Origin of the sequence: Variovorax guangxiensis (assembly GCF_003952165.1) — a bacterium.
In the GTDB taxonomy this organism is placed as follows: domain Bacteria; phylum Pseudomonadota; class Gammaproteobacteria; order Burkholderiales; family Burkholderiaceae_C; genus Variovorax; species Variovorax guangxiensis.
The window spans coordinates 1-54,399 of sequence record NZ_RXFT01000021.1 but is presented as its reverse complement, the minus strand read 5'-3'; the positions used below and the strand labels follow the sequence as shown (position 1 = coordinate 54,399).

At 68.6% G+C, this 54,399-nt stretch carries 57 protein-coding genes and 1 pseudogene (1 of these 58 only partly in view); 32 read left to right on the top strand and 26 right to left on the bottom strand.

The genetic code is table 11. The annotated features are described in order from the left end of the window. The 6 genes in view from EJP67_RS31155 to EJP67_RS31130 are tightly spaced (at most 60 nt apart) and all read right to left on the bottom strand, a layout consistent with a single transcriptional unit that may run on beyond the window. Positions 1–5: the 5' portion of a branched-chain amino acid ABC transporter ATP-binding protein/permease gene (locus EJP67_RS31155; RefSeq protein WP_126025576.1), read on the bottom strand. 1,807 nt of this gene lie to the left of the window's left edge; 5 of the gene's 1,812 nt are visible here — the first part of the coding sequence; the start codon lies at positions 3–5; the stop codon falls past the left edge of the window. Position 6: 1 nt separating this feature from the next. Then, positions 7–1,047 carry a branched-chain amino acid ABC transporter permease gene (locus EJP67_RS31150; RefSeq protein ID WP_126025575.1) on the bottom strand — a complete coding sequence of 347 codons (1,041 nt, stop codon included), beginning with the start codon at positions 1,045–1,047 and terminating at the stop codon, positions 7–9. A 31-nt stretch (positions 1,048–1,078) separates the two neighbouring features. After that, positions 1,079–2,215: an ABC transporter substrate-binding protein gene (locus tag EJP67_RS31145; protein WP_126025574.1), complete on the bottom strand. Its 1,137-nt coding sequence runs from the start codon at positions 2,213–2,215 to the stop codon at positions 1,079–1,081. A 60-nt stretch (positions 2,216–2,275) separates the two neighbouring features. Next, positions 2,276–3,040: an SDR family NAD(P)-dependent oxidoreductase gene (locus EJP67_RS31140; protein WP_126025573.1), complete on the bottom strand. Its 765-nt coding sequence runs from the start codon at positions 3,038–3,040 to the stop codon at positions 2,276–2,278. Between the two features lie 32 nt (positions 3,041–3,072). Continuing rightward, the gene (locus tag EJP67_RS31135) at positions 3,073–4,932 is read right to left on the bottom strand and encodes a feruloyl-CoA synthase (protein ID WP_126025572.1); all 1,860 of its coding nucleotides are present in this window, start codon (positions 4,930–4,932) and stop codon (positions 3,073–3,075) included. Next, positions 4,929–5,702, bottom strand: a complete 774-nt coding sequence (locus EJP67_RS31130; protein WP_126025571.1) for a crotonase/enoyl-CoA hydratase family protein — start codon at positions 5,700–5,702, stop codon at positions 4,929–4,931. The genes EJP67_RS31135 and EJP67_RS31130 overlap by 4 nt, the downstream gene beginning before the upstream one ends. Before the next feature lie 103 nt (positions 5,703–5,805). Between EJP67_RS31130 and EJP67_RS31125 the strand changes: the two genes are divergently transcribed. After that, positions 5,806–6,672, top strand: a complete 867-nt coding sequence (locus EJP67_RS31125; protein WP_126025570.1) for an amidohydrolase family protein — start codon at positions 5,806–5,808, stop codon at positions 6,670–6,672. A gap of 42 nt (positions 6,673–6,714) precedes the next feature. On the opposite strand, the gene kefC is transcribed toward EJP67_RS31125, so the two are convergent. Both kefC and kefF read right to left on the bottom strand, forming a co-directional pair. Continuing rightward, a complete protein-coding gene (gene kefC / locus EJP67_RS31120) occupies positions 6,715–8,616 on the bottom strand; it encodes a glutathione-regulated potassium-efflux system protein KefC (protein WP_126025569.1) in 1,902 nt (633 codons plus the stop codon). Further along, positions 8,617–9,369, bottom strand: coding sequence for a glutathione-regulated potassium-efflux system oxidoreductase KefF (kefF, locus tag EJP67_RS31115; RefSeq protein WP_126025568.1), 753 nt, complete (start codon positions 9,367–9,369; stop codon positions 8,617–8,619). A 100-nt stretch (positions 9,370–9,469) separates the two neighbouring features. On the opposite strand from kefF, the gene EJP67_RS31110 reads away from it, so the two are divergent. Together EJP67_RS31110 and EJP67_RS31105 are read left to right on the top strand one after the other, a co-directional pair. Next, the gene (locus EJP67_RS31110; protein ID WP_126025567.1) at positions 9,470–10,090 is read left to right on the top strand and encodes a ParA family protein; all 621 of its coding nucleotides are present in this window, start codon (positions 9,470–9,472) and stop codon (positions 10,088–10,090) included. Positions 10,091–10,171: 81 nt separating this feature from the next. Next, positions 10,172–10,642 (top strand): MaoC family dehydratase, encoded by a 471-nt coding sequence (locus EJP67_RS31105; RefSeq protein WP_126025566.1) that lies wholly within the window; start codon positions 10,172–10,174, stop codon positions 10,640–10,642. A 38-nt stretch (positions 10,643–10,680) separates the two neighbouring features. On the opposite strand, the gene EJP67_RS31100 is transcribed toward EJP67_RS31105, so the two are convergent. From EJP67_RS31100 to EJP67_RS31090, 3 genes are all read right to left on the bottom strand, one after another. Next, positions 10,681–10,974, bottom strand: coding sequence for a DUF4148 domain-containing protein (locus tag EJP67_RS31100; protein ID WP_126025565.1), 294 nt, complete (start codon positions 10,972–10,974; stop codon positions 10,681–10,683). A gap of 131 nt (positions 10,975–11,105) precedes the next feature. Then, the gene (gene trmL / locus EJP67_RS31095) at positions 11,106–11,567 is read right to left on the bottom strand and encodes a tRNA (uridine(34)/cytosine(34)/5-carboxymethylaminomethyluridine(34)-2'-O)-methyltransferase TrmL (RefSeq protein WP_126025564.1); all 462 of its coding nucleotides are present in this window, start codon (positions 11,565–11,567) and stop codon (positions 11,106–11,108) included. 31 nt (positions 11,568–11,598) lie between these two features. Beyond that, on the bottom strand, positions 11,599–12,324 hold the full coding sequence (locus EJP67_RS31090; RefSeq protein WP_126025636.1) for a ComF family protein: 726 nt from the start codon (positions 12,322–12,324) through the stop codon (positions 11,599–11,601). A 41-nt stretch (positions 12,325–12,365) separates the two neighbouring features. Here EJP67_RS31090 and EJP67_RS31085 point away from each other — a divergent pair, with 41 nt between their 5' ends. The 8 genes from EJP67_RS31085 to EJP67_RS31055 all read left to right on the top strand — a co-directional run bounded on the left by EJP67_RS31085 (position 12,366) and on the right by EJP67_RS31055 (position 18,900). Beyond that, a complete protein-coding gene (locus EJP67_RS31085) occupies positions 12,366–13,283 on the top strand; it encodes a class I SAM-dependent methyltransferase (RefSeq protein WP_126025563.1) in 918 nt (305 codons plus the stop codon). Positions 13,284–13,523: 240 nt separating this feature from the next. Continuing rightward, positions 13,524–14,000: a DUF2244 domain-containing protein gene (locus EJP67_RS31080; RefSeq protein WP_126025562.1), complete on the top strand. Its 477-nt coding sequence runs from the start codon at positions 13,524–13,526 to the stop codon at positions 13,998–14,000. 60 nt (positions 14,001–14,060) lie between these two features. After that, complete coding sequence (gene coxB, locus EJP67_RS31075) at positions 14,061–15,239, top strand: cytochrome c oxidase subunit II (protein ID WP_126025561.1); 1,179 nt, start codon at positions 14,061–14,063, stop codon at positions 15,237–15,239. Between the two features lie 43 nt (positions 15,240–15,282). After that, positions 15,283–16,926, top strand: coding sequence for a cytochrome c oxidase subunit I (ctaD, locus tag EJP67_RS31070; RefSeq protein WP_126025560.1), 1,644 nt, complete (start codon positions 15,283–15,285; stop codon positions 16,924–16,926). Between the two features lie 25 nt (positions 16,927–16,951). Then, complete coding sequence (locus EJP67_RS34070) at positions 16,952–17,065, top strand: cytochrome oxidase small assembly protein (protein ID WP_019656111.1); 114 nt, start codon at positions 16,952–16,954, stop codon at positions 17,063–17,065. Between the two features lie 39 nt (positions 17,066–17,104). Continuing rightward, positions 17,105–17,731 (top strand): cytochrome c oxidase assembly protein, encoded by a 627-nt coding sequence (locus EJP67_RS31065; RefSeq protein ID WP_126025559.1) that lies wholly within the window; start codon positions 17,105–17,107, stop codon positions 17,729–17,731. Then, positions 17,728–17,946, top strand: a complete 219-nt coding sequence (locus EJP67_RS31060) for a DUF2970 domain-containing protein (RefSeq protein ID WP_126025558.1) — start codon at positions 17,728–17,730, stop codon at positions 17,944–17,946. Before EJP67_RS31065 ends, EJP67_RS31060 begins: the two co-directional genes overlap by 4 nt. A gap of 72 nt (positions 17,947–18,018) precedes the next feature. Beyond that, positions 18,019–18,900 carry a cytochrome c oxidase subunit 3 gene (locus EJP67_RS31055; protein ID WP_126025557.1) on the top strand — a complete coding sequence of 294 codons (882 nt, stop codon included), beginning with the start codon at positions 18,019–18,021 and terminating at the stop codon, positions 18,898–18,900. A 77-nt stretch (positions 18,901–18,977) separates the two neighbouring features. On the opposite strand, the gene EJP67_RS31050 is transcribed toward EJP67_RS31055, so the two are convergent. Next, on the bottom strand, positions 18,978–19,208 hold the full coding sequence (locus EJP67_RS31050; protein WP_093206674.1) for a twin transmembrane helix small protein: 231 nt from the start codon (positions 19,206–19,208) through the stop codon (positions 18,978–18,980). A gap of 27 nt (positions 19,209–19,235) precedes the next feature. Between EJP67_RS31050 and EJP67_RS31045 the strand changes: the two genes are divergently transcribed. From EJP67_RS31045 to EJP67_RS31020, 6 genes are read left to right on the top strand one after another with little or no spacing between them, the layout of a single operon-like run. Then, the gene (locus tag EJP67_RS31045; protein WP_126025556.1) at positions 19,236–20,099 is read left to right on the top strand and encodes an SURF1 family protein; all 864 of its coding nucleotides are present in this window, start codon (positions 19,236–19,238) and stop codon (positions 20,097–20,099) included. Continuing rightward, on the top strand, positions 20,086–20,766 hold the full coding sequence (locus EJP67_RS31040; RefSeq protein WP_126025555.1) for an SCO family protein: 681 nt from the start codon (positions 20,086–20,088) through the stop codon (positions 20,764–20,766). The genes EJP67_RS31045 and EJP67_RS31040 overlap by 14 nt, the downstream gene beginning before the upstream one ends. 18 nt (positions 20,767–20,784) lie before the next feature. Then, positions 20,785–22,005, top strand: coding sequence for a COX15/CtaA family protein (locus EJP67_RS31035; protein ID WP_126025554.1), 1,221 nt, complete (start codon positions 20,785–20,787; stop codon positions 22,003–22,005). Continuing rightward, complete coding sequence (cyoE, locus tag EJP67_RS31030; RefSeq protein WP_126025553.1) at positions 22,002–22,907, top strand: heme o synthase; 906 nt, start codon at positions 22,002–22,004, stop codon at positions 22,905–22,907. The genes EJP67_RS31035 and cyoE overlap by 4 nt, the downstream gene beginning before the upstream one ends. A 13-nt stretch (positions 22,908–22,920) precedes the next feature. After that, the gene (locus EJP67_RS31025; RefSeq protein ID WP_126025552.1) at positions 22,921–23,538 is read left to right on the top strand and encodes an SCO family protein; all 618 of its coding nucleotides are present in this window, start codon (positions 22,921–22,923) and stop codon (positions 23,536–23,538) included. A 16-nt stretch (positions 23,539–23,554) separates the two neighbouring features. Continuing rightward, a complete protein-coding gene (locus tag EJP67_RS31020) occupies positions 23,555–24,382 on the top strand; it encodes a DNA alkylation repair protein (protein ID WP_126025551.1) in 828 nt (275 codons plus the stop codon). Positions 24,383–24,431: 49 nt separating this feature from the next. On the opposite strand, the gene rpoH is transcribed toward EJP67_RS31020, so the two are convergent. Both rpoH and EJP67_RS31010 read right to left on the bottom strand, forming a co-directional pair. Beyond that, positions 24,432–25,373: an RNA polymerase sigma factor RpoH gene (gene rpoH, locus EJP67_RS31015; protein ID WP_126025550.1), complete on the bottom strand. Its 942-nt coding sequence runs from the start codon at positions 25,371–25,373 to the stop codon at positions 24,432–24,434. A 98-nt stretch (positions 25,374–25,471) separates the two neighbouring features. Then, positions 25,472–25,936 carry an Mpo1 family 2-hydroxy fatty acid dioxygenase gene (locus tag EJP67_RS31010; RefSeq protein WP_126025549.1) on the bottom strand — a complete coding sequence of 155 codons (465 nt, stop codon included), beginning with the start codon at positions 25,934–25,936 and terminating at the stop codon, positions 25,472–25,474. Between the two features lie 185 nt (positions 25,937–26,121). On the opposite strand from EJP67_RS31010, the gene EJP67_RS31005 reads away from it, so the two are divergent. Continuing rightward, positions 26,122–26,853 (top strand): response regulator transcription factor, encoded by a 732-nt coding sequence (locus tag EJP67_RS31005; protein WP_126025548.1) that lies wholly within the window; start codon positions 26,122–26,124, stop codon positions 26,851–26,853. Beyond that, complete coding sequence (locus EJP67_RS31000; protein ID WP_126025547.1) at positions 26,850–28,658, top strand: ATP-binding response regulator; 1,809 nt, start codon at positions 26,850–26,852, stop codon at positions 28,656–28,658. The genes EJP67_RS31005 and EJP67_RS31000 overlap by 4 nt, the downstream gene beginning before the upstream one ends. Before the next feature lie 223 nt (positions 28,659–28,881). Here EJP67_RS31000 and ftsY read toward each other — a convergent pair whose 3' ends face one another. Then, a complete protein-coding gene (gene ftsY, locus EJP67_RS30995) occupies positions 28,882–30,114 on the bottom strand; it encodes a signal recognition particle-docking protein FtsY (RefSeq protein WP_126025546.1) in 1,233 nt (410 codons plus the stop codon). A gap of 29 nt (positions 30,115–30,143) precedes the next feature. Between ftsY and EJP67_RS30990 the strand changes: the two genes are divergently transcribed. After that, complete coding sequence (locus EJP67_RS30990) at positions 30,144–31,586, top strand: M16 family metallopeptidase (RefSeq protein WP_420824288.1); 1,443 nt, start codon at positions 30,144–30,146, stop codon at positions 31,584–31,586. 15 nt (positions 31,587–31,601) lie between these two features. Further along, positions 31,602–32,978 (top strand): M16 family metallopeptidase, encoded by a 1,377-nt coding sequence (locus EJP67_RS30985; protein WP_420824287.1) that lies wholly within the window; start codon positions 31,602–31,604, stop codon positions 32,976–32,978. Here EJP67_RS30985 and EJP67_RS30980 read toward each other — a convergent pair whose 3' ends face one another. Beyond that, positions 32,979–33,896 (bottom strand): LysR family transcriptional regulator ArgP, encoded by a 918-nt coding sequence (locus EJP67_RS30980; RefSeq protein ID WP_126025545.1) that lies wholly within the window; start codon positions 33,894–33,896, stop codon positions 32,979–32,981. 88 nt (positions 33,897–33,984) lie between these two features. Here EJP67_RS30980 and EJP67_RS30975 point away from each other — a divergent pair, with 88 nt between their 5' ends. The 7 genes from EJP67_RS30975 (at position 33,985) to pcp (ending at position 39,153) form a co-directional block, all read left to right on the top strand. Continuing rightward, entirely contained in the window at positions 33,985–34,623 is a 639-nt protein-coding gene (locus EJP67_RS30975; RefSeq protein WP_126025544.1) for a LysE/ArgO family amino acid transporter, read from the top strand. Positions 34,624–34,658: 35 nt separating this feature from the next. Further along, a complete protein-coding gene (locus tag EJP67_RS30970) occupies positions 34,659–35,342 on the top strand; it encodes an RsmD family RNA methyltransferase (protein ID WP_126025543.1) in 684 nt (227 codons plus the stop codon). A gap of 43 nt (positions 35,343–35,385) precedes the next feature. Further along, positions 35,386–35,889 carry a pantetheine-phosphate adenylyltransferase gene (coaD, locus tag EJP67_RS30965; protein WP_126025542.1) on the top strand — a complete coding sequence of 168 codons (504 nt, stop codon included), beginning with the start codon at positions 35,386–35,388 and terminating at the stop codon, positions 35,887–35,889. A 147-nt stretch (positions 35,890–36,036) separates the two neighbouring features. Continuing rightward, positions 36,037–36,684, top strand: coding sequence for a 5-oxoprolinase subunit PxpB (gene pxpB, locus EJP67_RS30955; RefSeq protein WP_126025541.1), 648 nt, complete (start codon positions 36,037–36,039; stop codon positions 36,682–36,684). Next, positions 36,681–37,679 carry a 5-oxoprolinase subunit C family protein gene (locus EJP67_RS30950; RefSeq protein ID WP_126025540.1) on the top strand — a complete coding sequence of 333 codons (999 nt, stop codon included), beginning with the start codon at positions 36,681–36,683 and terminating at the stop codon, positions 37,677–37,679. The genes pxpB and EJP67_RS30950 overlap by 4 nt, the downstream gene beginning before the upstream one ends. 38 nt (positions 37,680–37,717) lie before the next feature. After that, on the top strand, positions 37,718–38,458 hold the full coding sequence (pxpA, locus tag EJP67_RS30945) for a 5-oxoprolinase subunit PxpA (protein WP_126025539.1): 741 nt from the start codon (positions 37,718–37,720) through the stop codon (positions 38,456–38,458). Between the two features lie 32 nt (positions 38,459–38,490). Then, positions 38,491–39,153 carry a pyroglutamyl-peptidase I gene (gene pcp, locus EJP67_RS30940; protein WP_126025538.1) on the top strand — a complete coding sequence of 221 codons (663 nt, stop codon included), beginning with the start codon at positions 38,491–38,493 and terminating at the stop codon, positions 39,151–39,153. Positions 39,154–39,173: 20 nt separating this feature from the next. Here pcp and EJP67_RS30935 read toward each other — a convergent pair whose 3' ends face one another. Then, the gene (locus EJP67_RS30935; protein ID WP_126025537.1) at positions 39,174–39,881 is read right to left on the bottom strand and encodes an alpha/beta fold hydrolase; all 708 of its coding nucleotides are present in this window, start codon (positions 39,879–39,881) and stop codon (positions 39,174–39,176) included. 126 nt (positions 39,882–40,007) lie between these two features. On the opposite strand from EJP67_RS30935, the gene EJP67_RS30930 reads away from it, so the two are divergent. After that, entirely contained in the window at positions 40,008–40,652 is a 645-nt protein-coding gene (locus tag EJP67_RS30930) for a Yip1 family protein (RefSeq protein ID WP_126025536.1), read from the top strand. 31 nt (positions 40,653–40,683) lie between these two features. Then, complete coding sequence (locus EJP67_RS30925) at positions 40,684–41,382, top strand: histidine phosphatase family protein (protein WP_126025535.1); 699 nt, start codon at positions 40,684–40,686, stop codon at positions 41,380–41,382. A 10-nt stretch (positions 41,383–41,392) separates the two neighbouring features. On the opposite strand, the gene EJP67_RS30920 is transcribed toward EJP67_RS30925, so the two are convergent. From EJP67_RS30920 to EJP67_RS30910, 3 genes are all read right to left on the bottom strand, one after another. Further along, positions 41,393–42,988, bottom strand: a complete 1,596-nt coding sequence (locus EJP67_RS30920) for an N-acyl-D-amino-acid deacylase family protein (protein ID WP_126025534.1) — start codon at positions 42,986–42,988, stop codon at positions 41,393–41,395. A gap of 146 nt (positions 42,989–43,134) precedes the next feature. Further along, the gene (locus tag EJP67_RS30915; protein ID WP_126025533.1) at positions 43,135–44,505 is read right to left on the bottom strand and encodes a tetratricopeptide repeat protein; all 1,371 of its coding nucleotides are present in this window, start codon (positions 44,503–44,505) and stop codon (positions 43,135–43,137) included. Between the two features lie 193 nt (positions 44,506–44,698). Beyond that, entirely contained in the window at positions 44,699–45,097 is a 399-nt protein-coding gene (locus EJP67_RS30910; protein WP_126025532.1) for a tautomerase family protein, read from the bottom strand. A 112-nt stretch (positions 45,098–45,209) separates the two neighbouring features. Here EJP67_RS30910 and EJP67_RS30905 point away from each other — a divergent pair, with 112 nt between their 5' ends. Beyond that, complete coding sequence (locus EJP67_RS30905; RefSeq protein ID WP_126025531.1) at positions 45,210–46,070, top strand: LysR family transcriptional regulator; 861 nt, start codon at positions 45,210–45,212, stop codon at positions 46,068–46,070. Positions 46,071–46,114: 44 nt separating this feature from the next. Beyond that, positions 46,115–46,744, top strand: coding sequence for a YitT family protein (locus EJP67_RS30900; protein ID WP_126025530.1), 630 nt, complete (start codon positions 46,115–46,117; stop codon positions 46,742–46,744). A gap of 9 nt (positions 46,745–46,753) precedes the next feature. Here EJP67_RS30900 and EJP67_RS30895 read toward each other — a convergent pair. The 6 genes and pseudogenes from EJP67_RS30895 to EJP67_RS30865 all read right to left on the bottom strand — a co-directional run bounded on the left by EJP67_RS30895 (position 46,754) and on the right by EJP67_RS30865 (position 54,348). Further along, positions 46,754–48,153: pseudogene (locus EJP67_RS30895) on the bottom strand (amidase). A 167-nt stretch (positions 48,154–48,320) separates the two neighbouring features. Beyond that, positions 48,321–49,808, bottom strand: a complete 1,488-nt coding sequence (locus EJP67_RS30885; protein ID WP_126025529.1) for an ABC transporter substrate-binding protein — start codon at positions 49,806–49,808, stop codon at positions 48,321–48,323. A 236-nt stretch (positions 49,809–50,044) separates the two neighbouring features. After that, positions 50,045–51,538 (bottom strand): ABC transporter substrate-binding protein, encoded by a 1,494-nt coding sequence (locus tag EJP67_RS30880; RefSeq protein WP_126025528.1) that lies wholly within the window; start codon positions 51,536–51,538, stop codon positions 50,045–50,047. Positions 51,539–51,647: 109 nt separating this feature from the next. Then, on the bottom strand, positions 51,648–52,481 hold the full coding sequence (locus EJP67_RS30875; protein ID WP_126025527.1) for an ATP-binding cassette domain-containing protein: 834 nt from the start codon (positions 52,479–52,481) through the stop codon (positions 51,648–51,650). Beyond that, positions 52,478–53,467 (bottom strand): ABC transporter ATP-binding protein, encoded by a 990-nt coding sequence (locus tag EJP67_RS30870; protein WP_126025526.1) that lies wholly within the window; start codon positions 53,465–53,467, stop codon positions 52,478–52,480. The genes EJP67_RS30875 and EJP67_RS30870 overlap by 4 nt, the downstream gene beginning before the upstream one ends. 5 nt (positions 53,468–53,472) lie before the next feature. Continuing rightward, positions 53,473–54,348, bottom strand: coding sequence for an ABC transporter permease (locus tag EJP67_RS30865; RefSeq protein ID WP_126025525.1), 876 nt, complete (start codon positions 54,346–54,348; stop codon positions 53,473–53,475). Positions 54,349–54,399 lie beyond the last annotated feature (51 nt).

Sequence of the window (54,399 nt, the reverse complement as noted above, 5' to 3'; positions counted from 1 at the left end):
TCCATGTCAATGTTCCTCGTCCGAATGGCCGCTCTTCAGCGAGCGCCACAGCAGCACCGGCAGGATGATGGTGAACACGATCACTTCCTTGAACGAACTGGCCCAGAAGGAGCCGAAGGACTCGATCACGCCCACGGCCAGCGCGCCGACGAGCGCGCCGGGGTAGCTCGCCAGGCCCGCGATCACGCCGGCCACGAAGCCCTTCAGGCCGATGAGGAAGCCCGAGTCGTAGAACACCGTGGTGGTCGGACCGATCAGCAGGCCCGAGAGCGCGCCGATCAGCGCCGCCATCGCGAAGGTGAGCTGCCCGGCCGCCTGGGTGGAGATGCCCATGAGCCGAGCGCCCAGCCGGTTCACGGCGGTGGCGCGCAGCGCCTTGCCGTACAGGCTGCGCTCGAAGAACAGGTACAGCAGCACGATCAGCGCGGCCGACATGCCGAAGATGATGAGCGCCTGCCCGCTCACGTTGAGAGGCCCGAGCGACATGCGCTCGTCCCAGAACGGCGGGTTGCGGAAACCCTCCGCGCCGAAGAAGAGCAGGCCCAGCCCGGTCATCGCGAAGTGCACGCCCACCGAGACGATCAGCAGCACCAGCGAGCTCGCACCCGCCAGCGACTGGTAGGCCACGCGGTACACCAGTGGCCCGAACGCCGTGACGATGAACACCGTGAGCAGCGCCTGCACGCCGATCGGCAGGTTGCGCGGGCCGGCCCAGGCCGAGATCGCGCAGATGACGGCGGGTGCCGCGAGCGTGCGCAACGCAGCCTTCAGCCCGGCCACCGCGCTGCCGTTGTGGCGCCAGGTGGTGACCAGGTCCATCAGCGCCGCGACGCCGGCCAGGATGAGCAGCAGCCACACCGTGCCCGGCGTCTTGCCGGTCTGGAAGATCGCCAGCGTCAGCGCGCCGTACGCCACGAATTCGCCCTGCGGAATGAAGATGACGCGGGTCACCGTGAAGACGAGCACGATGCCCATGCCCAGCAGGGCATAGATCGCGCCATTGGTGAGGCCGTCCAGCGTCAGGATGCTGGCGATCGAGAGATCCATGGCGTGTGTTCGATGCGGCTGAAGAAGGGGATTACTGCTCGACCTTGAACGCGCCGTTCACCACCTTGAGCATCACGCCGGTCTCGGTCGTGTAGCCCCAGTGGTCCTGCGCCGTCCAGTTCAGCACGCCGTGCGCGAGCACGGTGCGGCCCATGCCCTCGAGCGCGTCGCGCAGCGCGGCGCGGAACTCGGGCGTGCCGGGCTTGGCCTTCTTGAGCGCGACCGGCACGGCCTTCTCGAGCACCGTGAGCGCGTCGGCCGCGTGGCCGGCGAACTGGTTGCGCGAGCCGGGGCCGTAGGCCTTCTCGTAGCCCTGCACGAAGGCGACGGCGGCGGCCTTCGAGGGATGGCTGTCGGGCAGCTGCTCGGCCACGGTGGCGGGGCCGGAAACGACGAAGGTGCCCTCGGCGTCCTTGCCGGCGGTGCGCATCAGGTCCTGCGTGGCGGCGGCGTGCGTCTGGTAGACCTTGCCCTTGTAGCCGCGCTCCATCACCGCCTTCTGCGGCATGCCGGCGCCGCTGCCCGAAGCGACGATCAGGATCGCGTCGGGGTTGGCCGAGGTGAGCTTGAGCACCTGGCCGGTCACGCTGGTGTCGGCGCGCGCGAAGCGCTCGGTGGCGACGATCTTGATGCCGTTCTTGGCGGCCTCGGCCGTCAGCGCCTTGAGCCACAGCTCGCCGTAGGCGTCGGTGTAGCCGAGGAAGCCGACCGTCTTGATGTTCTGCTTCTTCATGTGCGCGACCACCGCGTAGGCCATCACGTCGTTCGACTGCGGCAGGCGGAAGAACCACTTGTCCTTGCCCGGCGGCAGGCCGGCAGGCGCGGTCGACAGCTGCGGCGTGCCCGACTCGGCGGTCACGTCGGCCATCGGGATGGCGACGGGCGTGGCGCTGGAGCCGATGATGATGTCTGCCTTGTCCTCGGTGACCAGGCGCTGCGCGTCCTTCACGCCGGTGGTCGGGTCGGTGGCGTCGTCGAGCACCACCACCTTGAGCGTCTCGCCCGCGATGGTCTTCGGCCAGATGGCGATGCCGTTCTTCACCGGAATGCCCAGGCCCGAGGCCGGGCCGGTGAGCGGCTGCACCACGCCCACGGTGATGTCGGCATGGGCGAGGCCCATGGCCATGAGCGCCAGTACGGCGGCGAGGGTGGTCTTCTTGAAGGTCATCGGTGTCTCCTGGGTACGTTGTGAAGCGGGCGGAACGAACGCGAAAAAGAAAGAAGGGCCTCAGCGCGGCGCCATGCGCAGCGCGCCGTCGATGCGGATCACCTCGCCGTTGAGGTGGCCGTTGGTGACGATGTGGCAGGCCAGCTCGGCGAACTCCGAGGGCTTGCCCAGACGCGGCGGGAAGGGGATGGAGGCGGCCAGCGACTGCTGAACCGGCTCGGGCAGCTCCAGCAGCAGCGGCGTGGCGAAGATGCCCGGCGCCACCGTGCACACGCGGATGGCGTGCTGCGCGAGGTCGCGCGCCATCGGCAGCGTCATGCCGACCAGCCCGCCCTTGGAGGCGCTGTAGGCCTGCTGGCCCACCTGGCCGTCGAAGGCGGCGACCGAGGCGGTGAAGAGCATCACACCCTTCTCGCCGTTGTCGAGCGCCTCCAGCTTCGCGCAGCGCGCGGCGAACAGGCGCGCCATGTTGTAGCCGCCGATCAGGTTGATGTTGACCACGCGCACGAAGTCTTCCAGCGGCGCGGGGCTGCCGTCCTTGCCCACGATGCGCTTGGCGCTGCCGATGCCGGCCACGTTCATCAGGATGCGCGCGGGGCCGTGCGCGGCCTCGGCCTTGTCGAGCGCGGCGTTCACGCTGTCGGTGTCGGTGATGTCGCAGACGCAGGCGACGCCGCCGATCTCGGCCGCCACCTTCTCGGCGAGCGCGGCATTGCGGTCGAGCACGGCGACTTTGGCGCCCAGCCGTGCGAGCTCGCGCGCGGTGGCTTCGCCCAGGCCCGATGCGCCGCCCGTGACCAATGCGGCTTGTCCTTCGATCTTCATTTGTCTCGTCTCCAGAAAAAGTGTGGAAAGGCTCAGCGTGGCTTCAGCGTGAACGGCAGGCTGCCGTCGTGCATCGCATCGGCCAGCGCGGCGCGGTGCTTGAGCACGGAGCGCTGGTTGATGGAGCCCTTGTCGGTGACCTCGCCCCTGTCGATGGACGGCGGCTCGGCCATCAGGTGCAGCCGCGCGATGCGGTTGGCGCTGCCGGTGGCGCCGGCGGCCAGCGTGTCGACCACCTGCTGGAAGTGCGCCTGCACGGGTGCGCTTTCCAGCACCTCGCGCATGGTGGCGCCGGCCGGCAGGCCGGCGAGCTCGCGCACCTTCTGCGTCGGGAAGACGAGCGCGCCCACTTCCTTCAGGTTGATGCCGGTCAGCACCGCGTCCTGCACATAGGGCGCGCCGGCCGCGATGATCTTCGCGCGCATCGGGCCCACGCTCACGAAGGTGCCGGTGGCGAGCTTGAAGTCTTCGGCGATGCGGCCGTCGAAGCGCAGGCCGCGGTGGATGTTGCCCTCGTCGATCCACTTCACCGCGTCGCCGGTGGAAAAGAAGCCTTCCTCGTCGAAGGCCTCGGCCGTGGCCTCGGGCGCGCGCCAGTAGCCGGGCGTGATGTTGGGGCCGCGGTAGCGCACCTCGGTCTTGCCGTCGACCTCGATCAGCTTGAGCTCGATGCCCGGCGCAGGCAGGCCCACGTCGCCCGACTTCACGTCGGGGCCGGTCACGTAGAGCGCGAAGGGGCCCGATTCGGTCATGCCCAGGCCCGTGCCCATCACGATGCGCTCGCCGACTTCCGACTCCTGCGTGCGGTGCAGGCTGTCCCACACCGGCTGCGAGAGCGCCGCGCCCGAGTAGAAGAACATCTTCACGCGCGACAGCAGGTTGCGGCGCAGCACCTCGTCGGTTTCCATCGCCTGCGCGATAGCCTCGAAGCCGGTGGGCACGTTGAAGTAGATGGTGGGCGCGATCTCGCGCAGGTTGCGCAGCGTCTCGGCCATGCCGGCGGGCGTGGGCTTGCCGTCGTCGATGTAGAGCGTGCCGCCGTTGTCCAGCACGATGCCCACGTTGTGGTTGCCGCCGAAGGTGTGGTTCCAGGGCAGCCAGTCGACCAGCACCGGCGGCTCGTCGCCCAGGGCGGGAATCGACTGGCGCAGCTGCTGCTGGTTGGCGCACCACATGCGGTGCGTATTGATCACGGCCTTGGGCATCTTGGTCGAGCCCGAGGTGAAGAGGAACTTGGTGATGGTGTCGGGGCCGGTGGCGCGCATCGCCTCGTCGATGGCGCTCGTGGCCGGCGTGGAGGCGAGGGCGCTGAACGCGGTGACGGGCCGGTCCTCGAGGCTGCCCTCGGCCAGCACGACCTCTGTGCCGGTGGGCACGACGGCGGCGATGGCCTTGGCGAAGCGCGCCGCGTCGCTCGCGAAGACGAGGCCGGGCGTGAGGGTGTCGAAGACGTGGCGCAGCTTCTCGAAGTCCTGGCTCACCACCGAGTAGGGGGGCGAGACGGGGCAATAGGGCACTCCGGCGTAGAGGCAGCCCAGCGCCATCAGCGCGTGCTCGATGCCGTTCTCGCTGAGGATCGCGACCGGTCGCTCGGCGCTCAGGCCGCGCTCCAGCAGTGCCTGTCCGATACCGCGTGCTTCCTCCAGCGCCTGCGCGTAGCTCACGCGCAGCCAGTCGCCGGTGCTGCCGTCGGCCAGCCGTTCGCGGCGGGCGATGAAGGTGCGGTCGGGCGTGCGCTCTGCCCAGTGGGCGAGGCGGTCGGTCATGCGCTCGCGGTAGGGGGCGAGCGGCGTTTCGGCGCTCAGGTACTGCGTGCCCGGCGCGCCGTCGCGCAGCACCGCGCGGGTGACGCCGAAGACCAGCGGGCGGTAGCGGACGGCGGGGGCGCTCATCCCTTGCTCACTTTCGCGCCGCGTCCTTCGAGGAAGTCGCGAACGCGCTGCTTGGCCTCGGGCGCGGCCTGCGTGATGCCGGAGATCAGCGCCTCGGTGAAGAAGCCGTGGTCGGCCGACTGCTCGGCGATGCGCGGCAGCGCGTGCATCAGCGCGTAGTTGGTGAGCGGCGCGTTGGTGGCCACGCGCCTGGCGAGCTCGAAAGCCTTGTCGAAGGCCTGGCCTTCGTCGACGAGGTACTGCGCGAAGTTGGCGCGCTCGCCGTCTTCGGCGTTGTAGACGCGGCCGGTCATCATCATGTCGGTCATGCGGGCCACGCCGATCAGCTTGGGGATGCGCACCGAGCCGCCGCCGCCCACGAAGATGCCGCGCGAGCCCTCGGGCAGCGCGTAGAAGGTGGTGCGGTCGGCCACGCGGATGTGGCAGGCGCTTGCCAATTCGAGCCCGCCGCCGACCACCGCGCCGTGCAGCGCGGCGATCACCGGCACCGGGCCGTGCTGGATCAGGTCGAGCGCGGCGTGCCACATGCGCGAGTGCTGCATGCCCTGGCCGGCGTCGCGTTCCTTCAGCTCGCTCAGGTCGAGGCCGGCGCAGAAGTGCGGCCCCTCGCCGTCGATCACCGCGGCGCGCACGGTCGAAGGCAGCTTCTCGAAGGTGTCGCGCAGCGCGAGGATCAGTCCGTCGGACAGCGCGTTGCGCTTGGAGCCGCGCGTCAGGCGGACGATGGCGACTTCGTCGCGGATGTCGAGTTGGAGGTCTGGATTGGTCATGATGGGGTCCGGGGTTGCGTCGAATTATGGTTATGGGAAATAATCAATTCAAGGAATTTGGAGCCCCCGGAGACTAGGGATTTACCCGTACAGGAGACAGCGCATGGACCATCAGAACCTGATCGCGATCGACATCCACACCCACGCAGAAGTCAGCTGCTGGAACCCGTTCGACAACTACGGCGAGGAATACGACCGCGCGGCCGACAAGTACTTCGGCTCCAGCGGCCGGCCCACCATTGCGGAGAGCGTGGCGTACTACCGCGAAAGGAAGATCGGCCTGGTGATGTTCATGGTCGACGCCGAATCGAACATGGGCCGCCGGCGCATTCCGAACGAGGAGATCGCCGAGGCCGCGAGGAACAACAGCGACATCATGATCGCCTTCGGCAGCGTCGATCCGCACAAGGGAAAGATGGGCGCGCGCGAAGCGCGCAGGCTCATCGAGGAGCACGGCGTGAAGGGCTTCAAGTTCCATCCCACGGTGCAGGGCTACCATCCCTACGACCGCATGGCCTGGCCCATCTACGAGGTCATCGCCGAATACGGCCTGCCGGCCATCTTCCACACCGGCCACAGCGGCATCGGCTCGGGCATGCGCTGCGGCGGCGGCCTGCGGCTGGAGTACAGCAACCCGATGCACCTGGACGACGTGGCCATCGACTTCCCCGACATGCAGATCGTCATGGCGCACCCCAGCTTCCCCTGGCAGGACGAGGCGCTGAGCGTGGCCACGCACAAGCCCAACGTGTGGATCGACCTGTCGGGCTGGAGCCCCAAGTACTTTCCGAAGCAGCTGGTGCAGTACGCCAACACCCTGCTGAAGGACCGCGTGCTCTTCGGCAGCGACTACCCGCTGATCACGCCGGACCGCTGGATGCGCGACTTCGAGAACGCGGGCTTCAAGCCCGAGGTGATGCCCGGCATCCTCAAGGGCAACGCGATGCGGCTGTTGAAGCTGGAAGGCTGACCGACGGGGCGATCGGCACGGGTCTTCGAGCCGCCCGGCCTGCTAGGCGTCCGCCTTCTCCTGACCGGCGGTCTGCTGCTGCGACTGCTGCAGCAGTCGCTCTTCTTCCTCTTCGCCGTCGAGGCTGTCCCAGTCGCGCCCGAGCCTGCGGCGGCGCTCCTCGCGCTCGCGCGCCATCTGCTCCTCGAACTGCTGGCGGCCCGCCTTGTTGGCGGCGATCAGCTTGGCGCGGTCCTTGTAGTGCGGGTAGATGTCGTTGCTGAGTTCGATGTTTCGGCGGCGAAAGCGCATCGCCGATTCGCGCGCCTCGTAGGCCGGCCAGCCCAGGGCCTCGAGCGTGGCGCGCGCGCTGCGCAGCGACGACTCGAACAACTCGCGCTCCACTTGCGTCACGCCGCGGTCGCGCAGCTGGAACAGGTGCGTCACGTTGCGGGCGCGCGCGACGATGCGGGCCTGCGGGAAGTTCTCCTTCACCAGGTCGACGATCTCCAGCGACTGCTCGATATCGTCCACCGCCACCACGATCACCTTGGCCGTGCCCGCGCCCGCGGTGCGCAGCAGGTCGAGCCGCGTCGCGTCGCCGTAGAACACGCGGAAGCCGAACTGCCGCAAGCCTTCGACGGTGTCGGCGTCGTGGTCGAGCACGGTCACGCGCAGGCCCTGCGACATCAGCATGCGCCCGACGATCTGGCCGTAGCGGCCGAAGCCGCAGATCAGCACCTTGGCGTCCTGCTGCTCCGAAATTTCCTCGAGCTTGGTGCCGCCGTTGCGGCTGTAGCGCGGCAGCACGAACCGGTCGAGCAGCACCAGCAGAAGCGGCGACAGCAGCATCGACAGCGCCACCGCGCCGATCAGCAGCGAGGTGACCTCGGGCGGCAGCACGTCGGGGCCCGCCGCCTGGAACACCACGAAGGCGAACTCGCCGCCCTGCGCGAGCAGCAGCGTGAACACCGGCCGCTCCTGGTAGGCGATGCCCATCGCCTTGGCGAGCGCGTAGATCACCACCAGCTTGATGGCCACGAAGCCGACCACCAGCATCGCCATGATCCAGGGGCTAGCGATCAGCACGCCGAAGTTGATCGACATGCCCACCGCGATGAAGAACAGGCCCAGCAGCAGTCCCTTGAAGGGCTCGATGTCGGTTTCGAGCTCGCGCCGGTATTCGCTCTCGGCCAGCAGCACGCCGGCGAGGAAGGCCCCCAGCGCCATCGACAGGCCCACCAGCTGCATCAGCGCCGCGATGGCCACCACCAGCAGCAGGGCGGCGGCGGTGAAGATCTCGGGCGTGTCGCTGCGCGCGATCCAGCGCAGGATGGGCCGCAGCAGCAGCCGGCCGCCGAGGATGATGCCGCCGATCACGCCGATGATCTTCGCTGCCTCCAGCGCGCGCTCCAGCCCGGTCATCGACTGCTCTGCCGCGGTGGCGCCGGCCAGCAGCGGCAGCAGCGCGAGGATCGGAATGGCCGCCACGTCCTGGAACAGCAGGATCGAGAAGCCGGCCTGCCCGCTGGGCGTCTTCAGCAGGTTGCGCTCGCCGAACACCTGCAGCGCGATGGCGGTGGAAGAGAGCGCCAGGCCCAGCGCCGCCACCAGCGCCACGCGCCAGCTGGCGCCCACCGCGCAGCCGACCGCGAACAGCACTGCGGCGCAGCTCAGCACCTGCGCCGTGCCCCAGCCGAAGATGGGCCGGCGCAGGTTCCACAGGCGCTTGGGTTCGAGCTCCAGGCCCACCAGGAAGAGCATCAGCACCACGCCGAACTCGGCGAAATGCAGCACGTCCTCGACGCTGGAAACCAGCCCCAGCCCCCAGGGCCCGATGGCGATGCCGGCCACGAGGTAGCCGATGATCGAGCCCAGGCCCAGGGCCTTCGACAGCGGCACCACCAGCACGGCGGCGCTCAGGTAGATCAGGCTGTTGGTCAGCCAGGCGGGTGCGTGTTCCATTCAGGCCGCCTTCCCGTTTCCGCCAGTGGAGGCTGTGGTGGTGGCCAGCCCATGGGTCATCGCCGCGCGGAATGCGTCGGAGACCACCTTGCCGACCTCGTCGTTGTCGGCAGGCCGGTCGCTCTCGGGCACGGGGCAGGCGATGCAGGCGTCGATCTCCTCGATCTCCGGCCAGTCGGGATAGCTGCCCAGCCGCTGGGCGAAGGTCTCGATGTGTGACTTCACCGCGGTTTCGCCGGCGCTGCGCGCGCCGTAGAGGATCATCGGCGGCAGAAAGCGCATGCCGCACAGCGCGGCGGTCTGCTCGTAGGGCGGCAGGAAGGCGTCGAAGAAATAGCGGTGGTAGTTCTGCGGGTGGTAGCTGGCCTCGGGGCTGCCGGTGGTTGCGACCAGCCAGAGGTCCTTGCCCTGCAGGGCGGTGCCGCCGGGGCCGTAGGCCCAGCCGTAGGCGAGCACGTCGTCGAGCCAGAGCTTCTGCAGCGCGGGCATCGAGTACCACTGGATCGGATGCACCAGCACCACCAGGCTGGCCCTGGCGAGCCGGGCCTGCTCGGCCTCGACGTCGATGGCGAAATCGGGGTAGCTGCCGTAGAGGTCGTTGACGTCGACCCCCGGCACGCCGCGCGCGGCTGCGAGCATGCGGCGGTTGACGCGCGAGTCGCGCCAGTGGGGGTGCGCGGCCAGCACATAGATGCCGCCGGAGCCGGTTTCGGCGCCCTCGGCGGGAGTTCCCGTCGGTGTTGTTGTCGTCATCCCGCGAACATATCTCAAGAGCACGCTGCAAGGCGTTTCGCCGGGCAAAAACGCTCAGCGACTACCATTTGCGCTGTTGCCGTTCTGGAGGAGTGCTTTTATGCCGGTGGTTCTGGTCGCCAATCCCAAGGGGGGCGTGGGCAAGTCGACGATCGCGACGAACGTCGCGGGCTACTTCGCAAGCCGCGGCCATGCCGTGATGCTGGGCGACGTGGACCGCCAGCAGTCCTCCCGCCTGTGGCTGGGCCTGCGCCCGCCGATGGCCCGGCCGATCTCCACCTGGGAAGCCACCGGCGAAAGCACCGTGGTGCGCCCGCCGCGCGGCACCACGCACGCGGTGCTCGACACGCCCGCCGGCCTGCACGGCTGGCGCTTCAAGGAAGTGCTGGCGCTGGCCGACCGGGTGATCGTGCCGCTGCAGCCCAGCATCTTCGACATCTACGCCACGCGCGATTTCCTTGACCGGCTGCTGGAGAACCGCCGCGCCGAGAAGACGAAGATCGGCCTCGTCGGCATGCGGGTGAACGCCCGCACGCTGGCGGCCGACCGGCTCCACGAGTTCATCGCGGGGCTTGGCGTGCCGGTGATCGGCGAACTGCGCGACACGCAGAACTACGTGCAGCTGGCCGCGCGCGGGCTCACGCTGTTCGACATCGCACCCGGGCGCGTGCAGCGCGACCTGGAGCAGTGGCAGCCGATCTGCGAATGGCTCGACGCCTGAACGGCGTGCTGCCTGCTCCCGGTTTACCCTGATCCCGGTTGTCGCGAGGCCGACAGCCGCGCGGCGACCCCAGACGCCAGAATGCCCCGCATGACCAAGAAGACATTCCAGACCCTTCAGGATCTCGCCGCCTGCGTCGGCCAGGAAGTCGCCGTGAGCGACTGGATCGCCATCACGCAGGAGCAGGTCAACCAGTTCGCCGAGGCGACGGGCGACCACCAGTGGATCCACGTCGACATCGAGCGGGCCAAGGCCGGCCCCTTCGGCGGGCCGATCGCGCATGGTTTTCTCACACTGTCGCTGCTGCCGCGCTTCTACGAGACGGCGCTGGACGTGGTTGAGTCGCGCATGGGCGTGAACTACGGCCTGAACAAGGTGCGCTTCATGTCGCCGGTGCCGGTGGGCAAGCGCCTGCGGGCGCGCATGAAGCTGCTGACGGCCGAGCCCATTGCCGACGATGGCTTCCAGATGAGCTGGGAAACCACCATCGAGCTCGAAGGCGCCGCAAAGCCGGCCTGCGTGGCCGAGTCGGTGGTGCGCCGCTATCGCTGAAGAGCGGCCGGCGGCCGCTCTTCTTTTCTTCTTTCTTCTTACATCCTGCGGTCGGTCACTTCGCCGTAGGTGGCCGCGCCCTGGCGCGTGATGCTCAGCGCGCTGGCACGCACCGCGTTGCGGTCGGTATTGCCGTTCCTGGCCTGCATCGTGCCGGTGCCGCCATTGCTGATCTGCAGCGGCTGGCGCGCGTCGGCCTGCACCTGCGCGCGCGACAGCGTCGACTGGAAGGGCGCGGGCGGGAGCGGGTTCTGCTCTCCCTGGAAGGCTTGCGCGCCGCTGGCGAAGGCGAGCGTGGCGAAGGCGGCAAGGGCAATCGGCTTGGCATTCATGGCGGGACTCCTTGGGGCAAGGTGGTGGATGGAACGAATGCCGGTCGGCTGACGGCCGGCATATCTTCCATACGGCGCGACCCGCCGATCGGATGTGTCCGCCCCTGCTGCCCGTAGGGGCGGCTGATGCTTCAGCCGAAGCCGTTCTGCCGCCAGGCCTCGAACACCGTCACCGCCACCGCGTTCGAGAGATTCAGGCTGCGCTGGCCCTCGCGCATCGGCAGCCGCAGGCGCTGGGCCTCGGGGAAGCCGTCGCGCAGCGCGGGCGGCAGGCCGCTGGTTTCCGAGCCGAACACCAGCCAGTCGCCGGGCTGGAAGCGGATGTCGTGCACCGGGCGTGAACCGCGCGTGGTGAGCGCGAACATGCGGTCCGCGGCCGGTTGCTCTGTTGAAAGCAAGGCCTGCCAGTCGGCGTGGCGCTTGACCTCGGCGTACTCGTGATAGTCGAGGCCGGCGCGGCGCAGCAGGCGGTCGTCCATCGAGAAACCCAGCGGCTCCACGAGGTGCAGCTTGCAGCCGGTGTTGGCTGCGAGCCGGATCACGTTGCCGGTGTTCGGCGGGATTTCGGGGTGGACCAGGACGATATTGAACATGCGGCGATTGTCGGCGGGGCGGTGCGAAGGCTCAGCGCGGCGGATCGGTCCGGGCGAGCACGATGGCGCTGACGTAGGCTGCGCCGGCCTGCCGCAGCACCTCTGCGGCGGTGAAGATCGATGCGCCGCTGGTCATCACATCGTCCACCAGCACGACGCGCCGGCCGCGCAGCTTGTGGGCGCGCAGCGGTTCGACGGCGAAGGCGCCGCGCAGGTTGCGCAGCCGCTCGGCGCGCGACAGGCCGCTCTGCGCCGGCGTTTCGCGCGTGCGAAGGAGCAGGGTGGCGTCGGTCTTCGTTGGCGCCAGTCGGCGCGCCAGTTCGTGCGCCTGGTTGAATCCGCGTTCGCGCAATCGGCCGCGCGCAAGCGGCATCGGCAGCACGATGTCGCCGGCTTCCAGCGCGGGCTCCACCCAGGGCGCGCTGCGCAGGAGCGTGGCGAAGGGACCGGCCCAGCCGGCCTCGCCACGGAACTTGAAGGCGGCGATGGCGTCCGGCCAGGGCCAGGCGTAGGTGCAGGCGGCGAGGCAGGCATCCAGCGGCGGCGGGTTCTTCACGCACTCGCCGCAGCGGCTAACGCCATCGGGCACGGGCAGGGCGCAGCCCCCGCAGCGCGCGGCTGGCGGTGCGAAGCGGGCTACGCAGGCGTCGCACACGGGGCGCGAGGGCCAGGCGCGGCAGACCGCGCACTGGCTGGGCAGCCGCGCCAGCAGCGAGCCGAACGACGCGAAAGGGGAAAGAGGAGCGAAAGGCCACATGGCCCGGAGGCTGGACATCGCCTCAATATACTCACGGCCCCATGGCCACCGACCCCACAAGACGACCGCCGACCATCGATGCCACGGCGGCCGCCCGCTGGCGCCGGCTCGCGCCCGCCGACGGCGCCTCTCCCTGGCTGCACGAGGAAATCGGCCGCCGAATGGAAGACCGGCTGCAATGGATCAAGGCCCAGCCCCGCCACTGGGCCGACTGGGCGCCGCTGCGCAGCGGCCTCGAGGCCCATGAACTTGTCGCACGCCGCTACAAGGACGCGGCCTCCTACGTGATCGAACCCGAGCCCGCGCTCGCCGCCGCCACCGGCCAGGCGCTCGCCGCGCCGTGGTGGAGCGCGCGGCGCTGGCAGGCCGGCAAGGCGCGCTTCGAGGCGCCGCCCGAAGACGGTGTCGACCTGCTCTGGGCCAACATGTCGCTGCACATGGCGGCCGACCCCGAGGCGCTGATCTCGCACTGGCACAGGCTGGTGGCGACCGACGGCTTCCTCATGTTCTCCTGCCTGGGCCCTGACACCGTGCGCGAGCTGCGCGCGCTGCATGCCCGCCTGGGCTGGCCGGCAGCGGGCCACGAGTACACCGACATGCACGACTGGGGCGACATGCTGGTGCATGCCGGCTTCGCCGAGCCGGTGATGGACATGGAGCGCATCGTGCTGACCTGGGCCACGCCCGAGGCGGCGCTGGCCGAACTGCGCACGCTGGGCCGCAACCTGCATCCGGCGCGCTTTCCGGCGCTGCGGGGCAAGGGCTGGCTCCAGTCGTTGAAGAAGGCGCTGCCCGAACTCGCGCCGGCCGAGGGCGGCGACGGGCGCATCGCGCTGACCTTCGAGGTCGTCTACGGCCACGCGTTCAAGCCGGTGCCGCGCGTGTCGCTCGCGGCCGAGAGCGCGGTGTCGTTGCGCGAGATGCGATCGATGCTCCAGCGCGGGCGTCCGGGCGCCTGAGCGATCGCGGCGGGCGCGTGTGGAAAACGCGTGCCGGAAACGCTAGTCGTACAGGGCGTTTCTTGCCTACTAGTAGTGACCCGTAGGCGTCCCACAGGGCACTCGGGCGCAGGTATCTACCCGCTACAATCCGCCGTTGCGTGAAACTCGCGGGTATTGTCCCGCGATCGAGGGGTGTCGGATCCTGTTCGTACGAGAGGGTTTGGCGACCGTCGACGCACCGATTTGCTGAACTCGCCCGTGTCGAATTCCGTGTTTCGATTTGCCACCGTTTCAGGCCAGAGCATCCACTGGTTCCTGAAGCGCAACTGCTCGGTGACGCCGAGCCAGCTGGGCTGGCTCTACGCTTCGCTGTGCGTGGTATCTCTCGGCATCGGCACCCTGTTCTGGCTGCACGGTGCGCCCATGGTGCTGCCTTTTGCCTGGCTCGAGCTGGCCGCCGTCGGGTTTGCCTTCATGGTGTACGCAAGGCATGCGACGGATGGCGAGAAGATCGCATTGCAGGAGGGACGTCTCGTCGTCGAGCTCGAAAACGGCGGGCACTACGAGCGCACGGAATTTCTTCCGCACCAGGTGCGGATCGAACCCCAGACCGGCGATCGCTCGCTGATCGAGGTCTCGGGGCAGGGTCGATCGGTCAGGGTGGGGCGCTATGTACGCCCGGAGTTGCGTGCGGCCTTGGCCCGCGAGATTCGAATGGCGTTGCGTGGCGCCTGAGGGGGCTCGCGCAGTGCTGCACGGTTGGGTTTGTCGAAAAATTGAAGAAACGTGAACACGATGAAGAGCATTTGGCGCAATAAGTACAGGCCGGCGAATCTGTTGCTGGCGGCCGGCGCGGCTTTCAGCAGCGCGGCGCACGCAGTCAACGATCTGCCCGGCGGCCCTTCGGTGCGCCAGTTGAATCTTCCGGTCGGCGTGACCAAGATCGCGCAGGAGCAGCATCTGCTCCACACGATCATGATGATCCTGTGCACGGTCATCTTCGTCGGCGTGTTCGCGGTGATGTTCTATTCCATCTGGAAGCACCGCAAGTCGGTGGGCCACAAGGCCGCCAACTTCCATGAATCGGTGGTGGTCGAGGTCATCTGGACCATCGTGCCCTTCCTCATCGTCATCATCATGGCGCTGCCCGCCACCAAGGTGCTGGTGGCCCAGAAGGACACCACCAACGCCGACCTCACGATCAAGACCACTGGCTATCAGTGGAAGTGGGGCTACGACTACCTCAACGGCGAAGGCGAGGGCCTGGCCTTCATCTCCACGCTCGACAGCTCGCAGCGCGCCATGTCCGACGCGGGCGCCAGGGGTCAGATGCCCGACGACTACCTGCTCAAGGTCGACAACCCGCTGGTCGTGCCGGTCAACAAGAAGGTCCGCATCATCACCACCGCGAACGACGTGATCCACGCCTTCGCCGTGCCGCAGCTGGGCCTCAAGCAGGACGCCATTCCCGGCTTCGTGCGCGACACCTGGTTCCGCGCCGAGACCGTGGGCGACTACTACGGCCAGTGCCAGGAACTGTGCGGCAAGGAACATGCCTACATGCCGATCCACGTGAAGGTGGTCTCGGCCGCCGACTACACGACCTGGGTGGCCGCCAAGCGCAAGGAAGCTGCCGCCAAGCTCGACGACCCGACCAAGGTCTGGACCCTGCCCGACATGCTCGCGCGCGGCGAGAAGGTCTATGCCGCCAACTGCGCGGCCTGCCACCAGGCCAACGGCAAGGGCGCCGGCCCGATCAAGCCGCTGGACGGCTCGGCCAAGGTGACCGACGCCGACCACAAGGTCCAGCTGACGGTGCTGCTGAACGGCCAGAACAACGGCGCAATGCCCTCCTGGAAGCAACTGAGCGATACCGACCTCGCGGCCGTGGCCACGTACACCAAGAACAGCTGGTCGAACAAGACGGGCCAGCTGGTGCAGCCGGCCGAAGTGCTGGCCCTGCGCGCCAAGTGATGCGCGAGCGCCCCGCGACGAAGAAATTGCAAGGAACAACGAAATGAGCGCAGTTCTCGACCCCCACGGTCACGCAGCAGGCCACGGCGACCACGCACACGACGATCATCACGACCACCACGCGCCCACCGGCTGGCGCCGCTGGGTGTTCGCCACCAACCACAAGGACATCGGCACGCTGTACCTGCTGTTCAGCTTCACCATGCTGATGGTGGGCGGCGTGCTCGCGCTGCTGATCCGCGCCGAGCTGTTCCAGCCCGGCCTGCAACTGGTGAACCCGGAGCTCTTCAACCAGTTCACCACCATGCACGGCCTGATCATGGTGTTCGGCGCGATCATGCCGGCCTTCGTGGGCTTCGCGAACTGGATGATCCCGCTGCAGGTGGGCGCCTCCGACATGGCGTTCGCGCGCATGAACAACTTCAGCTTCTGGCTGCTGATCCCGGCGGCGCTGATGCTGGTGGGCTCGTTCTTCATGCCCGGCGGGGCACCCGCCGCGGGCTGGACGCTGTACGCGCCGCTCACGCTGCAGATGGGCCCCTCGATGGACGCCGGCATCTTCGCGATGCACATCATGGGCGCCTCGTCGATCATGGGCTCGATCAACATCATCGTGACCATCCTCAACATGCGCGCCCCCGGCATGACGCTGATGAAGATGCCGATGTTCTGCTGGACCTGGCTCATCACCGCCTACCTGCTGATCGCCGTGATGCCCGTGCTCGCCGGCGCCATCACGATGACGCTGACCGATCGCCACTTCGGCACCAGCTTCTTCAACCCCGCCGGCGGCGGCGACCCGGTGATGTACCAGCACATCTTCTGGTTCTTCGGCCACCCCGAGGTCTACATCATGATCCTGCCGGCGTTCGGCATCATCAGCCAGGTGGTGCCGGCCTTCGCCCGCAAGAAGCTCTTCGGCTATGCCTCGATGGTGTACGCCACCTCGTCGATCGCCATCCTGTCGTTCATCGTGTGGGCGCACCACATGTTCACGACCGGCATGCCGCTGACCGGCCAGCTGTTCTTCATGTACGCGACCATGCTGATCGCGGTGCCCACGGCCGTGAAGATCTTCAACTGGATCGCCACCATGTGGCAGGGCTCGATGACCTTCGAGACGCCGATGCTGTTCGCCGTCGGCTTCATCTTCGTGTTCACCATGGGCGGCTTCACCGGCCTGATCCTGGCCGTCGCCCCCATCGACACGCAGCTGCAGGACACGTACTACGTGGTGGCCCATTTCCATTACGTGCTGGTGGCGGGTTCGCTGTTCGCCATGTTCTCGGGCTTCTACTACTGGGCTCCGAAGTGGACCGGCGTGATGTACAACGAGACGCGCGGCAAGGTGCACTTCTGGTGGTCGCTGATCTCGTTCAACGTGACCTTCTTCCCGATGCACTTCCTGGGCCTGGCCGGCATGCCGCGACGCTACGCCGACTACCCGATGCAGTTCGCCGACTTCAACGCCGTCGCGTCTGTCGGTGCCTTCTTCTTCGGTTTTGCCCAGTTGTATTTCTTCCTGTTCATCGTGCTGCCCACGATGCGCGGCAAGGGCGAGAAGGCTGCCCAGAAGCCGTGGGAAGCTGCCGAGGGCCTCGAGTGGGAAGTGCCGTCGCCGGCACCGTTCCACACCTTCGAGAACCCGCCCAAGCTCGACGCGACCGCCACCAAGGTGATCGGTTGAACGCACTGTCAGCCTACGCAGCACGATGACGCCCGAGCAGAAAAGGAACAACCGCCGCATGGGGCTCACGCTGGCCTCCATCGCCGTGGTGTTCTTCATCGGCTTCATCGTCCGCATGGTCTGGTTCAGCGGCCGCTGACCGGGCATTCGAGCAGGCAACGAACGGGAGCACACGCGCATGAGCCTCGGTCCACGCATCCGCCGCGCCAACGTCCGCATGGTCGGCAAGCTGGCCGTCGTGGCCTGCGGCATGTTCGCCTTCGGCTATGCGCTGGTGCCGATGTACCGCGCGATCTGCGAGATGACCGGCATCAACATCCTCGCGCTCTCCGAGCTCGAGGTGCCGGGCGGCGCGAGCGGTGGCAAGAACGTGCGCGTGCCCGACAACACGCAGGTCGACAAGAGCCGCACCATCACGGTCGAGTTCGATTCCAACGTGCGCGGCGGCCTCTGGGACTTCAAGCCCGCGGAGCGGACCATCCAGGTGCACCCGGGCGAGCTCAACACGGTGATGTACGAGTTCCAGAACGTGCAGAACCGCCGCATGGCCGCGCAGGCCATCCCGAGCTACGCGCCGCAGCAGGCCGCGCCGTACTTCAACAAGCTCGAGTGCTTCTGCTTCAACCAGTACACGCTCGATCCGGGCGAGAAGAAGCAGTGGCCGGTCGCGTTCGTGATCGACCCGAAGATTTCCAAGGACGTGAAGACCATCACGCTGTCGTACACCTTCTTCGAGGTGGGCGGCAAGACGCCCGCGGCCCCGGTGGCCGCCGTTACCAGCTCCGCGAATGAGCCGCGCTCGTGACCGATCCCTCGAACCGGCCGAAGGCTTCGCTGTGGGACACGGTGAAGGCGGTGGGCTGGTCGTTCTTCGGCGTGCGCAAGAACAGCGCCTACCAGGAAGACCTGCGCAAGCTCAACCCGCTGCACATCATCGCGGTGGCGTTCGTGGCGGTGGTGGTCTTCGTGGTCGCCCTCGTGCTGGTGGTGCGCCATGTGGTCGCGTCGGCCGGGGCCTGACGGAAAAGAAGCCTTCCACGGCAAGCAGAATCCATTGAACCGAGAAGAGAAGAAAGAGAGCCAGGAGCTGATATGAGTTCAACCACCCACGGCACCACGCCCTACTATTTCGTGCCGGGCCCCTCGGCCTATCCGGTCTCGGCCGCGATCGGTTTGTTCTTCGTGATCCTTGGCGCCGCGCAATGGATCAACGGCCACCAGTGGGGCGCATGGTCCCTGCTGGCCGGCATGGTGATCTGGCTCGGCACGCTCTTCGTCTGGTTCCGCGCCGCCATCGGCGAGAGCGAGAGCGGCCAGTACGGCCACAAGATCGACCTCTCGTTCCGCTGGAGCATGAGCTGGTTCATCTTCTCGGAAGTGATGTTCTTCGGCGCGTTCTTCACCGCGCTGTGGTGGGCACGCACTCACGCGCTGCCATCGCTCGGCAGCCTCGACAACGCGCTGCTGTGGCCCGACTTCAAGGCCGTGTGGCCCAGCGTCGCCGCCGGCGCCACCGCCTCGCCGGCAGGCATCGTCGAGCCCTTCCAGACCGTCGGCCCGTTCTGGCTGCCCACGATCAATACCGCGCTGCTGCTGAGCTCGGGCGTGACGCTCACCATCGCCCACCACGCGCTGCGCGCCGGCCATCGCGCGCAGACGATCCGCTTCATGTGGCTCACCGTGCTGCTGGGCGTGATCTTCCTGGGCGTGCAAGGTTACGAATACCACCACCTGTACACCGAACTGAACCTCAAGCTCAGCTCCGGCACCTACGGCTCGACCTTCTTCATGCTGACCGGCTTCCACGGCCTGCACGTGTTCATCGGCATGCTGATGCTGCTGTTCATCACGCTGCGACTGCGCAAGGGCCACTTCACGCCAGAGCGCCACTTCGGCTTCGAGGGCGCGGCCTGGTACTGGCACTTCGTGGACGTGGTCTGGCTCGGCCTTTACCTGCTGGTCTATTGGCTTTGAGCGAAGAACCTCGCGGCATGACAAGAAAAAGGCGCCGGAAGGCGCCTTTTTCTTGGTTCTCCTGGCACGAGCATCATCTACTTGCCGAGCGGGAGCCCGGTTGGCTGGATGTATCCGAACTTCCAGGCGAGCAGCATGCAGAGGAACAAAAACACCGACAGGCCGATCCGAACGGTGAGCGCGCGCGCCATGCCGCCGCTCTTGGCGCGCCCGTTGCGCCCGTCCTTCAGCATGAAGTACAGGGCAAACGCGAGGCTCGCGAAGATGCCCACGAACACCAGGGCGACGAAGTATTTCATGACCCGCATTATCGGCCGCACGCCCCGCCCCCTCCAGTGACTCCCGTATCCCTGTATTCCGACGAACCTCGCCTGCGCCGGGGCCGCTTCTGGGTGATGACCATTGCCGCCGCCCTGACCGTGTCGGCCACCATTTCGCTGGGCCGCTGGCAGCTCTCGCGCGCCGCCCAGAAGGAAGCGCTTCAGGCCAGCATCGATGCCGAGAAGCTGAAGCCGCCGCTGACGCAGGCAGAGTTCCTTGCCCTCGGCAAGGCCTCCGACGCGATGCACCGCGCAGTGCGCCTGCGCGGCCTCTGGCTCACGCCGCAGACCGTGTATCTCGACAACCGCCAGATGCACGGCACGCCCGGCTTCTACGTGCTGACGCCCTTCGCCCTCGAGGGCACCGAGCAGACGGTGATGGTGCAGCGCGGCTGGATCCAGCGCAATTTCGTCGACCGCACGAAGCTGGGCGCGGTCGAGACGCCGGCCGGCATCGTCGAAGTCACCGGCCTGATCGAGCCGCCGCCGAGCCACCTGCTGGAACTGGGCTCCGCCGCGCCGGCGCCCGTGCCCGCAGCCTCCGCACCTGCCGCGGCGGCCTCGGCCCCGGCTTCCACCGCCGCTGCGGCACCGGTCGCCGAAGGGTATTCGCCCATCCGGCAGAATCTCGACCTTGAGGCCTTCCGTGCCGAAACCAGACTGCCCCTGCGCACCGACGTGTCGCTGCAGCAGGGCGGCCCGGCTTCCGAGGGCCTGCAGCGCGACTGGCCGGCGCCGGCACTGGGCCTCGAGAGGCACTACGGTTACGCATTCCAGTGGTTCGGCCTGTCGGCCCTCGTCGTCATCCTCTATGTCTGGTTCCAATTCATCACGCCCATCCGCCGCTCAAGGCGCCGCGCACGCGATGGCCGCTTCTGACGAACCCCTGGGCCTGACGGTGCATTCGATGCCGTCGCCCAACCAGGCGCTCGACGGCGCGGAGGGCCGGCGCACGGCCATGGGACGCTGGAAGATGATCGCGGTGATGCTGATGTGCGCATCGCCCGTCATCGCCTCGTACTTCACGTACTACGTGATCCGGCCCGAGGGGCGCAGCGTCTACGGCGAGCTGATCGACCCGCAGCGCGAGCTGCCGAAGATCGCCGCCACCGACCGCAGCGGCGCACCCGTCGACCTTGCCACGCTCAAGGGCCAGTGGCTGCTGGTGACGGTGGCCGATGCCGCATGCGACACGCTGTGCGAACAGCAGCTCTATCTGGCGCGGCAACTGCGCGAGAGCTTGGGCCGCGAGAAAGATCGCATGGACCGCGTCTGGCTGGTGAGCGACGCCGCTCCCGTGCCCGAGCGCCTGAACAACGGCCTGCACGGCGCGACCGTGCTGCGCGTGCCGGCCGACCAGCTCTCGAAATGGCTAGCGCCCGCGCAAGGCCACTCGCTGGCCGAACACCTTTACGTGGTCGATCCCATGGGCAACTGGATGATGCGTTTTCCGGCCCGCATGGACGTCGCCGGCGCGAGCCGCGCCAAGCGCGACCTCGACCGCCTGCTGCGCGCCTCGGCGTCGTGGGACGAACCCGGCCGCTGACGGCACGACGGACGCCGCATGGACACCACGAGCTCGCTCTACGACCTGACGCCCATCGCCTGGCTCATGGCGGTCGGCGTGCTGATCGCGCTCGGGCCGCTGGTGTGGGTGTGGCGCCGCAATGCAGGCAGTGGACCAGCGCGGCGGCTGCATGCGCTGACGGTGCTCACGCTCTTCCTCACCTTCGACCTGACGCTGTTCGGCGCCTTCACGCGGCTCACCGATTCGGGCCTGGGCTGCCCCGACTGGCCGGGTTGCTACGGCAACGCCAGTCCGCACGGCGCACGCCACGAGATCGCGATGGCGCAGTCGGCGCAGCCGACCGGCCCGGTCACGCACAGCAAGGCGTGGGTCGAGATGGTCCACCGCTACCTGGCCACTGGAGTGGGGGTGCTGATCCTTACGCTCGCGGCGGCCACCTGGATCGTGCGCAGGCGCCAGAGCCGCATCCCGCCTGAGAAGGGCGGAGAGCACCACGCCACGCTGAGCGCCTGGTGGCCGGCCTTCACGCTGGTCTGGGTGTGCCTGCAGGGAGCCTTCGGCGCGCTCACGGTGACGTGGAAGCTGTTCCCCGCGATCGTCACGCTGCACCTGCTCGGCGCCGTGGTGCTGCTGGCGCTGCTGTGCATCCAGGCCGTGCACTACAGGCAGGCTGCCGCCGACCGGCTGCCCACTCCCGTGTCGCCCGCGCTGCGCAACGGCCTCATCGCGACCACCGTGCTGCTCGTGCTGCAGATCGCTCTGGGCGGCTGGGTCAGCACCAACTACGCGGTGCTGGCCTGCACGCAGTTCCCGACCTGCCAGGACAGCTGGTGGCCGACCATGAATTTCGCGCAGGGCTTCGAGATCTGGCGCCACCTGGGCGTGACCGGTGACGGCCAGCCGCTCGATTTCTCCGCGCTCACCGCCATCCACTACGCGCACCGGCTGATGGCCTATGCGGTCTTCGTCGCGCTCGGCGTGCTGGCCTGGCACATGCGCCGCATCGGCGCGCTGCGCCTGCAGGCGCGATGGCTCGCCGGCCTCGCGCTGCTGCAACTGGCCACCGGCCTGGGCAACGTGCTGCTCGGCTGGCCGCTGGCCGCTGCGGTGCTCCATACCGGCGGCGCCGCGGCGCTCGCCGTGGTGCTCACCTGGGCGCTGTGCGAGAGCCGGCGCGCTCCGGCGGCGCAGATCGCCCATGCCAGTGAAAATACGGCCGGTCGCAACAACAACAGTCAAAGGAAGGCCGCCGCGTGAGCACCCCGATTTCCGTTCAGCAAACCGCCAGCGCCAACGTGCTGCGCCAGTACTACGCGCTGACCAAGCCGCGCGTGGTGCAGCTGATCGTGTTCTGCGCGCTGATCGGCATGGTGCTGGCTGTTCCGGGGTTGCCTTCGTGGGCCGAGGTGAAGCGCGCGGTGGTCGCCTGCATCGGCATCTGGCTGGTGGCCGGCGCGGCCGCGGCCTTCAACTGCCTGGTCGAGAAGGGCATCGACGCGAAGATGAAGCGCACGGCCTGGCGCCCGACGGCGCGCGGCGAGCTCAGCGACCGGCAGGCGCTGGTGTTCTCGGCGCTTCTGTGCGCGGCGGGTTCGGCGCTGCTGTGGTTCATGGTCAACCCGCTGACCATGTGGCTGACCTTCGCCACCTTCGTGGGCTATGCGGTGATCTACACCGTGATCCTCAAGCCGCTCACGCCGCAGAACATCGTGATCGGCGGCGCCTCGGGTGCTATGCCGCCTGTGCTGGGCTGGGCCGCGATGACGGGCAGCCTCGATCCGGGCGCTTGGATTCTCTTTCTCATCATCTTCCTGTGGACGCCGCCGCACTTCTGGGCGCTGGCGCTCTACCGCGTGGAGGACTACCGCAAGGCCGGCCTTCCGATGCTGCCCGTGACGCACGGCAACGAGTTCACGCGGCTGCAGGTGCTGCTCTACACCTTCATCCTTTTCGCGGCCTGCCTGATGCCTTTCATCCACGGCATGAGCGGCTGGCTGTACCTGGCGGTGGCGATCGCGGTGAGCATCGGCTTCACCGGCTATGCCTTCGCGCTGTGGCGCAACTACTCCGACGCGCTGGCGCGCAAGACCTTCCGCTTCTCGCTGATCCATCTGAGCGTGCTGTTCCTGGCGCTGCTGGTGGATCACTACATCCAGTGAGCATCAAGTTTCAATGAACAAGCGCAACGCTCTTCGACTGATGGCTGCCGGCGCCGGCTGGGTGGGCGTCAGCGCCGCCCTCGGCCTGGGTCTCTCGGCGTGCAGCGAGACCAGGCAGAGCTTCAATGCCGTCGACATCACCGGCGCCGACTACGCCAAGGACTTCTCGCTGAAGGACGCCGACGGCAAGGTCCGCACGCTCGCCGACTTCAAGGGCAAGGTGGTCGTGCTGTTCTTCGGCTACGCGCAGTGCCCGGACGTGTGCCCGACCACCATGACCGAGATGGCGCAGGTCAAGCAGCAGCTCGGCAAGGACGGCGACAAGCTGCAGGTGCTGTTCATCACGGTCGACCCGGCTCGCGACACCGCGGAGGTGCTCAAGGCCTACATGGGCGCGTTCGACCCGAGCTTCGTCGCGCTGATTCCCACGGCCGACCAGCTGGCTGCGGTCGCGAAGGACTACAAGGTCTACTACAAGAAGGTCGACGGCAAGACGCCGACCAGCTACTCGATGGACCACTCGGCCGCCAGCTACGTCTATGACACGCAGGGCCGGCTGCGGCTCTATGCGCGCTACGGCGCGGGCGTGGCGCCGATGGTGTCCGACCTGAAAACGCTGCTGGCTTCCTGAAAGGGGCCGCCACCCGATGTCCGCCATCGATCCCCTCGGGCACCTGAAGGGGCGCAAGGGCGCGTTCCGCATCGCGCTGATCCCGCCCGAGGTGCTCGATGCCCTCAACGACGGGTTGATCGAAACCGTCAATCTCAACGAATTCCTCGCGCTGGAACTGCCCCGGCTGGCGCGCAGCGTGGCGGGGCACATCGGGCTGGACGCGCAGAGCGAGCGGCTGGCCGACACGATCGCGATGCTGGGCGCCTTCAAGCCGATGCAGCGGCACGGGCACATCGCGCGTGCGCTCTACGACCTGGCCGCGCTGCACGACGAGCGCGATGCCGTCGCGCACCGGCTGGCCACGCACGCCAGCGACGTGGCCCGTTGCTGGGCTGCGCAGTGGGTCACGCTCTCGGGCCTGCCGCTGGCGGCGCAACTGGAGTCGGTGCGCCGCTTCGCCGCCGACCCGCATTTCGGCGTGCGTGAGATCGCGTGGATGGCGGTGCGCGACGCTGTGAATGCATCGCTCGACGAGGCGCTCGTGCTGCTGCAGCCCTGGGTGCGCGACGCCGACCCCAACATCCGCCGCTTCGCCAGCGAACTCACGCGGCCGCGCGGCGTGTGGTGTGCGCAGATCGAAGTGCTCAAGGCCGAGCCCTGGCGCGCGCTGCCGCTGATCGAACCGCTGCGCGCCGACACCAGCCGCTATGTGCAGAACTCGGTGGCGAACTGGCTCAACGACGCGAGCAAGAGCCAGCCCGAGTGGGTCGACAAGCTCTGCGCGCGTTGGCTGGCGGAGTCGGATGCAGCCGAGACCCGCTACATCGCGAAGCGGGCGCTGCGAACGCTGTCCAGACAATGAAAAAAGCCCGGCACTGCCGGGCTTTGTCTTTGTGGAAGGAGGAAGGGACTTACGCGTAGTCCGCGAGGGCCTTCTTCATCTTCTTCATTGCCGCCACTTCGATCTGGCGGATGCGCTCGGCGCTCACGCCGTACACGGCAGCCAGATCGTGCAGCGTCATCCCGCCCGAACCGTCGTCGTTGACCTTGAGCCAGCGCTCTTCGACGATGCGGCGGCTGCGGTCGTCCAGCGCTTCGAGCGCAGTCGCGATGCCGTCGCTCGAGAGGCGGTCGCGCTGCTGCGATTCGAGCAGGGCGGTCGGTTCCTGCGAGGCGTCGGCCAGGTAGGCGATCGGGCCGAAGGCTTCGTCGCCGTCGTCGGTCGGGCCCGGGTCGAGCATCACGTCGCCGCCGGAGAGGCGGGTTTCCATCTCGAGCACTTCCTCGGGCTTCACGTTCAGGCGGGTAGCCATCTGCGAAACCTCGTCGGAGCTCAGCGTTTCGCGATGCGTGCCGTTGTCGGCAGCGGCAGAGTCGGCCTTGAAGCCCTGCTTCATCGAACGCAGGTTGAAGAACAGCTTGCGCTGGGCCTTGGTCGTCGCGACCTTGACCATGCGCCAGTTCTTCAGGATGTACTCGTGAATCTCCGCCTTGATCCAGTGCATGGCGTAGCTCACGAGCCGCACGCCCTGGTCGGGGTCGAAGCGCTTCACGGCCTTCATGAGACCGACGTTGCCTTCCTGGATCAGGTCGCCGTGCGGCAGCCCGTAGCCCAGGTACTGGCGGGAAATGGAAACCACGAGGCGCAGGTGCGACAGCACGAGCGCGCCGGCGGCTTCGAGATCGTTGTGGTCGCGCAGCTTGCGTGCGTAGCCTTGCTCTTCTTCGAGCGTGAGCATGGGCAGGCGGTTGGCGGCCGAAATGTAGGCGTCCAGGTTGCCCAGCGGGGGAACCATCGACCAGGGGTTGGCGACGGCCAGCTGGTTGGCAGAGACTCCAGACAGCGTTGTCATCAGGGGGAACTCCTTTGTGTTGGCCATATTAGCACTCGGTTAGAGGGAGTGCTAATCCAAGGGTTCCCTTGAATTTCTATCGCCGGAATAGCCAATGACTACCAGCGGATGCCCAATCTTAGGAAGAGCTTGGACAAGACGAAAAGGGGACCGACCCAGAGATATTGGATGTCTTCGAAGAACGAGGGCTTCTTGCCTTCGATCTTGTGGCCCACGAACTGGAAGACCCAGGCCACTACAAAGATAGCGGCGGAAACCGGCAATACAAGTCCCCCCATCGCATGCACCAGCACCAGGGCCAGGGCGGTCAGCACGAGCATGGCCACCAGGAAAGCGGGGGACCGCAGCAGGACGTAGTAGACGAGGCTGGCCGCCACGAAGGCGTAGGCCACCCAGGGATGGATCGCGAACAGCAGCCCCACGATGCTCAGCATGATGGCCGGGATGGCCGCGAAGTGGATCAGCTCGTTGGTCGGATTGCGGTGGCTCTCCTCGTAGTGGGCGAGCAGCCGGTCGACCTTGCGATCACTCGACTCGAGGGGGGCGGCAGCGGTGTGCGTCATGGCAAGTCTCCGTGGGCGCCGTGCGATGCGGCGAGACTTTCGATGGTGCCCAGAGAGAAGCCCGATGGCAAGGGCGGCCGCCATGTGAAAATGCTATCAAATAAGTAGCATAAGGTACTACAGCCACGGTTGTTGCCGTGACTTTCTACACTGTCACAAGAAGGTTACATCGCTAAGATCGGCATGTGCCTCCCTTCGACTCTCCACCCGCATCCCAGTCGCCGGCCGCGGAGACCGGTACGGCCACCCGCACGCCCCGGGCGATCCTCGTCGTGGACGATCACGATCTGCTGCGCCTGGGTGTCTGCGCCCTGGTGCAGGCCCAGGCCGGTCCCTCCGACGCGCGCATCGAGGTCTTCGAGGCCAGCAACGTCGCCGATGCGCTCAGGCTCTACGAAGCCCACCGGGCTTCCATCGGCCTTGTGCTGCTCGACCTGGCTCTGCCCGACACCCACGGCCTGAGCGGCCTGGCCGAGTTCCGGATGCGCTTTCCCGAGGCGCGGATCGTCGTGCTCTCGGGCACCGGCAACAGCACCCTGGCGCAGGGCGTGCTCGCGCTGGGCGCCGCCGCCTTCCTGCCGAAGTCGGCCGATCTCAAGGAGGTCGTGAGCTTCATCCGCGCCTGCGGCCTGCTCGACGGCGGCCCCGACGCCACGCAACAGCAGCAGCAACCGGCGGCCCCGGCCATGCCCGGCAAGGCACTCAGCGGATATGCCGAGTTCGCCCACGCCAGCGCCTGGCAGGAACTCACGCCCCGGCAGATGCAGGTGCTGCAGTGGGTGCTCGAAGGCAAGGCCAACAAGGAAATCGCCCAGCTCGCGAACCTGAGCGAAGGCACGGTGAAGAACCATGTCTCGACCATCCTGCTGCTCTTCGGCATGCGCTCGCGTGCCCAGCTGATCAGCACCCTGCATTGAGCGTGCAGCCCGCCGCGCCGAACGCCCCGACCGCCGACCACGCGCTCGGCCAGCGGGTGCTGCGCGAGCACGTCGCCTCTGTCTACAGCACTTACGGCATCTCGACGCTCACGCACATGGCCTTCGTGGTCGTGTTCGGCAGCATCATCTATTCGCAGCTGAAGGACCCGAGCCTGCTGTTCTGGCTCGCCGGCCTGCTGATGGCCGACATCTACGTCTTCTTCACGCCGCGCTGGACCCCGTCGCGTCCGGTGCGCGAGAGCGCCTACTGGGCACGCAAGATCTCGCGGGTGGTCACGCTGGTGAGCATGGTCACGGCGGTGGTGCCCTGGCTCATCGTGCCGCACAACAACCTGCCGATGACCTCGCTGCTGATGGCGGTGATCGTCGGCAGCTGCGCGCGGGCGGCGCAGTCGCTGTGGCCGCTGAAGCCGGCGCTCTTCGGCTACACCATGCCTATGTCGCTGGGCATGATCACCGCGCTGGCCTGGCAGGGAGACGGGCTGCACCTGTTCCTGGCGGCGGCCGGCGCGGCCTACCTGCTGCTCACGCTGTATGCGGGCATCGGCCAGCACAAGCTGCTGACCGAATCGCTGATGCTGCGATTCGAGAACGAGGCGCTGGCCGCCCGGCTCGGCGAGCAGATCGCCGCCACCGAGCGCGCGAGCGAGGAGAAGACCCGCTTCCTCGGCACCGCCAGCCACGACCTGCGCCAGCCGCTGCACGCCATCGCGCTCTTCGGCGCTGCGCTGGAGAACGAACTGCGCGACCGCCCCGAAGGCCGCAACGCCGAGCGCCTGATGCGCGCCGTGAACGCGCTGGGAGCCTCGCTCGACACCATGCTCGACGTGTCGCGACTGGACGCCGGCGTGATCACGCCCGCGCCGCAGCCGGTGCAGCTCGACGCGCTGTTCCTGCCGCTGAACCACACCTTCGCGGCGCGCGCCGAACAGAAGGAGCTTCAGCTGCGCGTGCGCGCCAGCGGCCTGTGGGTGCACAGCGACCCGCAGCTGCTGCACCGCATGCTGTCGAACCTGATGGACAACGCGCTCAAGTACACGACGCGCGGCGGCGTGACCGTCACCGCGCGCGAGCGCGGCGAGGCGGTATGGATCGAGGTGCGCGACACCGGCATCGGCATCCCGCCCGAACAGTCGGGGCGGATCTTCGAAGAGTTCTATCAGATCAACAATCCGGGCCGCGACCGCTCGCGGGGGCTGGGCATCGGGCTGTCGATCGTGCAGCGGCTGTCGCGGCTGCTGGGCCACCCGGTGCAGATGCATTCGCGGCCGGGGCGCGGCACGCATTTCCGCGTGGTGGTGCCCGTCGCGAGCGCGCCCGAGCGGGCGCAGGCCGGGCTGGCGCCCGCTTCCACGAACGAGGTCGCCTCCGCCGGGGAGCGCAAGGTGTCGACGCTGGCGTTGCCCGGCCGCGTGCTGCTGCTCGACGACGAACTTGAAATCCGCGAGGCCATGACCGGCCTGCTGCGCTCCCACGCCATCGACGCCCACGCCGTGTCGGACGAAGCCGGCGCCGCGGCAGCCTTGCGCCAGGCGACGCGCGAGGGTAGGCCCTTCGATCTGCTGCTGTGCGACTACCGTCTGGCCGATGGCGCGGACGGGCTCGATGCGGGCCTGCGGCTGAGCCAGGCCGATGGCGCGGCGACGCCGCTGCTGCTCATCACCGGCGAAACCTCGCCCGACCGGCTGCAGCGCGTGCGCGAGTCGCAGGTGCCGGTGCTTTTCAAGCCGGTGGTGGCCGACCTGCTGCTGCAGGCGATGGCCGAGGTTGCCGTTGCCAGATAGCACCAGCCGGCTGCAACGGGTCAGCCTGCATTTGAATTCATTTGTATTAGTTTTAACGCCTGATGCGGCGCGTAGACGTTGTGTTCGGCTGCGCCCATGACTTTCGACACTGGCGGGTGTCGGCGCCGTGACCTATCTTCACTGCATCGCGTCGCTCGCGATGGAGTAGTAGGTAGGGGAGAGAGAAAAGTGAGCGGCCCCGGCGCAAGCCGGGGCCGTTTTTTTATCCGAGCAGCGCCTGCGCGAACTCGCGGGCGTTGAAGGTTTCCAGGTCTTCCAGCTTCTCGCCCACGCCGATGAAGTAGACCGGAATCGGCCTTTCCCGCGCGATGGCGCACAGCACGCCGCCCTTGGCCGTGCCGTCGAGCTTGGTCACGACCAGACCCGTGAGGCCCAGCGTCTCGTCGAAAGCCTTGACCTGCGCCAGCGCGTTCTGGCCGGTGTTGCCGTCGATCACCAGCAGCACCTCGTGCGGCGCGGTGCCGTCGGCCTTGGTGACGACGCGCTTGATCTTCTTGAGCTCGTCCATCAGGTGCAGCTGCGTCGGCAGGCGCCCGGCCGTGTCGACCAGCACTACGTCCTTGCCGCGGGCCCGGCCGGCGTTCACCGCATCGAAGCTCACGGCAGACGGGTCGCCGCCTTCCTGGCTCACGATCTCGACGGTATTGCGGTCGGCCCAGACCAGCAGCTGCTCGCGCGCCGCCGCCCGGAAGGTGTCGGCGGCGGCCAGCAGCACCGAGGCGCCTTCGTCGGCCAGGTGCTTGGTGAGCTTGCCGATGGAGGTGGTCTTGCCCGCGCCGTTGACGCCGGCCACCATGATCACGGTGGGCGTGAACTGGCCGATCACCAGTGGCTTCTCGAGCGGCTTCAGCAGGTCGGCCACCGTCTCGGCCAGCAGTGCCTTGACCTGCGAGGCATCGGTGGCCATCTGGCGCTTCACGCGGCCGCGCAGGTCGTCGAGCAGGTATTCGGTCGCCTTGACGCCGGTGTCGGCCATCAGCAGGGCGGATTCGAGCTCCTCGTAGAGCTCTTCGTCGATCTTCGCGTTGACGAACACGGCCTGGATGCCGGTGCCGGTCTTGCGCAGGCCGGTCTTGAGCTTGTCGAACCAGCCCTTGCGCTCGGTGGCGATGACGGGTTCGGCAACCGGCGCGGCGGCCACCGGAGTCGGCGCGGGCGCAGGCGTTGCGGAAGGAGCGGCGGCCGGGGAGGGTGGCACGACCGGGGCAGCGACCGGTGCGGGAGCGGGGGAGGGAACCGGTACGGACGCTGGCGCGGTGACGGGTGCGGGCGCCGGCGTTTCTTCCGCCGCCGGCTTCGAGCCGAACCAGCTCGAAGGCGAAAACACCGAGCGTGCGGGCGCGGGCTCCGGGGCAGGCGCCGCCGGGGCCGGCGGGGTGGGCGCCGGCGCGTCGGGGGCCTCGGCAGGCGGTTTTTTCTTGAAGAAACTGAACATCGGGAGCTTTTTACAATCCGAGCCATTCTATGAAACACCTCCCGCCACGCCGCGCTGCGTCTGGTGCGGTGCTGGCGATGGCGCTCCTGGCGCCATGGGCCGTGCCTGCCCAGGCTCAATCCGATTCGCCTTCCGCCGCAGCCGCCGCCGCGGCTCCCGGTCCCCAGCAATTCACGCTCGCCAACGGCATGACGCTGATCGTGCAGCCCGACCGGCGCTCGCCGACGGCGGTGCAGATGGTGTGGGTCCGCGTCGGCTCCATCGACGAGGTCGACGGCACCTCCGGCGTGGCCCATGCGCTCGAACACATGATGTTCAAGGGCACCAAGGACATCAAGCCCGGCGAGTTCTCCCGCCGCGTGGCCGCCCTCGGCGGCCAGGAAAACGCCTTCACCACCCGCGACTACACCGGCTACTACCAGCAGATCCCGGTCGGCAGCCTGGAGCAGGTGATGAAGCTCGAATCGGACCGCTTCGCCAACAACCAGTGGCCCGACGACGAGTTCAAGCGCGAGATCGAGGTGGTCAAGGAAGAGCGCCGCCTGCGCACCGAAGACCAGCCGCGCGCCCTGCTGGGCGAGCAGCAGAACGCCGCCGTCTTCACCGCCTCTCCCTACCACCGCCCCGTGGTCGGCTGGATGAGCGACCTCGACGCCATGACGCCCGAGGATGCGCGCGCCTTCTTCAAGCAGTGGTACGTGCCCGCCAACGCCGTGCTCGTGGTGGCCGGCGACGTCGACGTGGCGCAGGTGCGCGCCATGGCCGAGAAGTACTACGGCCGCATCCCCTCGCGCGCCGTGCCCGCGCGCAAGCCGCGCATCGAGCCGCCACAGCGCGGCATCCGCCGCATCGAGCTGAAGGCCCCGGCTGAACAGGCCTACGTGTCGCTCGCGTACCGCGTGCCGCAGCTCGCCAATATCGACGACGTGAACAGCGACGCCTGGGCGCTGGTGGTGCTCTCGGCCGTGCTCGACGGCTATTCCGGCGCCCGGCTCGACCGCGCGCTGACCCAGGGACCCGATCGTGTTGCCGATTCCGCGGGCGCCTACTCGGGCTTCGTCGGCCGCGGCCCGCAGCTCTTCGTGCTCGACGGCGTTCCGGCCGCCGGCAAGAGCGCGGAGGTGGTCGAGGCCGCTTTGCGTGCACAGGTCGCGCGCATTGCCAAGGAGGGCGTGGGCGAGGCCGAACTGGCCCGCGTCAAGACCCAGTGGGTGGCGAGCGAGACCTACAAGCGCGACTCCGTGATGGCGCAGGCGCGCGAGCTCGGCAGCAACTGGATCCAGGGCCTGCCGCTGGACGCCAGCGAGCGCATCGTCGCCCGGCTGCAATCCGTCACGGCCGCCCAGGTGCAGGCCGTGGCCGCAAAGTACTTCGGCGACGACCAGCTCACCGTCGCCACGCTGCGCCCCCTGCCACCCGAGGCCAAGCCGCGTGGCCGTGGCTTCGCCGCGCCCGCGGGCGAGATGCGCTGAAAGGTGACGATTCCCATGCAGAAGACTTTCATGAAGACCGCGCGGCGCGCCCTGATCGCGGGTGCCGTCGCCGTGGCGGGCATCACCGGCGCGCAGGCCGCGCTGCCCATCCAGCACTGGACGCTGGCCAACGGCGCGAAGATCTATCTCGTGTCGACCAACGCGCTGCCGATCGTCGACGCGCAGATCGATTTCGACGCCGGCAGCCGCCGCGACCCCGCCGCGCAGGCCGGCCTGGCCAGCGTGACCGCGACCATGGTCGAGAAGGGCGTGCGTGCAGGCAAGAGCGGCGAGCCCGCGCTCGACCAGAACGCGCTGGGCGAAGCCTGGGCCGATCTGGGCGCCAGCTTCGACGTGAGCACCGGCACCGATCGCACCAGCTATTCGCTGCGCTCGCTGTCCGATCCGGCGCTGCTGAACAAGGCGGTGGCGCTGGCCGCGCGCGAGATCGGCGAGCCCTCCTTCCCCGACGACGTGTGGCAGCGCGAGCGCGAGCGCATCAACGCCGCCATCAAGGAGGCCAACACCAAGCCCGCCACCGTTACTGGCCGCGCCTTCGCTGCAGGCGTGTACGGCACGCACCCCTACGGCCAGGAAGTGACGGAAGAGACGCTCGCGCGCATCGACACCGCCGCCATGCGCCAGCGCTACCAGCAGCTCATGGTGCCGTGCCGCGCCAAGCTCAGCATCGTCGGTGCCGTCACGCGCGCGGAGGCCGAGACCATCGCTACCACGCTGCTGTCGCGCCTGCCCGGCCCCGAGGCCTGCACGCCGCTGCCGGCCGTCGCCCCGGTTGCTGCGCTGACCGCGCCGAAGAACGAGCGCATCGCCTTCGACTCGGCGCAGGCCCATGTGCTCATCGGCCAGCCCGGCTATCCGCGCAAGGACCCGGACCACTTCGCGCTCACGCTGGGCAACTATGTGCTGGGCGGCGGCGGTTTCGTCTCGCGCCTGATGAACGAGGTGCGCGAGAAGCGCGGCCTCACCTACAGCATCTACAGCGGCTTCGCGCCTGGGCTCGAGGCAGGCGCGTTCCGCATCGGCTTCCAGACCCGTCCCGACCAGGCCGAAGAGGCCGTCAAGGTGTCGCGCGAAGTGCTCGCGAAGTTCGTGGCTGAGGGCCCGACCGCCGCCGAGCTGAAGGCGGCCAAGGACAACCTGATCGGCGGCTTCCCGCTGCTGCTGGACAGCAACCGCAAGCTGATCGGCAACGTCGCCAACATCGCCTGGCACGACCTGCCGCTGGACTACCTCGACACCTGGACCGCGCGCATGAACGCGATCACCGCCGCCGACGTGAAGGCCGCGTTCCAGCGCAAGCTGCAGCCCGAACGCATGGTGACGGTGGTGGTGGGCGGCAAGGACGCCAGTACCGCCAAGGCGCAGCAATAGCTACTGGGCCAATGCGTGCGGCCCGCTGGTGGCGGCCGCGCGCACCGCGGCGCCCAGCCGTTCGAGCAGTTTCGGCGCCGCGCGCGCGTGCTGCCAGTAGAGCGGCACCGGCAGCATCGAATCGGGCACCAGCTCGACCAGCCTTCCCTCCTTGAGTGCCCCGGCCACCATGCTGACCGGGTGCATGCCCCAGCCCATCCCCGAGCACGCAGCTTCGACGAAAGCGCTGGGCGACGGAATCCAGTGCCTCGGCGTCTCGACGTTGCGGTGGCAGATGCGCCGCACCCAGCGCGCCTGCAGCCTGTCCTTGCGGTCGAACACCAGGCTGGGCGCGCTCGCCAGCGTGCGGGCGCCCACGCCTTTTGCGAAATGCTCCCGCACGAAGCCGGGGCTGGCCGCCGCCACGTAGTGCGTCGTGCCCAGCGCCTCGCTGTTGCAGCCCGCCACCGGCTGGGCCAGCGCGGTGACCGCCGCGAGCACCGCGCCGCTGCGCAGGCGCTCGGCCGTGTGGTCCTGGTCGTCCACCGTCAGGTCGAGCAGCGCGCCCGGTTCCTGCGCGGTGAAGGCCGACGCCGCTGCGATGAACCAGGTCGCGAGCGTGTCGGCATTGACCGCCACGCGGATCGTGACGCGCTCGTCCCCCGCTTCGCCGCTGCCCATGCCCAGGGCGGGCAGGGCGTCGCGCAGTTCGTGCTCCAGCATGCCTACGCGCTCGACGTGCCGGCAGAGCTGCCGACCGGCCTCGGTCGCCACGCAGGGCTGGCCGCGCACCAGCAGCGCCCCGCCGGTTTTCTCCTCCAGCTGACGGATGCGCTGCGACACCGCCGAAGGCGTGACGTGCAACGCGCGCGCGGCGCGTTCGAAGCTGCCTTCGCGCACAACGGCGGCGAGGGCGTTCAGGGCGGCGTAGTCGAGCATGGGCGGTCCTCGAGTAATGAAGAAAAACTGAATCTGCTTAAGAAAGTTTAGTTTGAGTTAATACGCGGCGGCCGGCATCCTCCGACGGATGCAAGCCGTACAAGTCACCACCGCCTTCGCCAACGGGCTCTTCATGAGCCTGGTCCTCATCGTCGCCATCGGTGCTCAGAACGCCTATGTGCTGCGCCAGGGCCTGCGGCGCGAGCACGTCGGCGCGGTGGTGCTGTTCTGCGCCGCCAGCGATGCGGTGCTGATCGGCGCCGGCGTGGCCGGCATGGCGCAGGCGCTGAAGGGGCGGCCGATGCTGGCCACCGCGCTCGCGGGGCTGGGCGCCGCCTTCCTGTGCGCCTACGGGCTCAGGGCGCTGTGGCGCTCGCGGCAGCCGGCGGCACTGCAGGCCACGGCGCAGGGCGCCTCGTCGCTGTCGCGCGCGGCGGTGGTGGCGCAGGCGGCCGGCTTCACGCTGCTGAATCCGCACGTCTACCTCGACACGGTGCTGCTCGTGGGCAGCGCGGGTGCGCAGCAGGCGGGACTGCTGAAGGTCTGGTTCGTGGCGGGCGCCGCCACGGCGAGCGCGCTTTGGTTCACCTCGCTGGGCTTCGGAGCGCGGCTGCTCGCGCCTATTTTTGCCAAGCCCCGCGCCTGGCAGATGCTCGACGCGCTGATCGGCGGCACCATGCTTGTGCTCGCGGCAATGCTGCTGCGCCGCGCGTTGGCAGGGGCTTGAGAGTCCGGCGGATTCGGCGGCGTTAAGCTCTCCGGATGCCCCAGCCCCAGAAGAAAGCGAAAGCCGCCTCACCCGCTCGATCCGCACCCGCAGGCAACAAGCCCAAGGCAGCGGTGAAGCGCCCCTCGAAGCCCAGCGAGGTGCGCATCATCGGCGGCGAATGGAAGCGCACCCGCCTCGCCGTGGCCGACAAGCCCGGCCTGCGCCCCACACCCGACCGCGTGCGCGAGACCCTCTTCAACTGGCTCGCCAGCCTGGCCGGCGCCGGTGGCGGGGAGCTTCCCGGCTGGCGGTGCGTGGATGCCTTCGCGGGTACCGGCGCGCTCGGCCTCGAGGCCGCTTCGCGCGGCGCGGCCAGCGTGCTGCTGTGCGAGCAGGACGCCGCGCTCGTCGCCCAGCTGCAGGCCGTCAAGACCAAGCTCGAAGCCGAGGCCGTTCGCATCGAGCGCGGCAACGGCGTCACCGCGCTCGAACGAGCGCCCGCGGGCAGCCTCGACGTCGTCTTCCTCGATCCGCCCTTCGACAACGCCGCGCTCTACGAGCCCGCGCTTCGTGCCGCCGCACGTTCGCTGCGCGCCGAGGGCTCGGTGTACCTCGAGGCCCCGCGCCGCTGGAGCGGCGAAGAACTCGCGGCCCTGGGCCTCGCCGAGTTCCGCTACCTGAAGGCCGGCGCCGTGCATGCACATCTGCTGAGGCCCGCCGCGCAGGGGACTGCATAATCCGCCGGACAAGCCGCACCGGCAGCATGAGGAAGAAGCAACCATGGCCAGCAACGTCATCGCGGTTTATCCCGGCACTTTCGACCCCATCACCCTCGGTCACGAGGACGTGGTGCGCCGTGCCACCCAGCTCTTTTCCAAGGTGATCGTCGCGGTCGCGGCGGGCCATCACAAGAAGGCGCTGTTCACCCTCTCCGAACGCATGGACATGGCCCGCGAGGCCGTCAAGCCCTACAGCGACCAGGTCTCCGTCGAAAGCTTCTCGGGCCTGCTGCGCGACTTCGTCGTCGCGCGCGGCGGCAAGGCCATGGTGCGCGGCCTGCGCGCCGTGACCGACTTCGACTACGAGTTCCAGCTCGCGGGCATGAACCGCTCGCTGATGCCCGACGTCGAGACCGTCTTCCTGACCCCGAGCGACAAGTACCAGTTCATCTCCAGCACCTTCGTGCGCGAGATCGCGATGCTCGGCGGCGAGGTCCACAAGTTCGTCTCCCCGAACGTGGAGCAGCAGCTGGCTGCAAAAGTCCGCAGCCTCGGACGTGAATAAGCTCTCCCCCAGGCTGCGCGCACTTCGTGTCGCTTCGCCAACCCCCTCACCGGGGGCGACACCGGTGGCCCGGCAGAGCCGGTTCCACGGTGTCCTGCGAAAAGCCCGGCCTTGACCGCGGGCCGACTTGAAGTGAACGACCTGCCCTTGCCCCGTCTGCATCTGCTGGGCGATGCAGCGCTGCTGTGCGATCTGCCCGCGCCCGCCACGCTGGCGCAGCAGCAGCGCATCTGGGCGCTGGCCGAGCATGCGCGGGAGTGGCCCGGCGTCGGCGAGACGCTGCCGGGCATGAACAACCTCACGCTCACCTTCGATCCGACCGCGATCGATCTCGACACGCTCACCGCGCGGGTGCTCGAAGCCTGGCCGAAGCTGTCGGCTGGCGCTGTGGAGGGCCGACTGGTCGAGATCCCGGTGGCCTATGGCGGCGAGCACGGGCCCGATCTGGCCGACGTCGCGGCCCACACCGGCTTCACGCCGGCCGAGGTGGTGCGGCGCCACACCGCCGCCGAGTACGTCGTCTACCTGCTGGGCTTCCTGCCCGGCTTCAGTTTCATGGGCGGACTGCCGCCCGAACTCGCCACGCCACGCCGCGCCGAACCGCGCCTCGCGGTGCCCGCGCGCTCGGTCGGCATCGGCGGCGAGCAGACCGGCATCTATCCGCTGGTGTCGCCGGGCGGCTGGCAGCTGATCGGCCGCACGCCGCTGGAGATGTTCGACCCTGCCGCCGAGCCGCCTACGCTGCTGCGACCCGGCGACCGCGTGCGCTTCGTCGCTGAGAGCGTGCAGACATGATCGTCGTGCGCAAGCCCGGCGTGCTCGCCTCGGTGCAGGACCTGGGCCGCCATGGCCATCGCCAGCTCGGCATCTGCCCGGGCGGCGCGCTCGACGTGCTCGCGCTCACGCTGGCCAACCGGCTGGTGGGCAATGCCGATCGCGCGGCGGGGCTGGAGCTCACCATGGGCGGCTGCGAGCTGCAGTTCGAGGCCGACACGCGCATCGCGCTCGCGGGCGACGACTTCGGCGCCAGCCTCGATGGCGTGCCGCTGTGGCCCTGCTGGAGCGTGCCGGTCGCTGCCGGCCAGACGCTGCGGCTCGCGGGAGCCAATGCATCTGGCGCCAGAAAGCCCGGCGTGCGCAGCTGGCTGGCGGTGGCGGGCGGCATCGACGTGCCGCCGGTCCTCGGTTCGCGCAGTACCGATCTCAAGGCCGGCTTCGGCGGGCTTCAAGGCCGTGCGCTGCGCAAGGGAGACCGCTTGCCGACGGGTGTTTCGATGCTCGATGCCGCGCAGCGCGAACGCCGGCCCTTCGGCATCCGCGGTCCTGACTGGGGCCCGGCCGAGGACGACGGCGCCATCGCGCTGCGCGTGCTGCCAGGCCCCGAGTTCGAACTGTTCACGCTGGCCGCGCGCGAGCAACTCTGGGGCGAGCGCTGGCGCATCACGCCGCAGAGCAACCGCATGGGCAGCCGCCTCGAAGGCGCCGAGCTCAGGCGCAAGCGCAGCGGCGACATGCTCTCCTCGGGCGTGATCCCCGGCACGATCCAGGTGCCGCCCTCGGGCCAGCCGATCATCCTGATGGGCGACGCGCAGACCACCGGCGGCTATCCGCGCATCGGCGTGGTCATCCGCGCCGACCTCTGGAAACTCGCGCAGGCGCCGCTCAACGGCAGGCTGCGCCTCGTGCAGGTCGACCAGCCGCAGGCGCTGGCCGCATGGGCCGGCCAGCAGCGCTACCTCTCGCAGGTGGCGCAAGGGCTTGCCGCTGCGGGCTGGCCGGTCGCGGCATAGACTGGCCGGAAACCGAGCGAAAGAAAGGAAGCCCCACCATGCAGATCGACCTCAACGCCGACCTCGGCGAAGGCGCCGGCAACGACGAAGCGCTGCTCGCGCTGGTGAGTTCCGCCAACATCGCCTGCGGCTGGCACGCCGGCGACGCGAAGACCATGCAGCAGTGTGTGCGCTGGGCCATGCGCAACGGCGTGGCCATCGGCGCGCATCCCAGCTTTCCCGACCGCGAGAACTTCGGCCGCAGCACCATGCACCTGCCGCCCGAGGAGATCGTGGCCAATGTGCTCTACCAGGTGGGCGCGCTGGCGGCCATCGTGAAGGCCGAGGGCGGCAAGCTCTCGCACGTGAAGGCCCACGGCCAGCTCTACAACCAGGCCGTGAAGGAGCCCGAGCTCGCCGAGGCGCTGTGCGAGGCCGTGCGCCGCTTCGATCCCTCGCTCAGGTTCTTCGGCCTGGCGGGCAGCAACATGATCGATGCGGCCCGCCGCGCCGGCCTCGAGCCCGTGGAGGAAGTGTTCGCCGACCGCGGCTACATGCCCGACGGCAGCCTCGTGCCGCGCAGCCAGCCCGGCGCGCTGATCGAGAGCGAGGAGCAGTCCCTCGCGCAGACCCTCTCGCTGGTGCGCGACCGCCGCGTGACCGCCATCGACGGCAGCGTCGTGCCGGTCAACGCGCAGACCGTCTGCCTGCATGGCGACGGCGCCCATGCGCTGGCCTTTGCGCGCCGCATCCGCGAGCGGCTGGAGGCCGAGGGCATCGCCGTCCGGGCGATGGCCTGACCGCCGGAACGCCTGAACGAGCAAGGCAGACCGTGGCAGCCAAGCCCATCAAGGTCCTGCTCACCGGCTTCGAGCCCTTCGAGCAGGAGGTGCTCAACCCCTCGTGGGACGCCGTGCGCGCGCTCGATGGCTGGAAGGTGGGCCGAGCGACGGTCCACGCGCGACTGGTGCCCTGCGTCTTCGGCGATGCCATCGATGCCTTGCTGGCGGCCATGGACGAGCTGCAGCCCCAACTGGTGCTGTGCATCGGCCAGGCCGGCGGCCGCACGGAGTTCACGCCGGAGCGCATCGCCATCAACATCGACGACGCGCGCACGGCCGACAACAAGGGGCAGGAGCCCATCGACGTGCCGGTGGTGCCGGGCGGGCCCGCCGCGTACTTCTCGACGCTGCCGATCAAGGCCATGGTGCGCGAACTGCGCGCGGCCGGCGTGCCGGCCTCGGTGTCGAACAGCGCGGGCACCTTCGTGTGCAACCACATCTTCTACGGGCTGATGCACCGCATCGCGACGCATCCGGTGCCGGGGCTGCGCGGCGGCTTCATCCACATTCCCTACCTGCCTGAGCAGGCGGCGCGCTTTCCGGGGGCGCCGAGCATGTCGCTGGAAACCATGGTCAAGGCGCTGCGCATCGCGGTGAGCACATCGCTGGCCGTGGAGCACGACATCGCCGAGACAGGCGGCCAGCTGCACTGAGCGGCCGCGGGAGTCCAGGCTCAGGCGGGAAAGTTCTTCGCCAGCCAGCGGTTGAGCGCGGCGTTGACGAGGTCGGGCTTCTCCATCGTCAGCATGTGGCCGCAGTCGGGCACCCACACCACCTCGGCCTGCGGCAGCAGTGCCGCCATCTCGGTGGTGCACTCGGGGGGCGCGAGCTTGTCCTCGTTGCCGCACATCAGCAGCACGGGCGCGCGCACCGACGCGAGGTGCAGGCGCGCGTCGGGCCGGCGCATCACCGCGCGGTTCTGGCTGATGAGCTGCTGCGCGCCCGCGCCCAGCACGATGTCGAGGTAGCGCTGCACCAGCGCCTCGTCGGCGGCCTGCACGGGGTGGAAGGCGAAGTAGACGTTCGGTTCGATCACGTCGCGCAGCTCGCCGCGCTCGAAGTACTCGATGGCGCCTTCGCGCAGCGTGAACATCTCCGGCGTCTCGGGCCGTGCGCTGGTGCCGAGCAGCGCGAGCCCCGCGATGCGTTCGGGCGCCTGGCGGGCAGCCTCCATGGCGACCATGCCGCCCATCGAGGCGCCGCACAGCACCAGCGGGCCCTCGTTGTCGCGCAGCACGGCTGCGGCCATGCCCTCGATGGTGTCGTTGTGCCGCTGGACGTCGCTCACGCGGGCGCCGAAGGCGGGGGGAAGGGCGGGCAGCTGGGCTTGCCAGATGCGCTCGTCGCAGGCGAGGCCGGGCAGCAGGATCAGATTGGGCATGGCCACGGATTCTGCGCGATTGCGGCAGAGGACGCAGCGGCATAGGTCGTGGCATAGGCCTCATGGCCAGCAGCCATCGCGCGGCGGCGCCGACATACTCGACAACCCGTGCAGAGGAATCCCGCAATGAATCTTGTGGACCGCGTCCAGGCCATCCTTCTCAAGCCGAAGGCCACCTGGCCCGAGATCGACGCCGAGCCGGCCGATGCCGCATCGCTCTACAGGAACTACGTGATGATCCTCGCGCTGATCCCGGCGCTGGCCAGCTTCATCGGGCTGTCGCTGATCGGCGTGGGCGCGTTCGGCGTGAGCTTCCGCGTGCCGCTGGTCTCGGGGCTCGCGAACATGATCGTGGGCTACGTGCTGTCGCTGGTGATGGTGTTCGTGCTCGCGCTGATCATCGACGCGATGGCGCCCACTTTCGAGGGCACCAGGAGCCAGATCGGCGCGCTCAAGCTGTCGGCGTATGCGAGCACTGCGGCCTTCGTCGGCGGCGTGTTCAGCCTGCTGCCTTCGCTTTCGGTGCTGGGGGCGCTGGCGGCGCTCTACGGCATCTACCTGCTCTACACCGGCCTGCCGGTGCTCATGAAATGCCCGCCCGACAAGGCCGTTGCGTACACCGCCGTGGTGGTGGTGTGCGCCATCGTCGGCGGCGTGGTGATCGCGTGGGTGCTGGCGCTGCTCACGCCGTCGCCGATGCGACTCGGCGCGGCGCCTGCGGTCGGCGGCGTGGTGGCTGCCGTGCAACAGGCAATGGGGGCAATGGCCTGAGCGTCATGCCCACGGTGGAAAATGGGCGGCAATGCCAACGCCCAAGCCCGAAACCACCACCGACCTGATCCTGATCCGCCACGGCGAGACCGCCTGGAACCGCGAGCTCCGCTTCCAGGGGCATGCAGACGTTCCGCTCAACGACATCGGCCACGAGCAGGCCCGCCGCATCGGACTGAGGCTGGCCAGCGAGACGGCGGTGCGGCACATCATCAGCAGCGACCTCATGCGCGCGCAGCAGACCGCCGCGCCCGGGGCGCAGCAGCTGTCGCTGCCGGTGGTCACCTCGGCGGCGCTGCGCGAGCAGTTCTTCGGCGTGGTCGAGGGCATGCGCTCCGACGAGATCCAGAGCCTGCATCCGCGTGCCTGGGAAGAGTGGCTGGAGTTCCGTGAAGACCACGCCATGCCCGAGGGCGAGACGGCGCGCGAGTTCCATGCGCGCATCATCGCGGCGCTGGGCGGCATCGCCTCGGAGCACCGGGGCCGGCACCTGATCGTCGTCACCCACGGCGGCGTGCTCGACATGGTGTGGCGCACCGCCCGGGGCCTGAGCCTGAGCGGCCCGCGCCGCAGCGACATTCCCAACGCAGGCTTCAACCGCATCCGCATCGCCGATCCGCAGCGGCCCGACGACATCGAGATCGTCGAGTGGGCCGACACGCGCCACCTGGCCGACCTGCCGCCGCAGCCGACCTACGACCAGACGCGGCACCTGAAGAACAAGGACTGAGCGGGCACGCTCAGACGCAGCTGCCGGCCTTCGGCGTGCGCAGCAGCGGCTGGCCCGCGCCCACACCCGTGGGCTTGCCGCCGTCGACCGCCAACTGGCCGTTCACCAGCACCGTGCTTACGCCCTCCGACAGCAGCGTCGGCTGCGTGTAGGTGGCCTTCGCCGCATAGCGTGCCGGGTCGAAGACCACCACGTCGGCGTAGTAGCCCGGGCGCAGATGGCCGCGCTGCTTCAGCCCCAGCGTGTCGGCCGTGAGCGAGGAGCTGCTGCGGATGAACTGCGCCAGCGAGATCGTGTGCTCCTTCACCACGTACTGGTCGTACTTGCGCGCGAAGGTGCCGTAGGCGCGCGGATGGCCGAGCGAGGAGTCCGACGAGGTCATGACCCACGGCCGCTTCATGAAGGCGCGCACGTCGTCGTCGCTCTGGTTGAAGGAGGCGATCATCAGGTCGCCGTCGCGCAGCACCGCGATGGCGGCGTCCACCGGATCGGCGTTCGATGCCTTGGCCACGTCGGCCAGCGTCTTGCCCACGTACTTCGTGCTGCCGGCCGAGAACAGGATGGCCTCGGGGCCGCCGCGCAGCCGCAGGTTCTCGCGCATGTCCTTGCGCAGGCGCTCCTGCTGCGAGGCATCGTCGAAGCGCTGCAGCGTTGCCGTACGGCCGCCCTCGTTGGCCCAGGGCGGCAGCAGCGCGGCCGAGAAACGCGTGCTCGACGCGGTCCACGGATAGTGGTCGGCCGTGATGTCCAGCCCGCCCGCGCGCTCCTTCTCGATGCGCCCGATGATGTCGCCGCTCTGGCCCTGCACGTCGACGCCCAGCGCCTTGATGTGCGCCACGTGCACCGGCAGCTTCGCCTCGTGGCCGATGCGGATCACCTCGTCGATGGAGCCCTTCAGGCCGATGTTGTACATGGACTCGTCGCGGATGTGGCTGTCGTACAGGCCGCCGTGCCGTGCCGCCACTTTCGCGAGCTCGATGACCTCCCCGGTCTTCGAGAAGTTCTGCGGCGTGTAGAAGAGGCCGGTGGAAAGGCCCAGCGCGCCCTCGCACATGCCCTGGCTCACGCGCTTCTTCATCGCCTCCAGCTGTTCGGGCGTGGGCGCCCGGTTGGCCTCGCCCAGTTCGCTCATGCGCACCGGGCCGAAACCCACGTACATGGCCACGTTGGTGCCCACCGGCGCGGCGCGCAGCTTCTGCGCCTGTGCCGCGATGTCGAAGCCGCCGAAGCCGTCGTTGCCGATCACCGCGGTGGTCACGCCCTGCGTGATGAACGGGATGTTCAGCCGCCTCTTCGGGTCGTTCGAATGCAGGTCGGCATCCGCGTGCGTATGGGCGTCGATGAAGCCCGGCGCCACCACCATGCCCGTGGCGTCGATGACGCGCCTTGCCGTGAACTGCGCCGGCGCCGCCTTGCCCGCGAACACGATGCGGTCGCCCGCGATGCCGACGTCGCCCACCACCGGCGTGTCGGAGTCGCCCGTGTACACGGTGCCGCCGCGCAGCAGCAGGTCGAGGGCGACCGGGGTGCCATCGGCGGCATGGAGAGCGGGTGAGAAGGGCGCGAGTGCCGAGAGAACGGCCAGCGTGACGAGCGACTTGTGCATGGAAGGCCTGCCCGCGAGGGCGTGGTGTCTGAGGGAGCGGCCAGTCTAGGAGCCGCTCGCATGCTGTCGCCAATTCCTTTTGCACCATGCCCCATGACCTGAAGGCATGGAGTTTTGGTCTGCCTCAACGCTCGGGCCGGACCTGCTCAGGCGTGCGCCGCGGTTCCACCGGTCAACTGCCCGAGGCCGAGCCGGGCATACACCGCGGCCGCCTGCCTGCGCAGGCGCAGCGACTCGGGCTGGCCGTTGAGCTGCTGCTGCAGGATGCCCTGGGCAACCCCCAGCGAAGACGCCGTGCCGCTGCGCACCAGCGCATCGAGATACACCTGCTCGAACAGGTCGCGCTGCGCGTGGCTGCCGCCGATCTCGATCATGCGCGGCAGCGCCGTGCCCAGGCCTTCGATGGCTGCCGGAAGATTGCCCTGCGCGTAGGCCACCAGCCCGTGCGCTGCGGGGACGCAGACGCGCTGCCATGCCGCGCGCGTCGACGCCGGCGCATCCGGTGCGAAGGCCAAGATGTTGCGCAGCAGAACCCCCGCCTCGGGGCGGCCGGCGCGCGCCAGGCCGTAGAGGTACTGCAGGTCGAGAAAGGGCAGCACGTGGTCGGCCTGCCGCTGCCGCAGGTGGTCGGCCACGTCGTCCCAGCGCCTGCCCACGTCGATGCCGGCAAGCTCAAGCCGCGCGAGCAGCGAGACCGCACCGATCTGGTCCTGCGAGTAGTCCTTCACCATGCCCCAGGCGTGCTCGTCGTACACCGCGAGCGCCTCGGCATCGCGCCCGAGGTCGATGAGGAACAGCGCCATGTGCCACCAGTTGTGCGTGACCATGAACGAGTTGAGGCCGATCCAGGTGTCGCTCACGCTCTCCATGAACGCCAGCCCCTCGGCGAGCCGGCCCTCGGTGAGCATCACGTGCGCCAGCGCATGGTGCGCCCAAGGCTCCTTGCGGCACATCGCGATGGCGCAGCGCGCGCTTGCCTCGGCTTCGCGCATCAGATGGCATTGCTCATAGCCGAAGGCCGCCATGCCGTGCACGTAGGGCACGTCTGCCGCGTGCGGCAGCACTGCCAGCGCGAGCTTCAGCATGCCGGGGCAGTCGCCGGTGTTGAAGCAGTGGTACTGGCCGAGCTTGACCGACACCAGGTCGCGCGGATGCTCGCGCGCCTGTTCGGCGTGCAGCGCGATGGCGCGGGCGATGTCGCCCTCGGCCCAGGCCTCGATGGCCGCGATGTAGCGCTGCTCGCGCGGCGTGGCGCGCGAGGCGCCGGCGCGAGCCTTCGCGAGGAACGGCCGTGCATTGGCCACGGCTTCCCGCGATTCGGCGAACAGGTGCAGCGTGGCGCAGTAGGCCTGGACGACGGGGCTCGCGTCGTTGCCGGCGGCAGCTAGCAGGTTGACCGCGCGCGCCTCGCTGGAGATGAAGCCCATGACGAAGTCGTCGACCAGCGGCAGGCTTGCGGCATCGTCGAGGGTGAGCGGGTTGCCGAGGCTGTCGGCGAGGGGATTTGCGGAAGGCATGGCGGCATGGTGCCACGGCAGGAATGCTTCAGCGTCGCATAGTTTTTCTGCCGTGCCATTGCCCGGCGCGCAACGCCGGATTGCAACTGCCAAGGCCAGGAACACCGCGGAACCGGCTTTGCCGGGCCGCAGGTGTTGCCCCCGGAAGGGGGTTGGCGCAGCGACACGAAGTGCGCGCAGCCTGGGGGTGAACCTATACCCCGGCCTGCTGGTGCCGGTACTCCTGCGTCTTGCCGCCATAGCCGTAGGCTGCGCCGCGCGCGTCGATCACATGGATATACGACACCTCGTGCAGGTCCGGCCTGATCTTCGCCATGGCCGCATGCACCTCGCGCAGGTAGCGCGCCTTCTCGGCCTTGGTGTTGGTCTCGTCGGTGATGCTGATGTCGAGGTGGAAGGCCGACTTGCCCAGCGAGGCGAGCGACTGCCCGCCGATGAACCAGGCGTCGGCGGCGATGTACTGCACGGTGACGGCGATGACCGGCAGCTGCTTGCCGAGCACGCTCTGCGTGAGCTCGGCGACGGCGTCGACGGTCTTGCGGGTGAGGTCGGCATCGGGTTGGCCGGAGAGGTGGACGACGATGTGGGGCATGGCTGGCTCCTTGGATGAATGGGTTGTCGATGGGGTGATTGTGGGAGCCTGCTGGTCATCGAAAAAGCGGGAATATATGATGCGTTCCATCGGATAAACGGATGGATTGATCATGCAAGGGTTCGACCTGGAGCAACTGCGCACGCTGGCCGCCGTCGTCGACGCGGGCAGCCTCACGGCGGCCGCGCCGCGTGTTTTTCTTTCGCAGTCGTCGGTGAGCGAGCAGATCCGCAAGCTGGAGGAGCGGGCAGGGCAGTCGCTGCTCACGCGCAGCAAGGCTGGCGTCGCGCCCACCGAGGCGGGGGTGCGGCTGCTGGGCTATGCGCGGCGCATCCTCGCGCTGAGCGACGAGGCATTCCGCGACCTGCACGGCGAGACGCTGCAGGGGGAGCTGCGCCTCGCGGTCACCGACTACTTCCGCCCGGGCGACCTGACGCGGCTGCTGGGGCGGCTCGGCGAGAGCTATCCGCAGGTGCGGCTGCACGTCACCATCCTGAAGAGCGACGCGCTGCGTTCGGCCTATGCCCAAGGCGATTTCGACGTGGCCATCGCGATGAACATCGCCGCAGCGTCCGCGCCCGAGGCCCGGGGCTCGGTGCTGCGGCGCGAGTCGCTGGTGTGGCTCGGCGCGGAGGGCATGCGGCTCGTGCGCGGGGAGCCGCTGCGGCTGCTGGCCCTGCCGGACACCTGCTCGCTGCACCAGTTCACCGTTTCGCTGCTGCGGCGCCGGCGCATACCGTATGCGCTGGCGCACGTCGCGTCGGGCGTGGCGGGGCTGCAGTCGGCGCTGGCGGCGGGCCTGGGCGTTGCCTGCCTCAACGAGTCCTCGATCAGCGACGGCGTGACACGGCTGGCGCCGCCTCACGGCCTGCCGGCGCTGCCGCGAGTTGCCTTCCAGTTCCTGGCGGGGCGCAAGGGCGAGACCGCGTTCGTGACCCGGGCGAGGGAGATGCTGGCCACTCACCTGATGTGACGGATCTCGCCAGGGGTGGCGCGGGATTTGCGTCAGCCCCGGCCATGGATGCGCCACCTCCCACGACCTCCTCGCCCAGCCTGCTGCGCCACACCCGCTTCGACGACGCGCAGGCCATCTTCTCGGGCACGCTCTTCGTCGCCATCGCGATGATGCTGTTCGGCCAGGCGGGCCTGCTCACCGGCGGCACGGCCGGCATCGCGTTCCTGCTGCATTACGCCACCGGCGCGAGCTTCGGCAAGCTGTTCTTCCTGGTCAACCTGCCGTTCTACTGGTTCGCCTGGCACCACATGGGCCGGGCGTTCACGCTCAAGACCTTCTCGGCCATCGCGCTGCTCTCGGTGATGACCGACCTGGCGCCGCGCTACCTGTCGATCGGTTCGCTGCACCCGGCCTTCGCGGCCGTGCTCGGCGGGCTGATGCTGGGCACCGGCTGCCTGTTCCTCGCCCGCCATCGCGCCAGCCTGGGCGGCGCGACGGTGCTCACGCTCTACCTGCAGGAAAAGCGCGGCTGGCCCGCCGGCAAGGTGCAGATCGGCATCGACTGCACCGTAGTGCTGCTGGCGCTGTTCGTGATCCCGCCGCAGCGGGTGGGTTGGTCGGTGCTGGCCGCGGTGGTGATGGGACTCTTCCTCTGGATCAACCACAAGCCCGGGCGCTATGCCGCGACCTGAGGTGCTTCGCTATCGGCCGGGCGGCGAGGGCCAGGGCCGCTGCGGTTCGCGGATCTGCTCGAAGGCGCGCGACACGCGCAGTACGCCGAGATCGTCGAAGCGTTGGCCGGCGATCTGCAGCCCGATCGGCAGGCCCGCAGCCGAGTACCCGCAGTTCACCGAGGCCGCAGGCTGCTCCGACATGTTGAACGGCACGGTGAACCCGATGTGCTCCAGCGGCCGCATCGGGTCGTTGGTGGGCGAGGGCGCCTCGGCCGCCGCCGGCATGTTGGGCGACACGGGCGAGATCACGTAGTCGAAGCGCGTGCAGGCGCTCACGGCGGCCACCCGCGTCGCATGGAACTGGCTGAAGCCGCGGAACACATGCTCGCCGCTGAACTCCGCCGCGCTCTCGGCCCATTCGCGGATGTAGGGCAGCACCTTCGAGCGCTGGTCGGCGCGCAGGCTCTTCATGTCCACCAGCGAGCGCATGCGCCAGAAGTGGTCCATGCCGTCGAGCATGGCCTGCGACATGAAGGGCCGCATCGGCTCGATGACGGCGCCGGCCTTCTCCAGCAGGCGCGCGGCCTGCTCGACCGCCGCCTGAATCTCGGGCTCCACCGCCAGGCCGCAGCCCGCATCGAGCAGCAGCCCGAAGCGCAGGCCGCGCAGATGGTCGGGCGCAACGTCGAAGCCCGCCCAGGCCATGTCCTGCGGCGGCAGGTTCATGCTGTCTCGAGCGTCGGGTTTGGACAGCACCTGCATCAGCAGCGCGGCGTCGCCCACGGCGCGGGTCATCGGCCCTGCGACGCGGCCCATGTAGGGCGGGTCGATGGGAACGCGCCCCAGGCTGGGCTTGAGCGTGAAGATGCCGCACCAGCTCGCGGGCAGGCGCAGCGAGCCGCCGATGTCGGTGCCCAGGTGCAAGGGGCCGTGGCAGCTGCGGCACCCGCGCTGGAGCCGCCCGGTGTCAGGCTCAGGTTCCACGGATTGCGCGCCAGCGTGTGGAAGCTCGACAGCCCCGAAGACAACATGCCGTAGTCCGGCATCGTGGTCTTGCTCACGATCACTGCGCCGGCTTCCTTCAGGCGCGCGGCAGGCGGTGCATCCGCAGCCGCGGGCTTCAGGTCGACGGCGGCGGTGCCTGCGGGCATCGGGTCGCCGCGCGTCGCGATGTTTTCCTTGATGGTGGCCGGCACGCCATCCAGCGGCCCGCGCGCGTCGCCGCGCAGCCAGCGCGCCTCCGAGGCCCGCGCCTGTTCGAGCGCAGCCTCGGGCCTGAAGAGCCAGGTGGCCTGCAGGTGGGGCTCCCAGCGCTCCACCTGCGCGATCACGGCCTGCGTGACCTCGACCGGCGAGAGCTTGCGGTCGCGGTAGGCGGCGGCAAGCTCCTGCGCGGAAAGACTGCTCAGCAAGGCGACATCGGACATTGCGTCACTCACTCAAGCTCCGCATTCATCATGATTCACAGCGCACGAGACGCCCACGGCCCCTTCGGCGAACACCGTGGAACCGGCTTTGCCGGGCCACTGGTGTTGCCCCCGGTAGGGGGTTGGCGAAGCGACACGAAGTGCGCGAAGCCTGGGGGCGAGCCTCATCAACTCCACGAGAGTGCGGAGAGGTCGTTGACGAAGATCGGGTTCTCTTTCCAGATGCCCTTCACGCTCTTCTTCGCGACGGTCGGGAACTGCGGCTGGTAGAGGAAGCCGTTGGCCGCGTCGGTGGCCAGCATCTTCTGCGCATCGCCCAGCAGCTTGTTGCGCTCGGTGGCGTTGGCGGTGGTCTTGATCTTGTCGAACAGCGCGTCGAAGGCCTTCGACTGGTAGCCCCAGTAGTAGTCGGACTTGGCGTAGTTGCCGAGGTCGAAGGGCTCGACGTGCGAGACGATCGACAGGTCGTAGTCCTTGTTGCCGTAGGTGCCGCTGAGCCACTGCGCCCACTCGACGTTCTGAACCTTCACCACGATGCCGATCTTGGCCAGCTGCGCCACGATCACCTCGCCGCCCTGGCGCGCGTAGGGCGGCGGGGGCAGCGTCATCTTCAGCTCGAGCGGCGTCTTCACGCCGGCCTCGGCCAGCAGCTTCTTGGCCTTCTCGACGTCGAAGGGGTTGATGCCGGTGGTGTCGACATAGCCCGCCGCGCCCGGCACGTAGTGGCTGCCGATGGGCACGCCGAAGCCGTCGGCAGCGCCCTCGATGACGGCCTTGCGGTCTATGGCCGCGAGGATGGCGCGGCGCACGCGCACGTCGTCCAGCGGCTTCTTCCTGTTGTTGATCGACAGGATGGTCTTGGCGCGCGAACCGGCCAGGATCACCTGGAACTGCGGGTTCATCTTGAACTGCTGCACCACGCGCGTGCCGATGCGCGGGAACACGTCGATGTCGCCCGAGAGCATGGCCGCGGCCTGCGCGGCCGTGTCGGAGATGAAGCGGAAAGTGACCTTGTTGATCTTCGCAGTGGCGGGGCTGCGAAAGCCTTCCCACTTGCTCAGCGTGATCGACGAGCCCTTGGCCCAGTTGTCGAGCTTGTAGGGGCCGGTGCCCACCGGCTTGGTGGCGTTGCCCTCGGCGCTCTTGGGCTCGACGATCACTGCCGTGGCCTGGCCCAGCACGAAGGGCAGGTCGGGGTCGATCTCCTTGTTGATGATGACCACCGTGTAGTCGTCGACCACCTGCGTGCTCAGGTTGGCGAAGGTGCGCTTGTCCTTGTTGGTGCTCTTCTCGCTGCCGGCGCGGTCGAACGAAAACTTGACGGCCGCCGCGTTGAAGGGCTCGCCGTTCTGGTACTTCACGCCGCGCTTCAGCTTGAAGGTGTAGGTCTTGAGGTCGGGGGAGATCTCCCAGCTCTCGGCCAGCAGCGGGGTGACGCTGCCGTCGGAGTTGATCTTGGTGAGCGTCTCCAGGATGTTGTACTGCACCACTTCGGCGATGGCGGCCGCCGCGCCCGTGGTCGGGTCGAGCCCCGGCGGCTCGAGCGCCATGCCGATCACGATGGCGTCCTTCCTGCCCTGCGCCATGCCGGCGAGCGGGCTGGCCAGCGCCACGGTGGCGCCGGCGGTGGTAAGGAGGGTGCGACGGTTCAACATACGTGTGATCTCCGGAAAAACATGCCAGGTTCGAACGGCGGATGACTGCTGCGGCGCACGCCGTGCCCCGAAGGGAGGCGTGGCGCCGCGAAAGACACGGCAAGCAGCACGAAGGATGCCACCTGCGCGAGCGGTCATTTTGATGCAGAGGGCACGCCGGTGCGCGGCCCTCGGGCCGGTTTTTCCTCGGGACGTTCCCGTATGCGGGGGCTTCGGCCGGGCTCGGACCCGGTGGCTCAGGCCCAGGACAGGGCCGCGATGTCGTTTACGAAGATCGGCGTGTCCTTCCACAGCCCGCGCAGGTTGCGCGCTGCCACGGTGATGAACTGCGGCTGGTACAGGAACACGTTGGCCGCGTCCTCCGCCAGCAGCCGCTGTGCGTCGCCCAGGTAGCGCTGGCGGTCGGCGGGGCGAGCCGCATTGCGGGCCTTCTCGAAGACCTCGTTGAACTTCGCCGACTGGTAGCCCCAGTAGTACTCCGGCTTGGTGTAGTTCACCAGGTCGAAGGGCTCGACGTGCAGGATCAGCGAGAGGTCGTAGTTCTTGTTGCCGTAGGTGCCGCTGATCCACTGCGCCCACTCCACGTTCTGGATCTTCGCGACGATGCCGATCTTGGCGAGCTGCGCGGCGATGAGTTCGCCGCCCTGGCGCGCGTAGGGCGGTGGAGGCAGCACCAGTTCGAGTTCGAGCGGTGTCTTCACGCCGGCCTCGGCCAGCAGCTTCTTCGCCTTCTCCACGTCGTAGGCGTTGATGCCCGTGGTGTCGACGTAGCCCGGCGCGCCCGGCACGTAGTGGCTGCCGATGGGCACGCCCCGGCCGTCGACGGCGGCCTCGATCACCGCCTTGCGGTCGATGGCCGCCGAGATGGCGCGGCGAACGCGCACGTCGTCCAGCGGCTTGCGCCTGTTGTTGATGGCGAGGATGGTCTTGCCGCGCGATGCGTTGAACACCACCTGGAAGCGCTTGTCGTTCTGGAACTGCGGCAGGCTGCGCGACACCGAGGCATGCGGGAACAGGTCGACGTCGCCCGAGAGCAGCGCCGTGGTCTGCGCGGCCGGTTCGGAGATGAAGCGGAAGCTGGCCTTGCGGATCTGCACCGTGTCGGCGCCGCGCCAGCCGTCCCACTTGGCGAGCACGATGCTCGAACCCTTGGCCCAGTTGTCGAGCCTGTAGGGGCCGGTGCCGACGGGTTTGGTGGCGTTGGTCTCCACTGTCTTGGGCTCGACGATGATGGCCGAGGCCTGTCCGAGCAGGAACAGCAGGTCGGGCTCGATCTCCTTGGTGATCAGCACGACCGTGTGCTCGTCGATCACCTGCGTCGCGATGTTGGTGAAGGTGCGCTTGTCCTTGTTGGTGCTGTTGGCTGCGGCCGCGCGGTCGAACGAGAACTTCACGCTCTGCGCGTTGAAGGGCTCGCCGTTCTGGAACTTCACGCCGCGCCTGAGCTTGAATGTGAGCGTCTTCAGGTCGGGCGAGACTTCCCAGCTCTCGGCCAAGAGCGGCGTGACGCTGCCGTCGGAGTTGATCTTGGTGAGGGTCTCGAAGACGGTGTAGAGCACCACCTCTGCGATCTCCGCGCCGGCCTTGGCCGTGGGGTCCAGCCCCGTGGGCTCCAGCGTGAGGCCGATGACCAGCGCATCCTTCTTTTTCTGTGCCAGCGCGAGGGTCGACAGTGCCAGCGGGGTCAGGGCTGCGGCGCCGGTGGCGAGCAGGGTGCGTCGTTTGAGCATGGAGCGGTGTCCTCGAAACAGGGGCAGGCATCATCCGCGACGGCGCGCGCGTGCGCAACCAGATGCTTATGACCCACTCATCCTAGGGAGGCGGGACGACGCTTCGATGTCAGCCGGGCAGCAGCGTGCCGCCGGCAGGCGTGCGCGGCACGGCGTCGAGCAGCGTGCGCGTGTATTCGTGCTGCGCGTGCTGGAAGAGTTCGGCGGGCGCTCCCTGCTCCACGATGCGGCCCTTGAAGACCACGCACACGTTGTCGCAGAGGTGGTTGACCACCGCGAGGTCATGGCTGATGAGCAGGTAGCTGATGCCGAACTGCTGCTGAAGGTCCTGCATGAGGTTGAGCACCTGCGCCTGCACCGACACGTCGAGCGCGCTCACGGGTTCGTCGGCCACGATGAGCTTGGGGCGCGTGATGAGGGCGCGTGCGATGGCGATGCGCTGGCGCTGCCCACCCGAGAACTCGTGCGGGTACTTGTCGAGGTCGGTGGTGCGCAGGCCCACGGCGGCGAGTGTTTCGGCGGCGCGTTCGCGCTGCTCGGCGCGAGTGGTGGCCGCGAGCGCTTCGAGCGGCTCGGCGACGATGCGCGCGACCGTCTGGCGCGGATCGAGCGAGCCGTACGGATCCTGGAACACCATCTGGAAGTCGCGGCGTGCGACGCGCAGCTCCTCTTTGGAGAGCGCGTGCAGATTACGGCCTTCGAGGGAAACGGTGCCGGAAGTCGGCGTATCGAGCGCCATTACGAGACGCGCGATGGTCGACTTGCCCGAGCCCGATTCGCCGACGATGCCCACGCTCTGGCCGGCCTGCACTTCGAAGCTCACGCCGTTGAGCGCCTTCACGGTCGGCGGCGGGCCGAAGAGTTTCTCGCGCGGCAGCGCGTAGTGGCGGACGAGGTCGGTGACCCGCAGCAGCGGCGAAGAAGCGGCGGCGGTCGCGCTCATGGTGCGATGGCTCCTTCAGCGGCGATCTCTTCGAGGCGGATGCAGCGCACCGCATGGTCCTGCGGCAGCATCGTGGCCGGCGGCCGCGTGGTCATGCAGGCGTCGACGGTGTAGCTGCACCGTCCCGCGAAGGGGCAGCCCTTGGGCAGGTCGACCAGCTCGGGCACGCTGCCCTTGATGGTGGCCAGCCGTACGCCGCGCGGCGCGCCGATGACGGGGCGCGCGGCGAACAGGCCTTGCGTGTACGGGTGGGCGCGCCGGGCGAACACGGCTTCGGTCGGCCCGCTCTCGACCACGCTGCCGCCATACATCACGAGCATCTTCGAGACCGTCTGCGCGATCACGCCGAGGTCGTGCGAGATCAGGATCAGCGCCATGCCGCGCTCGGCCACGAGGCTCTTGATCAACTCGAGGATCTGCTTCTGGATGGTCACGTCGAGCGCGGTGGTGGGCTCGTCGGCGATCAACAGGTCGGGCCCGCACGCGAGCGCCATGGCGATACCGATGCGCTGCCGCTGCCCGCCGGAGAACTGGTGCGGATACGCGTCGAGGCGCGAAGCCGCATCCGGAATGCCCACGCGCTCCAGCAGCGCGAGCACCTCCTTGCGCGCGTCGGCCTTCGAGAGTCCGCGATGCAGCCGCAGCGGCTCGCCGACCTGGCGCGCGATGGTGTGCACCGGATTCAGCGCCGTCATCGGCTCCTGGAAGATCATGCCGATGCGATTGCCGCGGATCTCGCACATCCGCTTCTCGGGCAACCCGACGAGCTCGGTGCCGTCGAAGCGGATGCTGCCGCCGACCTTCGCGGTGGAGGGCAGCAGGCCCATGAGCGACATCACCGTGATCGACTTGCCGCAGCCCGATTCGCCGACGATGCCCAGCGTTTCGCCGCGCTCGAGCGAGAAGCCGACGCCGCGCACTGCCTCTGCCGGGCCGCGCTGCGTCTGCAGGCCGATGTGGAGGTCCTTGACTTCGAGCAGGGGCATCTTGCTTACCTTGCTCTCGCCAGGCGCGGATCGAGCAGGTCGCGCAGGCCGTCGCCGAGCAGGTTCAGGCCCAGCACCGCGAAGGCGATGGCCATGCCGGGAAACACCGCGAGCAGAGGCGCCTGGAACATCATCGTCTGCGCTTCGCTGAGCATGCGGCCCCAAGAAGGCTGCGGCGGCTGCGTGCCCAGGCCGAGGTAGGAGAGGGCGGCCTCGGCGAGGATCGCGATGGCGAAGCGGATGGTGATCTGCACGATCAGCACCGCCGAGATGTTCGGCAGCACGTGCTGCATGGTGATCGCGAAGCTGCCCTTGCCGCAGGCGCGTGCGGCGGCCACGTATTCGCGCGACCAGATGGCGTTGGCCGATGCGCGCGTGATGCGCGCGAAGGTCGGGATGTTGTAGATGCCGATCGCGATGATCGCGTTGACGATGCCCGCGCCGAACACGGCCGTCATCATGATGGCCGAGAGGATCGCGGGGAAAGCCAGCGAGAAGTCGGTGAGCCGCATGATGGCTTCTTCCACCCAGCCGCGCTTCGCTGCCGCGAGCAGGCCCAGCGCGGTGCCGACCACGAGGCCGATGCCGACCGCGATCACGCCCACGAGGATGGACGCGCGCGCGCCCACGAGCAGCAACGAGGCCACGTCGCGTCCGTAGGTGTCGGTGCCCAGCCAGTGCGAACCCGTCGGCGGCTTCAGCTTGCTGGCCATATCCATCTCGTAGGGCGACCATGGCGTCCACACCAGCGAGACGGCCGCGGCCAGCAGCAGGAGCAGCGTGAGCGTGCCGCCGATGACGAAGCTGCGGTGATGCAATGCGCGGCGCCAGAAGCCCGGCACCTTGAGCGCGGCGGCGTTGGGAACTGCTGCTGTGCTCATATGTCGCTGGCCTTGATGCGCGGGTCGATCACGGCATAGAGCACGTCGACC

Excerpts from the sequence above, each read along its gene's own strand:
- EJP67_RS31090 (WP_126025636.1), bottom strand. The coding sequence starts at position 12,324 with ATGTGGCCTTTCGCTCCTCTTTCCCCTTTCGCGTCGTTCGGCTCGCTG.
- EJP67_RS31130 (WP_126025571.1), bottom strand. The coding sequence starts at position 5,702 with ATGACCAATCCAGACCTCCAACTCGACATCCGCGACGAAGTCGCCATC.
- EJP67_RS30885 (WP_126025529.1), bottom strand. The coding sequence starts at position 49,808 with ATGTTGAACCGTCGCACCCTCCTTACCACCGCCGGCGCCACCGTGGCG.
- EJP67_RS31065 (WP_126025559.1), top strand. The coding sequence starts at position 17,105 with ATGAGCCTCGGTCCACGCATCCGCCGCGCCAACGTCCGCATGGTCGGC.
- rpoH (WP_126025550.1), bottom strand. The coding sequence starts at position 25,373 with ATGACAACGCTGTCTGGAGTCTCTGCCAACCAGCTGGCCGTCGCCAAC.
- EJP67_RS30900 (WP_126025530.1), top strand. The coding sequence starts at position 46,115 with ATGGATGCGCCACCTCCCACGACCTCCTCGCCCAGCCTGCTGCGCCAC.
- EJP67_RS30865 (WP_126025525.1), bottom strand. The coding sequence starts at position 54,348 with ATGAGCACAGCAGCAGTTCCCAACGCCGCCGCGCTCAAGGTGCCGGGC.
- EJP67_RS31125 (WP_126025570.1), top strand. The coding sequence starts at position 5,806 with ATGGACCATCAGAACCTGATCGCGATCGACATCCACACCCACGCAGAA.
- EJP67_RS31135 (WP_126025572.1), bottom strand. The coding sequence starts at position 4,932 with ATGAGCGCCCCCGCCGTCCGCTACCGCCCGCTGGTCTTCGGCGTCACC.
- EJP67_RS34070 (WP_019656111.1), top strand. The coding sequence starts at position 16,952 with ATGACGCCCGAGCAGAAAAGGAACAACCGCCGCATGGGGCTCACGCTG.
- coxB (WP_126025561.1), top strand. The coding sequence starts at position 14,061 with ATGAAGAGCATTTGGCGCAATAAGTACAGGCCGGCGAATCTGTTGCTG.
- EJP67_RS30870 (WP_126025526.1), bottom strand. The coding sequence starts at position 53,467 with ATGCCCCTGCTCGAAGTCAAGGACCTCCACATCGGCCTGCAGACGCAG.
- EJP67_RS30905 (WP_126025531.1), top strand. The coding sequence starts at position 45,210 with ATGCAAGGGTTCGACCTGGAGCAACTGCGCACGCTGGCCGCCGTCGTC.
- EJP67_RS31140 (WP_126025573.1), bottom strand. The coding sequence starts at position 3,040 with ATGAAGATCGAAGGACAAGCCGCATTGGTCACGGGCGGCGCATCGGGC.
- EJP67_RS30970 (WP_126025543.1), top strand. The coding sequence starts at position 34,659 with ATGCCCCAGCCCCAGAAGAAAGCGAAAGCCGCCTCACCCGCTCGATCC.
- EJP67_RS31025 (WP_126025552.1), top strand. The coding sequence starts at position 22,921 with ATGAACAAGCGCAACGCTCTTCGACTGATGGCTGCCGGCGCCGGCTGG.
- EJP67_RS31040 (WP_126025555.1), top strand. The coding sequence starts at position 20,086 with ATGGCCGCTTCTGACGAACCCCTGGGCCTGACGGTGCATTCGATGCCG.
- kefF (WP_126025568.1), bottom strand. The coding sequence starts at position 9,369 with ATGACGACAACAACACCGACGGGAACTCCCGCCGAGGGCGCCGAAACC.
- EJP67_RS31105 (WP_126025566.1), top strand. The coding sequence starts at position 10,172 with ATGCCCCGCATGACCAAGAAGACATTCCAGACCCTTCAGGATCTCGCC.
- EJP67_RS30935 (WP_126025537.1), bottom strand. The coding sequence starts at position 39,881 with ATGCCCAATCTGATCCTGCTGCCCGGCCTCGCCTGCGACGAGCGCATC.
- EJP67_RS30930 (WP_126025536.1), top strand. The coding sequence starts at position 40,008 with ATGAATCTTGTGGACCGCGTCCAGGCCATCCTTCTCAAGCCGAAGGCC.
- coaD (WP_126025542.1), top strand. The coding sequence starts at position 35,386 with ATGGCCAGCAACGTCATCGCGGTTTATCCCGGCACTTTCGACCCCATC.
- EJP67_RS30925 (WP_126025535.1), top strand. The coding sequence starts at position 40,684 with ATGCCAACGCCCAAGCCCGAAACCACCACCGACCTGATCCTGATCCGC.
- EJP67_RS30990 (WP_420824288.1), top strand. The coding sequence starts at position 30,144 with ATGAAACACCTCCCGCCACGCCGCGCTGCGTCTGGTGCGGTGCTGGCG.
- EJP67_RS31035 (WP_126025554.1), top strand. The coding sequence starts at position 20,785 with ATGGACACCACGAGCTCGCTCTACGACCTGACGCCCATCGCCTGGCTC.
- EJP67_RS31055 (WP_126025557.1), top strand. The coding sequence starts at position 18,019 with ATGAGTTCAACCACCCACGGCACCACGCCCTACTATTTCGTGCCGGGC.
- EJP67_RS31010 (WP_126025549.1), bottom strand. The coding sequence starts at position 25,936 with ATGACGCACACCGCTGCCGCCCCCCTCGAGTCGAGTGATCGCAAGGTC.
- EJP67_RS30980 (WP_126025545.1), bottom strand. The coding sequence starts at position 33,896 with ATGCTCGACTACGCCGCCCTGAACGCCCTCGCCGCCGTTGTGCGCGAA.
- EJP67_RS30920 (WP_126025534.1), bottom strand. The coding sequence starts at position 42,988 with ATGCACAAGTCGCTCGTCACGCTGGCCGTTCTCTCGGCACTCGCGCCC.
- EJP67_RS30915 (WP_126025533.1), bottom strand. The coding sequence starts at position 44,505 with ATGCCTTCCGCAAATCCCCTCGCCGACAGCCTCGGCAACCCGCTCACC.
- EJP67_RS31150 (WP_126025575.1), bottom strand. The coding sequence starts at position 1,047 with ATGGATCTCTCGATCGCCAGCATCCTGACGCTGGACGGCCTCACCAAT.
- trmL (WP_126025564.1), bottom strand. The coding sequence starts at position 11,567 with ATGTTCAATATCGTCCTGGTCCACCCCGAAATCCCGCCGAACACCGGC.
- ctaD (WP_126025560.1), top strand. The coding sequence starts at position 15,283 with ATGAGCGCAGTTCTCGACCCCCACGGTCACGCAGCAGGCCACGGCGAC.
- EJP67_RS31020 (WP_126025551.1), top strand. The coding sequence starts at position 23,555 with ATGTCCGCCATCGATCCCCTCGGGCACCTGAAGGGGCGCAAGGGCGCG.
- EJP67_RS30975 (WP_126025544.1), top strand. The coding sequence starts at position 33,985 with ATGCAAGCCGTACAAGTCACCACCGCCTTCGCCAACGGGCTCTTCATG.
- EJP67_RS30985 (WP_420824287.1), top strand. The coding sequence starts at position 31,602 with ATGCAGAAGACTTTCATGAAGACCGCGCGGCGCGCCCTGATCGCGGGT.
- EJP67_RS30950 (WP_126025540.1), top strand. The coding sequence starts at position 36,681 with ATGATCGTCGTGCGCAAGCCCGGCGTGCTCGCCTCGGTGCAGGACCTG.
- kefC (WP_126025569.1), bottom strand. The coding sequence starts at position 8,616 with ATGGAACACGCACCCGCCTGGCTGACCAACAGCCTGATCTACCTGAGC.
- EJP67_RS30875 (WP_126025527.1), bottom strand. The coding sequence starts at position 52,481 with ATGAGCGCGACCGCCGCCGCTTCTTCGCCGCTGCTGCGGGTCACCGAC.
- EJP67_RS31100 (WP_126025565.1), bottom strand. The coding sequence starts at position 10,974 with ATGAATGCCAAGCCGATTGCCCTTGCCGCCTTCGCCACGCTCGCCTTC.
- EJP67_RS31085 (WP_126025563.1), top strand. The coding sequence starts at position 12,366 with ATGGCCACCGACCCCACAAGACGACCGCCGACCATCGATGCCACGGCG.
- EJP67_RS31110 (WP_126025567.1), top strand. The coding sequence starts at position 9,470 with ATGCCGGTGGTTCTGGTCGCCAATCCCAAGGGGGGCGTGGGCAAGTCG.
- EJP67_RS30910 (WP_126025532.1), bottom strand. The coding sequence starts at position 45,097 with ATGCCCCACATCGTCGTCCACCTCTCCGGCCAACCCGATGCCGACCTC.
- EJP67_RS31145 (WP_126025574.1), bottom strand. The coding sequence starts at position 2,215 with ATGACCTTCAAGAAGACCACCCTCGCCGCCGTACTGGCGCTCATGGCC.
- EJP67_RS31050 (WP_093206674.1), bottom strand. The coding sequence starts at position 19,208 with ATGCGGGTCATGAAATACTTCGTCGCCCTGGTGTTCGTGGGCATCTTC.
- ftsY (WP_126025546.1), bottom strand. The coding sequence starts at position 30,114 with ATGTTCAGTTTCTTCAAGAAAAAACCGCCTGCCGAGGCCCCCGACGCG.
- EJP67_RS30880 (WP_126025528.1), bottom strand. The coding sequence starts at position 51,538 with ATGCTCAAACGACGCACCCTGCTCGCCACCGGCGCCGCAGCCCTGACC.
- pxpA (WP_126025539.1), top strand. The coding sequence starts at position 37,718 with ATGCAGATCGACCTCAACGCCGACCTCGGCGAAGGCGCCGGCAACGAC.